The organism is Rickettsia senegalensis (genome assembly GCF_056135685.1).
Window position 1 is genome coordinate 1 of record NZ_JBVYTQ010000003.1, and the last position, 50,788, is coordinate 50,788.

The window sequence follows — 50,788 nt, forward strand, 5'->3', positions numbered from 1 at the left end:
CCCTAATATGCAAGATACGATAATAGTAGGATTATCGGATGAAATAGATGAGGAGAAGTTAAAAAAGGGAGTAGAGCTTGGGGCACAAGATTATTTTATGTATCCAATAGATGAGATAGAGCTACAAATAAGAACGAGGACATTATTAAAACGGAAAAGGTATCAAGAGAATATACGCAACCATTTGGAGAAACAGCTAGATCTATCCATCAAAGATGCAGTAACAGATCTATATAATAGACATTATTTTGATTTGCATGTGATACAGATGGCGAAGAGATCGCATGAGTACAAGAATACGGTATGCTTATTAATGTGTGATCTAGATGATTTTAAGTTGGTAAATGATAAATATGGTCACCAAGCCGGAGATGAGATATTAAGGCAATTAAGAGCAGTATTAAAGAGAAGCTTTAAATTAACAGACTTAGTGGCTAGATATGGTGGTGAAGAATTTGTAATATTAGTAGATGATATATTAATAGATGGTGCAGAGGAAGCGGCAGAAAGGCTATGCCAAAAGATAGCCGCAATGGAGTTTAATATATCAACAGTGCCGGAGCAGCTTAGGAAGACCGTTAGTATAGGAGTATCAGAATATAAACAAGGAGAGCAAATTGAGCAGTTCATAGCAAGAGCAGATAAGGCTATGTATATGGCTAAACGGAATGGCAAAAACCAAGTGGTGAGAATTAAGGATTAGCAAGTAGCAGTAGATGTGAACTGCCCAACGACTAAAGACCGTTGGGTAGTTCACATAAAAAATAGGAAGATAGGACAATGGGTAATAAAAAAACATGGTTTAAACAATTAATCAACGCGATTACTTGTGATAATATACATACCTATCATAAGGTAATAAAGTATTTTACAAAGGATGAGATTAATAAATTAAGAGATAAAGCAGGCAATACATTATTACATTTAGCTATTATCAATCGTAATTCTATTATATTAGAAGATTTAATTAAGAAAGAGATAGACCTGAATGTCACTACTCAAAATGGTAGTACCGCCTTACACTTATCAATTGAAACGTTCCAAGAAAATTCCATTCCAATAATAGAACATCTATTAACACGGCAAATCGATGTGAATACACTGAATAAGATGGGTAGGACTGCCATTGATTTAGTAATATTAGATAGTGCCATAGATACTGAGGAGCAAAAAACCAAAATAGTTAAACTTTTTTTAGAAAACTATTATAATCTTGTTATTACTAAAGAACATTTTACTATCCTACATACGTGTGCGGCAAAAGGTTATCTTGAGATTGTAGAGTTACTTATAAATAAGGTCAATATTGATATACGTGATGATGAAGGGTGGACTATGTTACACTTAGCAATTAAAAATAATCATCATGAAATAGTCCAATTACTATTAAAACACCACGCTAACATCACGATATATTCACCAGAAGGTCTCAATGCTATACAAGCTGCAACCAAGGAATGTAATTTAAAAATAATAAACTCTTTGTTAAAATACTGTGATACAGTGGATGATATGTGCAGTGCGTTTTTGATCAATCTTGCTAATACAATAATGGATTATGAATGTGGTCGTACATTACAGCATATAGCTGCAGACGAAAACTATGCGGAGATAATTAGATTATTGTTGAGGCATAATATTGATATGCACTGTAAAGATACTACTGGGCGAATACCGATGCATTTAGCAGCTGAGAGTGGGAATATAGCTATAATCAAAGAGTATATAGCACATAATGTAGATATTAATATACAGGATGCATATGGTATGACACCATTGCATTGTGCTATTCGTGGTGGTAATTATACCGTAATATCCATATTACTAAAGCAGGGATGCAAAATTAATATATCAGATCATAATAGTATTACTGCACATCACTTATTAACGCACACAACGGATTTGATAATGTATGATATTTTCCGTAGCTATAGTAACGCTCAAGTGGAAGATCCTACACTAAAGATAGTTGGTGGTGATGCAGAAATTGGCTCTGTCCAAATAAGTGTGTAAATTTCCGAAAGGTTATATAAAAGAAAATATAACAAAAAAAGACATTACAATGACAGAGAAACAAAATGCTGCAATGGATCAAGCGATAGATTTATTGATTCATAATGATACAGATGTATCAACCGTATTCAAGGAAGATGGTTTATTAAAAAAACTAACCAAGCGTCTTGTAGAGAAAGCCTTATAGTCTGAGATGAATAATCATTTAGGATATAGCAAGTATAATCAAAGTGATACTCAGAATTCACGTAATGGTTATAACACAAAGAATCTGATTACTAAAGAATGGTGCTGTTGAGATTGAAGTGCCAAGAGATAGAAATAGTAGTTTTGAACCATCATTAGTAGCAAAGCGTCAAAGAAGACTTGATGGTTTTGATGATAAAGCACTATCTTTGTATGCTAAAGAGATGTGTTTATCAGATATTAAATTACAACTTCAGGAGTTATATGGAGCTGATGTAAGCGAGAGTTTAATTAGCGGGATCACAGATGATATAATAGAGGATGTTAAGCTATGGCAAAGTCGTCCATTAGATCCAGTATATGCTATAGTATTTTTTGATTGTTTAGTAGTAAAAGTACGTCAGGATAAGCGTATTATCAATAAATCGGTATATGTTGCCTTAGGTATTGATTTAGAAGGAAGGAAAGATATTTTAGGATTGTGGATCAGTGAGAATGAAGGAGCTAAATTTTGGCTTGGTAATTTTACTGAAATGAAAAATAGAGGTATGCAAGACATACTGATAGCATGTAGTGATAATCTTACTGGTATGTCTGAAGCTATAGGTGCTGTTTTTCCAAAGACGGAGCATCAATTATGTATTGTACATCAAATTAGAAATAGTTTACGACATGTATCATATAAGGACCGGAAAGAGCTAGCTGGTGATTTAAAACCTATTTATACAGCTAGCACAGAGAAAGAAGCACTTTCCGCTTTAGAGGCTTTTGAATCTAAATGGAATAAACAATATCCTCAAATTGCTAAATCTTGGTATCTTCACTGGGATAATTTAATGATTTTCTTAGGATACCCTGAAGAAATACGGAAAATAATTTATACAACTAATGCTGTGGAATCCGTTAATAGTCAACTCCGAAAAGTTACAAAAAATAAACGTGTTTTTCCAAATGATAATGCTGTTTTTAAAAGCTTATATTTAGCAATTGATTACATGACCAAAAAATGGTCCATGCCTATACCAAATTGGAATGCGGCTATGGCTCATTTTTTAATAAAATTTGAAGATAGAATCTAACCCTTTGGAAAAGTTTACACACTTATTTGGGAGGGCTCCAGAAATTCTGTAAGTAAATTTGTAATAGTTGAGATTTAATCTTACATTTAGTAAAATTAAGATAATATTAAATGGAGGATTAGAGATGAATCTAAATCAAAAAATAATAAAGCCAAAAATAGGATTACTAGAATTAGCTAGGAGTCTTGGTAGTATATCGTCAGCATATAAAGCTATGGGTTACAGTAGAGACAGTTATTATAGGTTTAAAGAGTTATATGAAACAGGAGGAGAAGAAGCATTATATGAGATTAGTCGGAAGAAGCCAATTATAGCGAATAGAGTTGATCCTGCCGTAGAGAGAGCAGTATTAGATATGGCAGTAGAATACCCCGCTTATGGTCAGCTGCGAGTATCAAATGAGCTTAAAAAGACTGGTATTCTTGTATCACCTGGAGGAGTTAGATCTATTTGGCTACGTAATGATTTAAATAATATCAATAAAAGACTTAAAGCATTAGAAGCCAAAATGGCTCAGGATGGTATTGTTCTTACCGAAGCTCAGTTACAAGTATTAGAGAAACGGCGTAGCGAGAAAGAAGCTCATGGTGAGATTGATACACAGCATCCAGGTTATCTAGGATGCCAAGACACATATTATGTAGGTAATTTTAAAGGCATAGGCAAGGTATATTCTCAAGTGTTTATTGATAGTTACACTCGGGTTGCAGAGGCTAAACTATATACTGATAAAACAGCACTTACCGCTGCTGACATGCTTAATGATAGAGTGTTACCATGGTATGAGAGTCAGCAAATACCAGTACTTCGTATTTTAACTGATAGAGGTGGTGAGTATAAAGGTAATATAGAACATCATGCTTTTGAATTGTTCTTAAGCATTGAGGGTATTGAGCATACTACTACTAAAGCATATTCTCCTCAAACAAATGGTATGTGTGAACGTTTTAATAAAACTATGAAACAAGAATTCTTTGATACTGCTATGCGTAAAAAGATCTATACTGATCTTGATGATCTACAACTAGATCTTGATATTTGGCTAGAATATTATAATAATGAAAGACCGCATTCCGGTAAATATTGCTATGGAAAAACACCTATGCAGACTTTTATGGATAGTAAAAAGTTAGCTGTTGAAAAGAATAACGAAATCTTATATCTTGAATACTCATCTGACAGTCATAACTTATCAGACATTCAGATATAATTTTTATAATGTCTGTAAGATTAAATCTTGACTTCTACAGATTATACTTATTGCAATCTATCAATTCAGTATTTGATACTTTTATATGCTTATAATAAGCAGTAAGATCTGGTTTTCCGTCCTCATCAATAAATCCAGCATTTTTTGCTGTTTGTTCTTCTAAATGCTTATGATAAGATGTAAAATCCGGATTGCCATTTTTATCTAGACATCCTAATTTCTCAGCCTTATATTTTAATTTTTTTGCCTTCATTCTTTCCTTTGCTAATGCTTGCCTACTTTTTTTATCATCATATTTGTCTAATATTTTACGTTTAGACATAAATTTAACCCTATATTCTTACGACTTAATGTTGCATATTTACTTGATTGCAACAGCCATTTTCTATCTTGTTATGTGATTCAATATGAAATATACTTTATCTAAAAAACTTCTAGTATTATTAGGTAAAGATGATATTAGTTGTATTAACATTTAAATCTATTATGAAGATCTATAGTTTGTAGCGGAATATTGATTGAAGTAGTGTTATAGATGTTAGAACGCAAGAAGTTAAGTTCTGATTCAAGATTATCTTCAAATACTTCAGTCATCCAAGCTTTATAATTATCTTGAGAATGAGTAGACCAGCGATAGTATCTAGCTTTCAGTAAATCTTTTGTATCATAAGGAGCATTTTTTGCCCAAATCTTAAATCTTGTTTTATTGCAATTAATAAGTAACTGCTTTAATACTGGTTGTTTAGAAATAGGTAATGCTTGAGCTAGTAAATGCAATCCAGCAAGACAATCTGTTACAGCTCTATGTCCTTCATAAAAGAAATTATACTTATAAGCAAGATATTCTAACTTATGGCTTTCTATTTTTTCAGCTTTCCAATCAATATCGACTCTTGAACATCCCCAAGCTTTATGTGGTAAGTATGGAAACATTTTGTCAAAAAATGGTTTATCAAATGCTGCATTATGAGCAATAATGATATCAACATTTTTAAGAAACTGCGTAACTTCTTCTTTATCTATAACCTTGCCTTGAACCATTGCATCAGTAATTCCGGTTAGTTCAGTAATATGCGGGGGTATTGGTTTTGCTGGATCTTGATACCGGTTGAATTCATCAACTATTTGATAAATACGCCCATCTTCAGTATATTCAAATTTTACCATCCCAAGTTCTAGTATTTTATCTTGTTCATGTGATAAGCCGGTAGTTTCGCTGTCTAAAAATACTCCTATGTGTTTTGGAGCGTTATCAGGTAAATGGTAAAAATCAGGTTTTATATATCGTTTAATAACTTTATACTGATCTGAGCCACTTAATGTATCAGCTATTTGCTCTAGATTATTATATTTTAAACCGTTACCTGTAGTATTAGATTCCTCTTGAATTGGAAGAGTGTGTTGATAACCTCTTGATTTCCTTATCCTAGCGATACGTTTAATATTCTTATCCATATCATGTTGGGAGTTACAGTGGATAACTTCATAATTACCTTTATTAGAGTACAAAGAACCCCAGCTACATATAAGATCAGTAGTACCAAATAAATTAGCTTGAGTAGTTAATCTATAATATTTATGATCTTTAGTCCAATAAGAAACTGTCATTTTAATTAATGCTCTTCAAATCAAAAGAATTTCAGAATATGTTTTAAGAACTTTTCTTTGTTGAGATTAAGATCTTTGTTTAGTTTGAATCCGCCATTTTTCCAAATACCTACAACTGTTCCATCAGCAAGAGTGAGAGGACAGTGGGGTAATATCGTAGCATCATTCTTAACTTTAGAAAGTACTAGTTTTTCGAGAGAGTAGGCACCGATTCCTTTTCTAATATCATCAGCACATTCTATTAGAGCTTCAATATATTGACTACCTTTTTGAGATAGTGCAAAAATAGAGCTTGCTGTTCTTGATGTCACTTTAGTGACATTACCGACAGCATCCCATATTTCTTTAGGTATCTTAGCGAAATACAAGTAGTTAACAAGTTTTTGTCTTGATATGCCAAGGTTCTTAGCAAGATGTCCTTGCGTTATACTTAAATCCGCAAGTAATCTTGTATAGTATATTCCTTTTGAATAGTCGCATATGTCAAGACCTTGGTTTTCCTTAATCTGAATGATTGCGGCGTGTTCGTCAGTGACGTCCTCAATTACGGCTTTAAGCGGAAGTTCAGCATCTAAGCAAGCTTTCCATCTTCTGCTACCTGCTATGATCTCATACTTAAACTTTGAATCATTTTTGCAATAGCGAAGATGTACAGGCTCTATTTGACCATTCTTTTTGATGTCCCTTGCAAGCTCTATTACATCACCAAACTCGAAGTTGCCTCTATCAGCATACTTCCATCTAGTGCAGTCCTTTGGATCAACAGTTACAATTTGCATCACATTACACCTTTTAAATTAATTGCTTCATATGTGGCAGGAAGTTCTGCTACCAACTAAAATGTCTTACATTTTAGTTGGTAGCTATATATCTGTAAATAAGTGGTTTTAAGGATTGTACACAGCTATAAAGAAGTTTGCAAGTAAAAAAGAATGCAAGAAACAAATAACAACAAATAATGTTGTTGCAGAAAAACACACATCTTACTTTATTATAAAATATACACAGAAAAATATTCTAAATACTTGATAAGTAAAGGAAAAAATGGTACTATCAATATATGAAAAGAAGATAAAACAAACACTTGTTCATTACTAAAAATAACATTTAAAAAGAGGGGCTTATGAATTTAGTAAATACTAAAATAATATCAAATATAAGTAATTTAACAAATATAGAAAAAGAATTAATTGATGAGAGATACGATACAATTTTGTTTAACAATGGTAATTTAATGTTTAAAGCTTCTCATGGATATTTACCACAGTTTCAAGAAGAAATAATTAAATTACTAGATATAGAATTATTTCGTGAAGTTATAATTGAACATATATTTTTGATCATGCCCCCATATTGCAGTTATGCCTATTAAAAAGCTATACGTTCAATAAGAGTACCAATAACCTTATCATGAATATCCAATGACTTGGAAAAGCAGATTGTCTTACGTGCAAGCCTCTTGCATCTCGTTCTAAGGTTCAAGTTACTTCGTTCTATCCGTTGAGTGTATTTTTTACTGATAATATGCTTTTTAGGGTCTAATAACCTAGCATAACTCCCCCATCCATCTGTATAGTAAAAAGTCACCTTGAAATTCTCTAGTTTTTTCAGTAATGATTCTAATGTGCTATCACATCTTGTACCAAACGTATAAGCAACTACTTTTAACGAAATCTTATCCAAGGCATACCAAAGCCATCGTTGTCTGGATTTATTCTGTACATAAGACCATTGTTCATCTATCTCAGGAGCAATAATTACTTCTGTTGTACTGATAGAATGATTTATTGTTTTTTAATACTAGATTTTTTTAAAACACGGATAACTGTATTGATACCCACTTTTAATACTCTTACTGTATCTCTAACTCCAGAGCCGTTGATTGACATTTCTACTATTTGCTCCTTAACTCCAGGCTTAGATGCATTATTAATATACTCCAATTGAAAATATCGATTACACCGCTTGCATTGATATCTCTGTTGTTTTGAAATTGAATATCCTGACTTTATTACTTCTTCTGTGTTGTTACAATATCTACACTTAACATCTATTTTTGCCATAACTCCTTAACTATAATTCTCTCTTATTACTGTTTGAGGATTATAGACTATTTACTCTAAACTGCAATACGGAGGCACGACCCAGCATGGAAGCTAATCAAGAAGCTATGGAACTTGAAGGGATAGACGATGAGGTATCAAATCATGAGATCTTGGCTTAAGAAACAAACAACAAGTAATTAATATATAATAAATATGAGGATAATAAATGAAGAAATTATTTTGTTTTGATTTTGAGGTCGTGCCTCCGTATTGCAGTTTAGAGTAAATAGTCTATAATCCTCAAACAGTAATAAGAGAGAATTATAGTTAAGGAGTTATGGCAAAAATAGATGTTAAGTGTAGATATTGTAACAACACAGAAGAAGTAATAAAGTCAGGATATTCAATTTCAAAACAACAGAGATATCAATGCAAGCGGTGTAATCGATATTTTCAATTGGAGTATATTAATAATGCATCTAAGCCTGGAGTTAAGGAGCAAATAGTAGAAATGTCAATCAACGGCTCTGGAGTTAGAGATACAGTAAGAGTATTAAAAGTGGGTATCAATACAGTTATCCGTGTTTTAAAAAAATCTAGTATTAAAAAACAATAAATCATTCTATCAGTACAACAGAAGTAATTATTGCTCCTGAGATAGATGAACAATGGTCTTATGTACAGAATAAATCCAGACAACGATGGCTTTGGTATGCCTTGGATAAGATTTCGTTAAAAGTAGTTGCTTATACGTTTGGTACAAGATGTGATAGCACATTAGAATCATTACTGAAAAAACTAGAGAATTTCAAGGTGACTTTTTACTATACAGATGGATGGGGGAGTTATGCTAGGTTATTAGACCCTAAAAAGCATATTATCAGTAAAAAATACACTCAACGGATAGAACGAAGTAACTTGAACCTTAGAACGAGATGCAAGAGGCTTGCACGTAAGACAATCTGCTTTTCCAGGTCATTGGATATTCATGATAAGGTTATTGGTACTCTTATTGAACGTATAGCTTTTTAATAGGCATAACTGCAATATGGAGGCATGACCAAATAGTTGGGGCAAATGAGCTCACAACGCAAGGTAAAGTAGCTGTAGAAAATAAATCCGCTGTATCTTGGGTTTCGACTACCACGCAAAGTAAGAGTAATCAAGACAGAGGCAGATAAATGATCAGTATTCTCGGTAATAATCATGAATAGCACTAATAGAGTTAAACGTGGCAGATTTATAACATTAGAAGGTGTAGATGGCAGTGGTAAATCCACGCAATGTTGTATGTTAAAGGAATATTTAAGTGCTCAGAACATTCCTGTTATGTCAACTAGGGAGCCTGGAGGCACAGAAATTGCTGAGGAGATGCGAAGTATCTTGATACATAGAGATCTACTGCCGATGTCGGAGTTATTACAAGTTATGGCAGCACGCTATGATCATATTGTGAAGCAAATTCTTCCTGCAATAGAAGAGGGCTATACGGTGATATGCGATAGATTCATTGACTCAACGACCGTGTATCAAGGTTTAGAGATTGATGGTGGTATGGAGCTCATATACGACTTGCATAAAAAGCTCATGCCCTCTATAATGCCGGACATTACGTTTTTCATTGATATAGATCCAGTATTAGGGATGGAAAGAGTAAAAGTTTGTAATGGTGATAACTATAGTAGCAGTAATTTGAGAAATAATAGATTTGATATTAAGGACTTAGATTATTACAAGAAGATTCATAATGGTTTTAGAACATTAGCTGATAAATACCCGCAACGCATAACGACAATTAAGGTAACGGCTTTAAGTACACCAACACTAACACATAAGATGATCACGAGATATTATAATGATTTGGAATAGTAGGATATGCAAAACAAACATGCGGATAGCTCAAGTTATGAATTTGTAGGGTTGCTGTATACGGGAAATATGTAAGCGACAATATTCATAAGATAACAAAAGAGGAAAATCAATGTTTAAAATAAAAAATATTACAAAAAGCATAAAGCACATAAAGAAAATACTAACACCTAGTTCTCCAAAAACGACATGTTCTAGCATAGTAGCATCGACATTTGATATGGAGACATCTAATAAAATTACCTCTGACTTTGGTTTTAGTCAAAAGTATGTTGTGAATAACAGTAAAGAGGCAGATTGGGCAGGAGTCAGGAAAGCAATATATAACAGATTTTCTGATGAGATCGATGCCACAAATATACAGAGCTTGGAGCAAGTTATGCCACTTGTTGCATTGAAACAACAAGAGTTTAGTGCTACGAATGCAAATATCAATTGGACAGAGATTAGGACATTAATATATAACAGGTTTGCGGATGAAATACATGCGTGGAGCAAGAAGAAGCATGGTGATATTATAAAATATAGTCCAGTGAGAGATGTGAATGAAGAACTGGATATAATAAAAGAGCAGGGATATAGTTTTGCAAAACAAAAAGCTGCTTTAAAAAGGAGTATCACAGATAAATGGGACGAGATTGAGAGAATAAAATATTTGTCTAAGGAAACATCATGGAATTCCAAGAGCCAACAGAAGCTATTATCACATGATGATAGTATTATTGGTAGAATGAAATTCTTGTCTATTAAGGGTTACTTATCAAATTATGCTGGAGATGATGAGTTGTCACAATCAATCGATTCAGTAATCAAAATTAAAGATACATTGATCACAGAGTTTATGGATAGAGTCTATGATAAGCATATTCATGCTACAGAAGCTCGGCAAAGTGTAGCGGAGGCAATAGCATTTGGCAGTTTAATAGATGAGCAAGAAGTTGGTATCTTAGGAGAATAACAATAATCGTTAAGTGGTTTAGCTTTTTAATATAGCACTATATTTAGTTGTTCTAGCTAATTAAGTATGTAATTTCTAGCTACTATATTTAAAGTACATACGGTGTAATATTTCTGTTTTAAGTTGTTACATACTTAATTAGCATTTAATAAGCAAAGATAAAGCAATCAATAATCAGTAGGCAAGAAAATAAGAGGAGCAAAATATGACAACGGCAATACACACGCCACAAACATTTGAGCATATCAAACAGGAAGTCGAGGATAATATTAAAAATACCGCTGCAGAGAATGATAATACAAATGATAATACATTGGAATCCATCAAGAGTAACCGCATATTATCATTATCCGGCGGTGGAGTTAAGGGGATAGCGGAGCTAGTGGTGCTAGCGGAGCTAGAGGAGCGAACAGGTAAATCTATATCAGAATTGTTCCCTATTATTACCGGCACTAGTGTGTAGAAGTCAAGATTTAATCTTACAGACATTATAAAAATTATATCTGAATGTCTGATAAGTTATGACTGTCAGATGAGTATTCAAGATATAAGATTTCGTTATTCTTTTCAACAGCTAACTTTTTACTATCCATAAAAGTCTGCATAGGTGTTTTTCCATAGCAATATTTACCGGAATGCGGTCTTTCATTATTATAATATTCTAGCCAAATATCAAGATCTAGTTGTAGATCATCAAGATCAGTATAGATCTTTTTACGCATAGCAGTATCAAAGAATTCTTGTTTCATAGTTTTATTAAAACGTTCACACATACCATTTGTTTGAGGAGAATATGCTTTAGTAGTAGTATGCTCAATACCCTCAATGCTTAAGAACAATTCAAAAGCATGATGTTCTATATTACCTTTATACTCACCACCTCTATCAGTTAAAATACGAAGTACTGGTATTTGCTGACTCTCATACCATGGTAACACTCTATCATTAAGCATGTCAGCAGCGGTAAGTGCTGTTTTATCAGTATATAGTTTAGCCTCTGCAACCCGAGTGTAACTATCAATAAACACTTGAGAATATACCTTGCCTATGCCTTTAAAATTACCTACATAATATGTGTCTTGGCATCCTAGATAACCTGGATGCTGTGTATCAATCTCACCATGAGCTTCTTTCTCGCTACGCCGTTTCTCTAATACTTGTAACTGAGCTTCGGTAAGAACAATACCATCCTGAGCCATTTTGGCTTCTAATGCTTTAAGTCTTTTATTGATATTATTTAAATCATTACGTAGCCAAATAGATCTAACTCCTCCAGGTGATACAAGAATACCAGTCTTTTTAAGCTCATTTGATACTCGCAGCTGACCATAAGCGGGGTATTCTACTGCCATATCTAATACTGCTCTCTCTACGGCAGGATCAACTCTATTCGCTATAATTGGCTTCTTCCGACTAATCTCATATAATGCTTCTTCTCCTCCTGTTTCATATAACTCTTTAAACCTATAATAACTGTCTCTACTGTAGCCCATAGCTTTACATGCTGACGATATACTACCAAGACTCCTAGCTAATTCTAGTAATCCTATTTTTGGCTTTATTATTTTTTGATTTAGATTCATCTCTAATCCTCCATTTAATATTATCTTAATTTTACTAAATGTAAGATTAAATCTCAACTATTACAAGCCATAGTACATATGTTTTTCTGTAATTTTGCTGTAAGCCTTTCTAGCTTCTGAGTATTGACCTTTGTCAAATAAAACTTTAGCTATTTTAAAGTAATTTGGTTTTATCAGATTTGTTTTTTTACTTTGTAGAAGTGGTATGTAGACTGAGTCTTTAGATTTGCTTCGTGTTATCATTTAATCTTAGATATCTTTGCTAAAGAGCGCATTATATATTAACAATAATTAATATCAAGAGTAATTAATATTATAATAATTTTATATAGTGTTATTGTAGAACTAATAACACAGTAGATCTTTAAATAAGAATTAGAAAAACAGGGCATTTCAGTTTAGTCTCCAAAAGTAAACTTTTGGAGACAGTCAAATTTCTTTTTCATGAGATTCAAATATATTTGATATATATTCAGATTATTAATTTATTAATAATCTCCTTGACAACAAACATAAATTACCATATTATATGATAGTAGTTGAAATTTTAAGGTTTCATTGAATTAATCTAAATCGAGTAAAAGACTCAATGTATCTAGAACGTAATTACACAACTCACAAGCCTGTATAAAGAAGTAAGTATTATTGTATTAACATTATTGTATGCAAATAAAGAGGTAGGAAGATGAGCTATTTTGCTAATTGGTTCAATAAGTCAACTAAGGTTATCAGCAAGGCGAAGAAAGCCGCATCCAAGTTTGAAAAGTTCATTGATAAGCTTGAGGATAAGGTTGCTCATTTAACAACGGATCTTGCATATAAACTTGCCAAAGACAATGACATATATAAAGATCATGAGCTTAAAACCCTTAACGATTTAGGAACTGATTGGCAAGTGTTATGTAAATCTTCTGATAATGCTGATACCAATCAGAATGGTTATAAATCCGTTGTATTTATAAATCAGAATACTAAACAAATACTAATTGCTACGGCTGGCACAGTTCCTACAGACATACATGACCTCAAAGATGATGCTTATATCGCAGCAGGTACCTTCCCGAGTAAAGTGGATCAAGTTAAATCTATGATTGATTATATCTCTAAGTCACTTGGGGCTAACATTGATAGCTATACATTTAATGTGACAGGTCATTCTCTTGGAGCAGTTTTAACTGATGCTACTGCTTTTGAGATTATGTCTAGGAACCTTAAGCTTGGAACATCAGTGACCTTTGATAGTCCAGGCTCTCAAAATGCAATACAAGCAGCAATAACCGCCGGAGTATTTAGTAATACATTGGATGTTACTATTGAGGAGTTAGCAGAACATTGTGTTATATATAATGCAAAACATAATATTATTAATTATAATCCTATTATCAGTAGTCCGCATATCACAGAACCAAAATTAGTTATTCCTACAAAACAAGTTATACCCAATGATACACCTACAGTACAGTCAGGAATATTTAGTTACACTGGTTATTTAGCTGGTAAAGTAGGAACACTTGTTGAAACTTGCTCAAGTTATTTAGGTGTTAAGAGAACCTTAAAAGCACTCGAAAATCTTAAAGGGCATTCTCTTAAAAACTTTGCTAATATATGCGAGAAACCTGTTATTGAGACTCTAGGATGGGATAAAACTATGGATGGCATCCTATTGATCAAAGATTTCGAGGGATCAAATCATATTACTTCTACCGGTAATGATGTGGTAGTGATTACAGAAAAAAATATTGATGATGATACTATATCAATATCATCCAATGAATTTAGTTATGACGATTTAGAACGTGCTTTTAACTATAATGTTAATGGAGCATCGCTATTAGGTGTAGATGAAGAGTTTCCTAGTTTAGAGTTTATAAACTAATCTTGTTTTACGTGACTGGTGCTAAAGATTGATTTCTTTGCAAATAACAAACATAGTTATTATTTATAATAAAAAATTAGTATGTACCATGAAGCTTAATGCTGACGATATATCTCCTTACGCCACAGCTCTATCTGCCATCGTTGGGAGCGTCGTAGTAGCACCTTTCTTAATTGTCAAAGATAAAGTAACATCAACCATTTCAGATATTTGGAAAAACCTAGCAACAGAGCATCCGTGCCAAGTTGCTACAACAGAACACAATGCTTGTTATATGTCTCTAACCGAATCTATGGACGATGACGGCTGGAATGTGGTTACCATCATAGGCGATACTGCTTTGTTGGATAAATTATAGAAGTCAGGATTTAATCTTACAGACCACAGTGGTCATCTTATCTAGATTTGTAATAGTTGAGATTTAATCTCACATTTAGTAAAATTAAGATAATATTAAATGGAGGATTAGAGATGAATCTAAATCAAAAAATAATAAAGCCAAAAATAGGATTACTAGAATTAGCTAGGAGTCTTGGTAGTATATCGTCAGCATGTAAAGCTATGGGCTACAGTAGAGACAGTTATTATAGGTTTAAAGAGTTATATGAAACAGGAGGAGAAGAAGCATTATATGAGATTAGTCGGAAGAAGCCAATTATAGCGAATAGAGTTGATCCTGCCGTAGAGAGAGCAGTATTAGATATGGCAATAGAATACCCCGCTTATGGTCAGCTGCGAGTATCAAATGAGCTTAAAAAGACTGGTATTCTTGTATCACCTGGAGGAGTTAGATCTATTTGGCTACGTAATGATTTAAATAATATCAATAAAAGACTTAAAGCATTAGAAGCCAAAATGGCTCAGGATGGTATTGTTCTTACCGAAGCTCAGTTACAAGTATTAGAGAAACGGCGTAGCGAGAAAGAAGCTCATGGTGAGATTGATACACAGCATCCAGGTTATCTAGGATGCCAAGACACATATTATGTAGGTAATTTTAAAGGCATAGGCAAGGTATATTCTCAAGTGTTTATTGATAGTTACACTCGGGTTGCAGAGGCTAAACTATATACTGATAAAACAGCACTTACCGCTGCTGACATGCTTAATGATAGAGTGTTACCATGGTATGAGAGTCAGCAAATACCAGTACTTCGTATTTTAACTGATAGAGGTGGTGAGTATAAAGGTAATATAGAACATCATGCTTTTGAATTGTTCTTAAGCATTGAGGGTATTGAGCATACTACTACTAAAGCATATTCTCCTCAAACAAATGGTATGTGTGAACGTTTTAATAAAACTATGAAACAAGAATTCTTTGATACTGCTATGCGTAAAAAGATCTATACTGATCTTGATGATCTACAACTAGATCTTGATATTTGGCTAGAATATTATAATAATGAAAGACCGCATTCCGGTAAATATTGCTATGGAAAAACACCTATGCAGACTTTTATGGATAGTAAAAAGTTAGCTGTTGAAAAGAATAACGAAATCTTATATCTTGAATACTCATCTGACAGTCATAACTTATCAGACATTCAGATATAATTTTTATAATGTCTGTAAGATTAAATCTTGACTTCTACATCTTATTACTGTTTGAGGATTATAGACTATTTACTCTAAACTGCAATACGGAGGCACGACCGATTAATTTACCTAAAGTGGAGCAATTAAATTGGCTCTATTTAGATATGAATAGTTATTTTGCCACAATAGAGCAACAATTAGATCATACGCTTAGAGGTAAGCCCATAGCAGTAGTTGCTAATCTGTCTGATAGTACCAGTGCTATTGCTGTCAGTTACGAAGCAAAGAAACTTGGTATTAGTACTGGAACTAAAATATTTGAGGCGAAAAGGATATATCCTGAGCTAGTGTGCGTTGTATCTAAACATGAGGAATATACAAAATATCATAAGGCCATATTTGCAGAGGTGGAGAAACATTTACATGTAGATAAGATATTGTCAATAGATGAGGCAGCATGCAGGCTTACAGGAGAGTTATGTAATCAGGATAATGCTATTAATATAGCAAAGCTGATAAAGCAATCTATTAGAGATCATGTAGGTGAATGTATAGAATGTTCGGTAGGCATAGCTCCTAACCGCTATTTAGCAAAAATAGCGTCTAATATGCAAAAACCAAATGGTTTAGTAGTAATACGTCCTGAAGATATACCGGAGAGATTGTTGGGGTTGCAACTATATGATTTACCAGGAGTAGGCAAAAGTACATATAGTAGACTTCGGGGTTATGGAATCCAAACAATTGGGCAGTTATACAAGTGCTCACCTCAAGAACTCAAGAAAAAATGGGGTAGTATTGTTGGGGCAAAGCTATGGTATTTATTGCGTGGTTATGATTTATCTAATGAGAATACAGCAAGTAATACAATAGGTCATAGTCAGGTATTAGCACCGAATCTACGTAACACTGAATCTGCTAGAATAGTAGCTTTAAGTTTATTACAGAAAGCGGCGTATAGATTAAGGGCGAAAAAGCTTCAAGCATCACGAATTATAATAACTATTCAAACTACAGATAGACAAACGTTAAAGAACAGTATTAAGGTAGCAAAGTTATCGGATAATATATCGATATCTAAAATATTTATTCAAGGATGGCATGATTTAATAAACTCTTACATAGAAAATAATAATAAATTATTGCCACATAAAATATCTATTGCTCTTACAAGTTTAACAGAGCTTGATAATCAGTTAAGTTTTGAAGATATGATGGAGAGTAAGCAGAAAAAAAGAAATACATCTCTAACAGAATGTTTAGATAAAATTAATAATAAATATGGTAATAATACAGTAGTATTAGGATGTGCTACTAGTAAAAATAATCAGTAATATCAATGAACAACAAAAACATACCAAAAGATTCTAGCGAATTAAGCACCGCTGCTGACACTCAAGAAAGAAATCGTAACCATGAACAAGTAGACTCGGATGGTAGCACTACTTCCGAGCGTCCAAGGCATGATGAGCTATTTAAAAAAGTCATGAGTGAGCCTGTAGCTGCTCGTGAGTTTCTAGAGTATTATTTGCCAGTTTCGTTTAAGAACAAGATTAATCTTAATAGTGTTAAAATAGAGAAAGAAAGTTTTGTTACTGAGGATTTACGCAAAAGACTTAGCGATGTGGTTTATTCTGTTTCTTTAAAAAAGAATAATATTAAAGATAGTACTACCGAAAGTGCTAATAGTGTTAATCATGACAAAGCATACGTATACGTGCTTATAGAACACCAGTCTAGTAGTGATTACTGGATTGCCTTTAGACTTTGGCAATATATGCTTCTTCTATGCGAAAGGCACAAGGACGACAATAAAAATAATAAAACTAAAAGTAATAGTGCAAAAGCAAGAGATCATAAATTGCCTCTAATATGTCCTATAGTGGTATATGCAAATGATAAGTCTTATAATGCACCAAGGAGCTTTTGGGAGTTATTTGAAGATGGCAAGACTGCTAAGGAATTAATGGGCGATGAGTATTTACTTATAGACTTACAAAAACAAAGTGATAATGAGATAGAGCAAAAGAAGCATCTTGGTATGATGGAGTATATGCTTAAACATATCAAGGCTCGTGATATCTTAAATCTATGGCAAAGTCTACTTGAGAAGTTTGAAAGTAGTATTGAAATAGATAAAGAAAATGGCTACATTTACATTAAGTGGTTATTGTGGTATAGTGATGCTAAGGTATCTGAAGATAAACAAGTAGAGCTAGCTAAGATCATAGCTAGCTACTTAAAAAAAGAAGATCAAGAGGGACTTATGAGAACTATTGCTGATAAATATATTGATGAAGGGATGCAAAAAGGAATGGTCCAAGGTATGCAGATCGGAGAAGCTAAAGGCATGCAGATTGGTAGAAATGAAGGCAAATATGAAGTAGCTAAAAATATGCTTGCCAATAATTACTCTATTCCTGAAGTTTCGCGTATTACAGGGCTTTCTATTTCTGTGCTCAACACTCTTCTTAAGTCTAAATCCTAACTATTCTTTTTGGAAAGTAGTAGATACTACTACTTTCATCTATATATTTTACTTGTAGGTCTTCAGTTAAGGAACTTGCGCTGTGACGCAAAATGGTAGAATTATACATGTAGTGACTCGCTTTTGAAATGAGATGCAACATTCCCGTATATTTCTTTGACTTGACAATAATTACTACACTCGCCTGCATCTAACCTATTATGCCATTTTTCATAATTATGAAAAATGTGTATTAAAGCTTTAATAGCTCCATTGAAAGAATCATTTCGATAGAGTGCTTTGTATGAGGTGTTGCTATCATTTGCTGGAAACCAAAACATAGAATTTGGATCTTTGTTTGCAAGTTCAATTCTAGACCAGAAATTTTTGTAATAGTTGAGATTTAATCTTACATTTAGTAAAATTAAGATAATATTAAATGGAGGATTAGAGATGAATCTAAATCAAAAAATAATAAAGCCAAAAATAGGATTACTAGAATTAGCTAGGAGTCTTGGTAGTATATCGTCAGCATATAAAGCTATGGGTTACAGTAGAGACAGTTATTATAGGTTTAAAGAGTTATATGAAACAGGAGGAGAAGAAGCATTATATGAGATTAGTCGGAAGAAGCTAATTATAGCGAATAGAGTTGATCCTGCCGTAGAGAGAGCAGTATTAGATATGGCAATAGAATACCCCGCTTATGGTCAGCTGCGAGTATCAAATGAGCTTAAAAAGACTGGTATTCTTGTATCACCTGGAGGAGTTAGATCTATTTGGCTACGTAATGATTTAAATAATATCAATAAAAGACTTAAAGCATTAGAAGCCAAAATGGCTCAGGATGGTATTGTTCTTACCGAAGCTCAGTTACAAGTATTAGAGAAACGGCGTAGCGAGAAAGAAGCTCATGGTGAGATTGATACACAGCATCCAGGTTATCTAGGATGCCAAGACACATATTATGTAGGTAATTTTAAAGGCATAGGCAAGGTATATTCTCAAGTGTTTATTGATAGTTACACTCGGGTTGCAGAGGCTAAACTATATACTGATAAAACAGCACTTACCGCTGCTGACATGCTTAATGATAGAGTGTTACCATGGTATGAGAGTCAGCAAATACCAGTACTTCGTATTTTAACTGATAGAGGTGGTGAGTATAAAGGTAATATAGAACATCATGCTTTTGAATTGTTCTTAAGCATTGAGGGTATTGAGCATACTACTACTAAAGCATATTCTCCTCAAACAAATGGTATGTGTGAACGTTTTAATAAAACTATGAAACAAGAATTCTTTGATACTGCTATGCGTAAAAAGATCTATACTGATCTTGATGATCTACAACTAGATCTTGATATTTGGCTAGAATATTATAATAATGAAAGACCGCATTCCGGTAAATATTGCTATGGAAAAACACCTATGCAGACTTTTATGGATAGTAAAAAGTTAGCTGTTGAAAAGAATAACGAAATCTTATATCTTGAATACTCATCTGACAGTCATAACTTATCAGACATTCAGATATAATTTTTATAATGTCTGTAAGATTAAATCTTGACTTCTACAAGTTATCTACATACACACATACTCTTCTAATTTCAATCTTAATATGTCAGATCAAATCTGAATGTTTACACTTAACTATTCTTTTTGGAAAGTAGTATAGGTTACTACTTTCATACTTAGTTCTAGCTCTCTGTCTTAATTTTTTGCGTTTGCTATTTGCTTCTTTTGCTCAAGTAAACTTTTAACTCTTCTGTTTAATTTTTCTCTTCTCTTCTCTTTTTATAACAAATTCTATTGTCTTGATTTAAGTCCTCTTCCGTTAATGGCACTACTTGCGTTTGCATCACAGTAGCAACTTGATTACTGTAGTTCTTGTTTAGCTGTCTTTGGTAATTTTGTTACTGTGATTTCATTTGAAAAAGACCTGAAAGTAATTAATGGATTTAATTTAACTCTATCTTAAATATCGTTTTTGGTCAAAAGCATTCTAATCACCAAGGAAAATATATCTGTACGGAAAACACTTGTTTTCCGTATCAGTAGAATGTGATTAGCGTTTAAATAAAAAATAATACTATTTAAGTAAAATATAATATATTACATAGAGCCAACCAAGGAAACCATGCACTATAGCCCATAATATTGAATGGTTAACATTGAACGATATTACTATTGCAAGTATTGAACCGAGCGAGATACCACCAAATCCTAAATATTTCATATATTATACTAAATGCTAGTATTTATTTATGGTTAGATTTTTTTTCTTTATCAGAATGTGCATTATCTGACTTAGAATGAACATTATTTTCTTTATTATTATCCTTATGAGATTCATGATTTTTTTTATCTTTCATATTGTCTTTATTATGTGCTGAACTCATAATAACCTCCTAGATTTTTATACGGGTTTATAAAACTTGCTTAAAAGTGATTTATTTAGGAATAAGTAGCGCTTATTCCATAGTCCTTACTTTTAGATTAATATATTAGTTCTATAATGTCATATATTAAATTATTAATCTAGTTAAATTTATGCAACATATTGTATATATATAACATTAGCATTTTAATAGTATCTAAAAGTATACGGTAATCCTCCCATTTTTAATCGCAATAGAGAGTAGAGAGTTAAGTTGCGAGAGCTAATTTTTGTATTGGTGTTATACCGCCAATAGCCATATTAAGTCTTTCGTTATTATAAGACCAAAGCCATTGAGTTGCAAGATCCTGTGCTTCTTGTATATTAACAAATAAATACTGATTTAACCAATCATATCTTACAGTTCTATTATATCTTTCAATATATGCATTTTGCTGAGGCATGCCTGGCTGAATGAATAATAACTTGATATTCTTTTCTTTTGCCCACTTGCTCAATAATTTACTGATATATTCAGGTCCATTATCACAACGTATAGATTTTGGCTTACCTCGCCATTCTATAATTTGATCTAGTGACCTGATAACTCTTCCTGCTGACAATAAAAAATCAGTCTCAGTACCAAGGCTCTCTCTATTAAAGTCATCAATCACATTAAATAAACGATATTTCCTACCATTCTCTAAACTATCGTGCATAAAATCCATGGACCAGCAATCATTTATTGTTTTAGACACTATAAGCTTTTTAGGCTTTGCTCTAAGTAATCTCTTCTTAGGCTTTATTCTCATATTAAGGGCTAGCTCCTTATATATCCTGTATACACGTTTATGATTCCAACCAAAACCTTTGATATTACGTAAATATAAAAAGCAGAGGCCAAGGCCTCAGTTCTTTTGATCACCTACTAAACGCATTAGCTGGCCTGCTATAATATCATCCTCAGATGATAGCTTCCTTTTATATCTATAGCATGTTTCGCTGACACCAAAGATCTTGCATGCACTCCTTATAGAAATATCTTTTTCTCCAGATATTATTTTAGCCATCTCCCGCCTTTGAGATGGCTTCCTAACTTTTTTTCAAGTACTTCCTTTAATATATCAGCTCTTAGCCTTTCCTCAGCATACATCTTTTTAAGCCGTGCATTTTCCGATTCTAACTCCTTTAATTTAGTAATCATCGGTAAAGCCATACCACCATACTTTGATCTCCATTTATAAAATGTCGCTGATGGTATTTTGTGCTCTCTCAGTATAGACGCTACAGGCATCCCACCGCTCGCTTGCTTTAAGATAGACATGATTTGGCTATCACTGTGCTTTGATATTGTCATTTATAGAATCTCCTCCTTTGTTTCTAGAAAATTCTACTCCTTTTGTCGATTGTTTTTGGGGGGGTTACCTTAATGTTTCTGTGGATTGCATAATAGGACGATATCCTACAAACAACTAATAACTTTATGCATCTAATGTGTTACAATCATAATACACATGTATTACAACTATATTATTATTTTACTGATTTTTATTACTTTGAATTATCACTTATGTATTACAATTGTAATACTGTTTTTTGTATCTTACTAGTTTTAGCTAGACAATAATTTAATTTTGTGGTACGTGTGTAATACACTTGTATCACATGGAGATTGTGTATGTCATCTAAAATTATTGCAATAATAAATCAAAAAGGTGGTGTAGGTAAATCTACTATTGCCGTTAATCTTTCCTTTGGTTTATATAAAAAAACATCGCGTGTACTGCTTATAGACCTTGATCCTCAGGCTCATTCTAGTTGTATATATTGTCCGGAAACAGTTTCATACGATAAAACAGTTGCTACTGCTTTTATTAATAAGAAGATAGATATTAATAATCTAATATTAGAAGCAATAGTACATAATGAAAAATTAAATAATTTAAAAATTATTCCTTCTAATATAAAACTTGCAACTGTTATTGAGCAAATTAGTAGTACCGTTTACAGAGAAAGAATATTACAAAACCACTTAAATACTATAAAAAAAGATTATGATTACATAATTCTAGATTGCCCACCAACGCTAGGCATTTTAGCCGTAAATGCTATATATTGTGCAAATTCAATAATTATCCCTACAAATTATGGGAGGTATTCACTAGATGGAATGGCTGACTTATTAACAGCAATACAGGAAATCAAAGAGGAACATGATTATAAATTTTTTATTTTAAAAAATTTATATGAACAAAAAAATTCTCAAACTAATAGGTACATTAATGAACAGTTAAATGCTTTGGATAAACATTTATTAACGACTATTATTCGGAAAAATGAAGCGATTAACCAAGCCCAAATTAACAACCTTCCTATACAAATATTTAATAGTTCTTCAAAAGGTGCACAAGATTTTAGCCTACTAGTAGAAGAGGTAATACATTATGCGTAAATCTAAAATAAACCCATTAACAGAAAGTAAACTTTCAAAAACTGTTGCAAAAATAATTGCAGAAAAACCTATAGAAAAAAGTGGCTTTATTACCTCATCCAATAACAAAACAACTCATTATAAGACAAAAACATTTCGTTTAAGACAACTAGACGCAGAAAATCTTATAAAAATTGTTAAAGTAATTAATAATCATAATCATAGAAAAATATATTCAGATTCTGAAGTTATTAGAGGCTTAATTAATTTTATATCGGATAACTTAGATGCTAATATAAAAAAACTAACCAGCTATATCAATTCCTCTTCATAACACAATAATATTACCTATGTATTACTAATGTAATACGGATATTATATAATGTAGTTAAAAATATTACAAAAAATATAAATAAATAATATTTTTTGTTGTATTATAAAAATAACTGTTGTAGTGTGTATTAAAGTTTGAATTAAAAATGATTTATCTCAGTGAACAAGAAAGCGACTTCTGATGGGAAAGTTAAAATTTCCATTAATATCCCTGAAAGATTATTAATAGAATTAGATTATTATAGGACTCAGGAAAATCAGGACCGGTCTATTTGGATTACTAGTGCTATAATGGAAAAATTAGCGTCTGTAAAATTACAGAAGCATAAGGAATAAACTATAGGAGTTAAGTTTCTAAATACTATAGAAACCCAACGCCCACAAGGATGAAGATATTTTAAATAAAATGCGTCCAACATTTTGCTATCTACATCTATATGTGTACTACTTTTTTATCAAAAAGTCAAGGGTTTTAGGTACTTAGCTCCATAAAAGGAGCATAAAATGCAATTATTTTATCCACTTGGATTACCAAGTGAGAATATAGGTATACATAAATACCTTGATACCACAAAGAATCAATCATACATCCCAATAACTGGGTGTATTTTATCACACATATTAACTAGTCTTGAGTTATCTTCACTTGAGAAGATGTACTATATCTTAGCTGATTCTTTTTCTTATATTAACTCATCTAAAGGATGTAATAGATCTGTATCTCTACCTGCTAAAAGCTGGTCTTCTAGGCTATCTTGTTCTAAAGCTGAAGTATTTGTATTACAGAAATCCCTAGAGGATAAAGGATATTTCCTTGTGCATAGAGATAAGAATGATAAAGGACAAAATAATCGTAACATTATTACCACAACTATTCCGGACAAGGTGTTTAATGATCTTAAATATGAACCTGATAGGTTTAATTTAAGTGTTAATGATAATACAGAGGCTCAAGGTACTGATTATTCTCAGTCATATAATATAGATGCTATAGATAAAACCTTTTTACCTAATTTAGAAGGAAAAAGACAACATCTTGAAAAAACTAAGATGTTTATAAGAGTTCCTTATCAGTTCTTAAAGCAATTAAATTCTAATTGTAGCATTTCTGCAACATCTAAAGTAATAATGCTTTATCTTTTTACTAAGATTTATAAATCTTCTGCTAATAAGTACAATTATGACGATTCTGATAGTGCTTTAACTCATCATTCATACTCTATTGTTATTGCTTATAGAGAATTACAAAAAGAACTTAAATTACATAGGAATTCTATTTCTAAAGCATTAAAGATTTTAGAAGATAATAATTTTATCTCTAAACAGAGATTTTTCATAAAAGATACAGAAGATTACAACAGCAGCAGAGTTGATAAATCTTTATGGCGAATATCTCTTCTCAATGCAACTCTCATAACTAATCTTAATGATCAGTATACACAAGGCATAGTAGGACAAAATTACCAAGAGCATATAGGTCAGCAGCAAGCAGTAATGAGCGATCAAACTAAGGTGGAATATAACAACAACGAAGCCTTGGAATCCGCTAAGGAATGGGAATGCACTAAATATGACCCTGCTTGCACTGATTCTGGTCGATTATATAATAAAGACTTTGTATTAAAGAATAGTATTATTGAAAATATAGATTATATAGATGCTAAAAAAGAACTTTTGGAAAACGAGCAAAGCTCGTTTCCATCTGAATCTTATAACAATTCTTTTAAAAGTTCTATTAAAGCTAAACCATCTTGTTCTGATACTACCTCTGAGTCTGCTCCAAGAACCATCGAAGATATAGCTGAACATAAGGAACTAAGACACTTCTACCCACTTTCTGAAAAAGATGTAGATACGCTTAACTTTAGAGCTGGTAGAGAATTTAGTAATAATTTTATGAATCAGTTACTGTTAAAGCTCTACATCAAATATCCTGAGAAGAGATTTAAGAACAAATTTACCTTTTTAAGCTATATGGCAAAGATACTAAAAAACGAGCAGCATCAAGGACCTTTAGTAAATCATACAACATTTAGGTTCAGCTGTAATATAGGCACGATAGAGACAAACTTACTCGAATATGAGAAATACCTAAACCAAATAGAAAGCTCATTTGATACTAGTAAAGAGATGCAGGTACGGAAGAAGATAGCAGGAAGATTTAGTACTGAGATAGCATATAAAATACTAACGAAAGTGCAATTTAAGACAAACAATGATAATAGCTTTATTACCGCGTTAATTCCAAAAATACTAGACTTAAGGGGGATACAAACAGAAAGTTTAAGTGAGCAACAAATAGCAACTTTAAGCGAACAATTAGAAGCAGTATATGGTGTAAACGGTTATTATGTGGCTGTGGTTGGGGATGTAAAGCCTGAGGATGTAGAATCTGCTAAAGATAGCAGATTGGCAGGAGGAAGAAGAGTAGAGATAAAAAAGCAATATTCTCAAATCAAAGACCGTGATATTATTGCTAAAAGCAAAGATATTGGAAGTTTAGATAGCAGTAAGGAATTCGATACAACCAATAAAAACACAGTGTGGGGTCAAATTAGAAAGGGATTGAAAGAAGAGTTAGGTGAGGCTATAGATGAGGCTTGGTTTTCTAAAGCAGTAGCTACACATTGTAACGATACAAAGACATTGACCCTAACAATGCCAACAAGGTTTATGTCTGATTGGGTACGTAATAATTACTCATATGTGATACGAAGGGTTGGAGGTGGTACAGGAATCAAGAGGGTGGAGTATAGGTATGAGTGATATTTTAGAGAAAGCAAAAAATACAGGTAATTTAATCATGAGCCAACGTTATATTACTACCCTTGGGTGTAGAAGTCAAGATTTAATCTTACAGACATTATAAAAATTATATCTGAATGTCTGATAAGTTATGACTGTCAGATGAGTATTCAAGATATAAGATTTCGTTATTCTTTTCAACAGCTAACTTTTTACTATCCATAAAAGTCTGCATAGGTGTTTTTCCATAGCAATATTTACCGGAATGCGGTCTTTCATTATTATAATATTCTAGCCAAATATCAAGATCTAGTTGTAGATCATCAAGATCAGTATAGATCTTTTTACGCATAGCAGTATCAAAGAATTCTTGTTTCATAGTTTTATTAAAACGTTCACACATACCATTTGTTTGAGGAGAATATGCTTTAGTAGTAGTATGCTCAATACCCTCAATGCTTAAGAACAATTCAAAAGCATGATGTTCTATATTACCTTTATACTCACCACCTCTATCAGTTAAAATACGAAGTACTGGTATTTGCTGACTCTCATACCATGGTAACACTCTATCATTAAGCATGTCAGCAGCGGTAAGTGCTGTTTTATCAGTATATAGTTTAGCCTCTGCAACCCGAGTGTAACTATCAATAAACACTTGAGAATATACCTTGCCTATGCCTTTAAAATTACCTACATAATATGTGTCTTGGCATCCTAGATAACCTGGATGCTGTGTATCAATCTCACCATGAGCTTCTTTCTCGCTACGCCGTTTCTCTAATACTTGTAACTGAGCTTCGGTAAGAACAATACCATCCTGAGCCATTTTGGCTTCTAATGCTTTAAGTCTTTTATTGATATTATTTAAATCATTACGTAGCCAAATAGATCTAACTCCTCCAGGTGATACAAGAATACCAGTCTTTTTAAGCTCATTTGATACTCGCAGCTGACCATAAGCGGGGTATTCTATTGCCATATCTAATACTGCTCTCTCTACGGCAGGATCAACTCTATTCGCTATAATTGGCTTCTTCCGACTAATCTCATATAATGCTTCTTCTCCTCCTGTTTCATATAACTCTTTAAACCTATAATAACTGTCTCTACTGTAGCCCATAGCTTTACATGCTGACGATATACTACCAAGACTCCTAGCTAATTCTAGTAATCCTATTTTTGGCTTTATTATTTTTTGATTTAGATTCATCTCTAATCCTCCATTTAATATTATCTTAATTTTACTAAATGTAAGATTAAATCTCAACTATTACAGATAATCAGAGGTATTTAATGAGGTCTCAACAAGAAGATGAGTGATAACGCATCACGCATTGTACATTAACTTGCATCATAATTTTATTATGCCTTTAAACCAAGAAATGCAATTATATATTAAAGCAAAGGATTAGAAAAATGCCAGGACTAAACAAAACATATAATTACGACATGTTGAAGCAAATTAAAAGCCATCAATTTGCAGGATCAACACTACTGCTAAATGATTTGAAAACTGAGGCTATACAGTATTATGCTCGAATGCTAAATTGTGTTTATGGTTGCGGGGGTAATTATATCCAAGGTAAGCAATACTTGTCCCAGATCGGTTTAAATGTAGAGGCTCAAGAATTCATACCTAGTTTAAGAGGAGGTAACAATAATAATATAGAGGTAATCGGCCACGGTAGCAACATACAGTTTGATTAAAACACAAGTTAAACCTTTGTGCTTCTAATTTTAAACATAGTTCATAAAAGCGATTTCACAAAACTCTTATATCTCAAAAAAAGTAGCACTCTATCTGTCCAAAAAGGGTCGTTTTCGGACATCTCTAATTCTAATGTCCCAAAAATATATTGACCTACTTTAGGACATATGTTATATTCAGGACACCCTTTTTGATACAATTAATGTAACACAATATAATAATATAACATAATGTCTCGTACCTTCATCTATGCTCGTGTCTCTACAATTGACCAAAGCCCAGAAAATCAAGTTCAAGAAATCAAAACAGCAGGTTTTAATATCGAACCTCATAGAGTAATTACTGAAACAGTATCTGGATCAATGCCAATTAGCAGACGCAAAGGATTTGCACGTCTGCTCGATAAAATGGAAAAAAATGATCTGCTAGTCGTAACAAAACTAGATCGATTAGGGCGTAATGCTATTGATGTCAGTACTACTGTTGCTAAATTAGAAATAATGGGCATTAAAGTCCACTGTCTGGCACTTGGAGGTATAGATCTTGCTAGTTCAGCAGGAAAAATGACTATGGGCGTAATTAATATCGTAGCACAATTTGAACGTGACTTATTAATTGAACGTACGCAGTCCGGTCTTGCTAGAGCTAAATCAAACGGTAAAATTCTTGGGCGCCCTCAAATCTTATCAGAATCACAAAAAATACATGTCGTACAACAATTACAAGATGGCATGACTATTGCAGCTATTGCAAAACATTTTAATATAAGTAGACAAACTATTATGCGTATTAGAAATAATTGTAACTTCTAATATGCCTATGATTGATGATATAGTTCCAATATAGTTAAACTATAACCATTAAATTTTATTAAAATTTAATAATAACGGTATAAGATGAGGAAGAATAAAAATATGAGCAAAATAATAGCATCTTTTATAATAGCAGCTGGTATCATAATCTCAGCTTCTCTAGTCAGTAATTCATTCTTAAAAGCAAAATTACTTGATAGAACAGTTGTTGTGCTAGGGTTAGCAGAAAAAGAAGTTAGCGCAGATCTTGCAATATGGCCGATCACCATTGCAGCTACCGGTAATAATTTATCAGAAATTAATAAGAAAATAGAAACTGATAGAGCTGCTATAATTAGCTTTTTAGTTGATCAAGGTTTTAACAAAGAGGAGATTTCTCTTGGTAATTATCAGTTAAATGATTTAATGATTAATAGTTAGCGAGACTCAAATATTCAAAATTCTCGTTATATTATTAATGCAACAATTATTCTTAAAAGCAAAAATGTGAATTTGGTCGATAAAGTAAGTAAGAAAAAAATCTATTTATTCAAAAAGGCATTACATTTGGTACTGATGGCAATAATAATAGAGAGCCATATTATGAATATACTAAATTCAATGATATTAAACCAGAAATGCTAACTGAAGCTATTAAAAATGCTCGATTATCAGCAGCAAGATTTGCGAATGATTCCGGTAGTAAAGTTGGTCAATTAAAAAAGCTAATCAAGGTATATTTTCTATAAGCCCTGCTTTGCAAACTTCTTCTGACGATTACTTGAACAACCAAATGGCTTCGAAGTCTATAAATAAAAAAATACGAGTCGTAACCACTTTAGAGTATTTTTTAAATTAATATATATACACATAATGTAATAGTTGAGATTTAATCTTACATTTAGTAAAATTAAGATAATATTAAATGGAGGATTAGAGATGAATCTAAATCAAAAAATAATAAAGCCAAAAATAGGATTACTAGAATTAGCTAGGAGTCTTGGTAGTATATCGTCAGCATGTAAAGCTATGGGCTACAGTAGAGACAGTTATTATAGGTTTAAAGAGTTATATGAAACAGGAGGAGAAGAAGCATTATATGAGATTAGTCGGAAGAAGCCAATTATAGCGAATAGAGTTGATCCTGCCGTAGAGAGAGCAGTATTAGATATGGCAATAGAATACCCCGCTTATGGTCAGCTGCGAGTATCAAATGAGCTTAAAAAGACTGGTATTCTTGTATCACCTGGAGGAGTTAGATCTATTTGGCTACGTAATGATTTAAATAATATCAATAAAAGACTTAAAGCATTAGAAGCCAAAATGGCTCAGGATGGTATTGTTCTTACCGAAGCTCAGTTACAAGTATTAGAGAAACGGCGTAGCGAGAAAGAAGCTCATGGTGAGATTGATACACAGCATCCAGGTTATCTAGGATGCCAAGACACATATTATGTAGGTAATTTTAAAGGCATAGGCAAGGTATATTCTCAAGTGTTTATTGATAGTTACACTCGGGTTGCAGAGGCTAAACTATATACTGATAAAACAGCACTTACCGCTGCTGACATGCTTAATGATAGAGTGTTACCATGGTATGAGAGTCAGCAAATACCAGTACTTCGTATTTTAACTGATAGAGGTGGTGAGTATAAAGGTAATATAGAACATCATGCTTTTGAATTGTTCTTAAGCATTGAGGGTATTGAGCATACTACTACTAAAGCATATTCTCCTCAAACAAATGGTATGTGTGAACGTTTTAATAAAACTATGAAACAAGAATTCTTTGATACTGCTATGCGTAAAAAGATCTATACTGATCTTGATGATCTACAACTAGATCTTGATATTTGGCTAGAATATTATAATAATGAAAGACCGCATTCCGGTAAATATTGCTATGGAAAAACACCTATGCAGACTTTTATGGATAGTAAAAAGTTAGCTGTTGAAAAGAATAACGAAATCTTATATCTTGAATACTCATCTGACAGTCATAACTTATCAGACATTCAGATATAATTTTTATAATGTCTGTAAGATTAAATCTTGACTTCTACATAGCTCTGCAACCCGAGTGTAACTATCAATAAACACTTGAGAATATACCTTGCCTATGCCTTTAAAATTACCTACATAATATGTGTCTTGGCATCCTAGATAACCTGGATGCTGTGTATCAATCTCACCATGAGCTTCTTTCTCGCTACGCCGTTTCTCTAATACTTGTAACTGAGCTTCGGTAAGAACAATACCATCCTGAGCCATTTTGGCTTCTAATGCTTTAAGTCTTTTATTGATATTATTTAAATCATTACGTAGCCAAATAGATCTAACTCCTCCAGGTGATACAAGAATACCAGTCTTTTTAAGCTCATTTGATACTCGCAGCTGACCATAAGCGGGGTATTCTATTGCCATATCTAATACTGCTCTCTCTACGGCAGGATCAACTCTATTCGCTATAATTAGCTTCTTCCGACTAATCTCATATAATGCTTCTTCTCCTCCTGTTTCATATAACTCTTTAAACCTATAATAACTGTCTCTACTGTAACCCATAGCTTTATATGCTGACGATATACTACCAAGACTCCTAGCTAATTCTAGTAATCCTATTTTTGGCTTTATTATTTTTTGATTTAGATTCATCTCTAATCCTCCATTTAATATTATCTTAATTTTACTAAATGTAAGATTAAATCTCAACTATTACAATTTATGATTCCAACCAAAACCTTTGATATTACGTAAATATAAAAAGCAGAGGCCAAGGCCTCAGTTCTTTTGATCACCTACTAAACGCATTAGCTGGCCTGCTATAATATCATCCTCAGATGATAGCTTCCTTTTATATCTATAGCATGTTTCGCTGACACCAAAGATCTTGCATGCACTCCTTATAGAAATATCTTTTTCTCCAGATATTATTTTAGCCATCTCCCGCCTTTGAGATGGCTTCCTAACTTTTTTTCAAGTACTTCCTTTAATATATCAGCTCTTAGCCTTTCCTCAGCATACATCTTTTTAAGCCGTGCATTTTCCGATTCTAACTCCTTTAATTTAGTAATCATCGGTAAAGCCATACCACCATACTTTGATCTCCATTTATAAAATGTCGCTGATGGTATTTTGTGCTCTCTCAGTATAGACGCTACAGGCATCCCACCGCTCGCTTGCTTTAAGATAGACATGATTTGGCTATCACTGTGCTTTGATATTGTCATTTATAGAATCTCCTCCTTTGTTTCTAGAAAATTCTACTCCTTTTGTCGATTGTTTTTGGGGGGGTTACCGGATTAACAATAGGTTTTGATACTTATGCTCAAGATAACATGCTGCTTGGTATGAGTTATACGAAAGCAGATAATCATCTGAAATTCAGTAATAACAAATTAGGCGATAGATCGAAAGTAACGAGTGATTTCTATTCGGTATATGGACAGGTAGAGCCATACAATAAAAATATATTCATAAGTGGTATAGGGATATACGGCATAAGTAATATAAAAAGCAGCGCAAGAAGAGGTTTAGATAGTAGTGCTATAAGTAGTCATAAGGCATATAGCAATATCATGCAGGGCATGGTTAGCACTCAATATAAATTATCTGAGCGACTAAAGATTGTGCCGCAATTAGGCATAAAATACAGCAAGATACGAGATGCATCGTATGATGAAGTATCAGCAGGAGGAGCGCAAGAGGAGTGCAATTTATCTGTTGCAAGAACTAAAGAAAGAATTATAGAGACAATGGCAGGTATCAAGATGAATTATGATCATCACTTAAGTAAAAGTGTCAGTATAGCACCTGTTATTTATGGTTTTGTACATAAGGACGTAGCTGTAAAAATGCCTGTGATTAGATCTCGGATGCAACGAGCTACTAATAATGCAGTATTGCCTGATGTCAGTATTAGCAGGTCTAGATTAAACTTTAGCTATGGTACTGGATTTAGTGTGCAAGCGAAGAATATAGAAATGGGTATATTTTATAATGGTAGTAAAGCGAGAAGATATATATCGCATGCGGGTAGTATGAAGCTAAAAATTAATATTTAAGTTTTATCACAGGTGATGAGTATGAAGCAAGTAGAAATACAGAATTTTAACAAGGCATTAATGAGAGCTGCAGCAGAAGGTAATTTAGAGGCGGTAAAAAAGCTTGCGCTTTGTGGTGCTGATATATATTTTAGGGATCATCAAGGGGATACTGCATTATCGCTTGCAGCAGGTAGCGGTTATTTAGATATTTTAGAATATTTAAGCAGTCTGAAGAAAAGTTAAAGTACAAATATAATAATACAAAATCAATATATGGAGAAACCAAAATACCTAAGACTAAATTACCAACTATGAAAGAGGGGATTGTGATACTGGATAACAATAAAGGAATGGATGGCTTAGACGAAGTAGCGATCGGAAACAAACAAGATGATAGTATTGAGCGTGGTATTTCTAATACATCTACTGACTCAGGGTATAGTGATAGAACATTTTATGGTTCAGAATATATATTGATAGATGTGATGCGAAATATGTATCTACGCAAGATGCTTGAAGCTACAGATCATATTATGAATGAGCTGGATCAATTAAAAACAGCATCACTTAATAGTGCTGATTTATATAAAGAATATTATACATTGAGTCGTGCAAACCCAAATACTACAGAAAATGAAGGTAAAGCGGCCATAAGTTTTATCTCTGTCCAATTAGCAATGGATAAGCAAATACAACGAATATTAGAGTTTAATGCACATCTAAAGCCGGAAGATTTTACGTCATTGCAGAAAGAAGTCGCTGATTTTAAAGAGGCATCAGATAATGTAATGTTTACACAAGGTCCTGAGGTCGTAATAAATAATTATAAAAAACGGCAAGTTACTCAAGAGTTGATAATTACATTATTAAATGACTTTAAAAGTATAGAGTCATTTATAAGTGACGAGCTTATTAAAGTAGCTCAAAATAATAATGGTCAAATAACGCATACGCCAGACTTTAGAGCAGCACGTGCTTCACTTCTATCAGCAAGTGCTAGCAATGAAGAGAATCAAGGAAAAGCGGTGATAAGTTTAGAGGAGACTATACGGGGAATAAGTAAAAAGTTAGACAAAACATTAACTGAGAACAAGGATTTATTATTAGAGGGTAAGCTTATAGCGTTTAAGAAGCAGGTGAAGCAGTTGCAGGACACTCTGACTACTCAAATATATACTAAGCAAGGAGTAATGGAATTAATAGAAAAGCGTTCCATTGCTAGACTATTTGACAAAGTTTTTATTATGTCTTTAGACGATAATAAAAAGCCAATCCCGATTCATCCTAAAATACGTAAAGATTTTACAGAGCAAATGACACCATATATTCATATGCCTAAGGAATTAATGCAAGGCATATTAAGAAAAGATGATGTATCTCAATTAGAGCAGGCAATAAACGGCGAGATAGTCACGCGTTTTACCAAAGACGGTGATGGTAAAACATGGGGTATTTTAGATGAGGATAAAATTACTGCGATTAATATTGTACAAGCTATTAGCATGACCAATCAATTGCTTAAAACTGCGTATAAGCTTGGTATAGCTTCAGAGCAACAACGCATAAGTAACCCGAATATATTATCACCAAAAGTACTACATGGCAAGCATACACAGAACGAGATGAATAGGCGTAATAATCGAGTAAATAATGTACAGCAACTAAGCAAGTAATATTTTATAGAAAGTTCGAGCATTCAGTACAAAGCTGATAAAACCACTACAATTATTTAAGTAAAAAAATAGGAACATAAAACAATGAGTAGAAAAGAAAGTAAGAAAAATAAATTAAATGATTTTCATAAAGCACAACTAGAGAACCATAAGGAGATATTTGCGAGCGTTGAGCCTATTATAACGCAGGATGGTAAGGCTCAAGGACATCAGAATGATATTAAGGAAAAGAAAGAAAGTAAGATTAGGCGAGTTCTTTCTAAATTATTTAGAGTGTCGCATAAGAGCAATAAAAAAATAGTTGCAGCTAAAAGTAGTAAGCTAGATCAAAATAATAATCTAGAGGTTTACGATGCTATAGAAGCAAAGATTAAACAGATGAATTCAGCTGAGATATTACAATTTTTAAATAGAGATGAAATACAACAATCGGGGGGCAGTGATAAGGGTAATGTTAAGGTTAATAGTGTTAATATTGAAGAACAGATAAAGAATATGGATTCAAAACAGATACTAGAGTTTTTAAATCGAGATAGCTTAGAGGGGTCTAAAAACTATAGCTTAGAAAGTAGTAAGATTCAGGATAAGCAAGATACGGCGATAGATGTAGAGAATAAAATTAAAAATATGAATTCAGCTGAGATATTACAGTTTTTAAATACAGATGATTTATCGAATAAAAAAATAGTTGGGGCAAATGAGCTCACAATGCAAGGTAAAGTAGCTGTAGAAAATAAATCCGCTGTATCTTGGGTTTCGACTACCACGCAAAGTAAGAGTAATCAAGACAGAGGCAGATAAATAATCAGTATTCTCGGTAATAATCATGAATAGCACTAATAGAGTTAAACGTGGCAGATTTATAACATTAGAAGGTGTAGATGGCAGTGGTAAATCCACGCAATGCTGGGTCGTGCCTCCGTATTGCAGTTTAGAGTAAATAGTCTATAATCCTCAAACAGTAATAAGAGAGAATTATAGTTAAGGAGTTATGGCAAAAATAGATGTTATAATGGACTGAGAAAACTGGACAGAAAAAATAGTACTCAAGTTTCCGAAATAAGTTACAATAAATAGGTAAAACTTAGGAGGAAAGATGAAGAAAAATAAGGTTAGGATTTTCAGTAGTGAAGAAAAGACTAAGGTAGTATTAGAATTAATAAAAGAGGATGCTACCTTAAGTCAATTAGCATCAAAATATGAGATAAGCTCCAAGACAATTCAGAATTGGAAAAAGCAGTTTGTTGCTAATGCAGCTCTAGCTTTTGAGCCAGCTAAAGTTTTGAGTGAATATCAAGAACAAATTAGTGATCTCAAAGAACAAAATGATGAACTAGCTAAAGCTCTTGGGAAAGCTACGGTGGAGAGGGACTGGGCTGTGGGAAAGCTAAAAAGCTTGGACTTATCAAATAGAAAGAGTCTTGTCCAGTCCAAGCTAGATCAACTACCAAAGACAAGACAATGTGAGTTGCTAGATATTAGTCGCTCTACAACATATTATAAAGTTAAACCGCTTAGTGTAGATAAATTAAGTATCTTAAATAGAATAGATGAAATATATACAGATAATCCCGAATTTGGTTATCGTTATATTTATCATCAGTTATTAGAGGATGGTTTTTCAATTGGCAGAGATCGAGTATTAAAATATATGAGGATGATGGGAATAGAAGCCATTTATCCTCATAAGAGAAAGTCTACTTCTGTAAAGGATAATGAGCATAAAGTATACAGTTATTTACTTGATCAATATTGGACTAAATCTAGAACAACAAAAACAGTACATGTACCTAATGTCAATGAGGTTTGGAGTGGTGACATTACTTACATTAGAACTCATGATGGCTTTATGTATATGGCGGCTATTATAGACTGGCATAGCAAAGCTATATTAAGTTATAAATTATCCAATTCTATGGATGCAACTCTTGTTACTGATGTCTTGAAGGATGCCCTTAATAAATATAATGCTCCAAAGATATTTAATAGTGATCAGGGTAGTCAATATACTAGTCATGACCATATACAGATACTAAAAGATAATAATATTCAAATCTCAATGAATGGAAAAGGTCGAAGTATTGATAATATCGTAATAGAGAGATTTTTTAGGACTATAAAATATAACTGTATATTTATTAATGATTTTAAAAATATTAAAGAACTGAGGATAGGTATTGATAATTATCTGTATAAGTATAATTATCAAAGATTTCATTCGGGTATTGGTTACAAAAAACCTATGGATGTTTATCTGAATTATACGCAAAATTATTATCAATTAGCTGCTTAACAATATAATAAAAATAGGAAACGAATTTGATTATTTTTTGTCTTGATTTCTCAGTCCATTATAGTGAGGCTAGCAGCTCTATACCTAAGATAGGATTTGATGGAGTAATAGGATGGCTTGTTAAAGGCAAGCTAGTTAGTCGGCTAATGCATAGTAGTGAAGATAGCTCTACAGCAGAGGTAAGAGTAGATTTACCAGGAGAGGATGAGTTTGTGGAAGTAAAGCTACCTATTACTAAGGAGACAAGTAGTTTAGATAATAGTAATCCCAAAAATATCGATGCATTAGTAGCGGTAGGTCGTAAGTATGTAGAAGACCACACAGAGCAGTTACAGAAGCTATGTGATAATTTAGTAAAATATGTAGAGCTCGAGACTCAAGCTATGACCCATGAGAAAGCAGCAGAAGATATAGGGGTAGCCATAGAACTTGGCTCAGGCTTAGATATTGATAATAGTAACAATGATACTACTATTATCAATAAGGAGGCTATAGCCGTTACATCTGATGATATAGCAAATAGTAATGAAAATGCTAAAGAGAAAGAGAGTGAGGATAGTACATTAGTGCAGGCTCAAGGTGCTAATAAGGGCGGTGGTGATGATATTGTAAGTAACTATATTATCACCAACGAAAATAGAGAGCAGATACTTGAAGGTATCAAGCAGTATCTCACATCATTTGCAAATGATAATCCTGATTTAAAAACAAATATTGATCAGTATTTAGTAGCTGTGAATGATTATAGTAATCAGGACTTAGAGAAGCTAATACTAGATTTTGCAGAAGGGCAAAAGGTAGTAAAAGAAATGGAGCTACATGAGGCAGAAAGCGTGCTTGCACCTTATATGAGTTGCGGCATGGAAGCTAATCAAGAAGCTATGGAACTTGAAGGGATAGACGATGAGGTATCAAATCATGAGATCTTGGCGTGAAGAATAATAAGGAGTAAATTTGCTATGCAGTATAAAAGCTATAATGTAATAACTGAATCTTTAAATAAAAAGGTTAAGATTTTAGAAAATAAGGTTAAGATTTTAGATCGTCTAAGAACCTCAAATGAGGTAGCAACTAAAGAAGATATGCAAATATTGTCTATATCTACCACATTAGAGAAAGAAGAAATTGCACTAATACTTGAATATAAAGCAAAATCTAGGGAAAAGAAGGAGCAGCATTATCAAACAACGCTCATTGCAACACTAGATGACCGTAATAGATTAATAGAGAAGATTAAAGAAAATGTTACAGATGGCAAACCGTTTGAATATGATATAATTATGAATACGGAGGGTTATCATTGCACGCCTGTACATTTAACGTTCGATAAAGATAAATTGAAAATATTTACAATTGATGCTGCTGATGCACCATCTATTACATATATGCAATTTCTATTCCAGTTAGAAGACATTAAAGATATAGAGAAAGAAATAAATGCTCATTCAGGTTCTATACAAAAAGATAATTTTAGTTGTGCTATATTTAGTATCCAGGATTTGAATACTATGTCAAAGTTAGGTAGTACATTAGGGGAGTATTTACCTCAAATAATGCAGTTAGATATAGCTAAGCTACACCCGCGATTTGTTAAGAATGCACAAAGTATTCAGACTATCCGTAATAATTTAGCAGATCCAAGAAATAGTGCTTTAAAAGTAAGTAAAAATGAAGATTTAAAAGAGTATACTAATAAATATTCTATTAATATAGGGGAACAAAAGAAGAGGAATTATGCAATCACTTATAAAACACTCAAATACCTCAATGCTGCACAAAAAGAACTTAATGATGCATTTAAATCAGGAGGAAATGAGTTAGTAAAAAATATAATACGGAAAAGAACTGGTGGCATAATTTTTGAGGAGTCAAAATATAATTTTGATAATATTAAAATGCAACAAAAACAAAAAGATAATTTATCAGCTGTTGAAAGACTTAATGCAAGTAGAGTGCGATCTAAATCACCACAACCTAGCACATCAGGGATGGGAAGATAGTAGATACAGAGTAATACTGCCTAGAGCATAATGTTGCATATTACCACGATATATGGTGCTATACTTAAGTATAAGGTATAAGTGTTTTTAGTAAGGCAAGTTAAATTAAAAAGAGTATTATTATGAGTTACAATCAAGAAGGATACGAATTTAAAATGACGCAAGCATTTAACTGTTTAAATTGTAATAGTTGAGATTTAATCTTACATTTAGTAAAATTAAGATAATATTAAATGGAGGATTAGAGATGAATCTAAATCAAAAAATAATAAAGCCAAAAATAGGATTACTAGAATTAGCTAGGAGTCTTGGTAGTATATCGTCAGCATATAAAGCTATGGGTTACAGTAGAGACAGTTATTATAGGTTTAAAGAGTTATATGAAACAGGAGGAGAAGAAGCATTATATGAGATTAGTCGGAAGAAGCCAATTATAGCGAATAGAGTTGATCCTGCCGTAGAGAGAGCAGTATTAGATATGGCAATAGAATACCCCGCTTATGGTCAGCTGCGAGTATCAAATGAGCTTAAAAAGACTGGTATTCTTGTATCACCTGGAGGAGTTAGATCTATTTGGCTACGTAATGATTTAAATAATATCAATAAAAGACTTAAAGCATTAGAAGCCAAAATGGCTCAGGATGGTATTGTTCTTACCGAAGCTCAGTTACAAGTATTAGAGAAACGGCGTAGCGAGAAAGAAGCTCATGGTGAGATTGATACACAGCATCCAGGTTATCTAGGATGCCAAGACACATATTATGTAGGTAATTTTAAAGGCATAGGCAAGGTATATTCTCAAGTGTTTATTGATAGTTACACTCGGGTTGCAGAGGCTAAACTATATACTGATAAAACAGCACTTACCGCTGCTGACATGCTTAATGATAGAGTGTTACCATGGTATGAGAGTCAGCAAATACCAGTACTTCGTATTTTAACTGATAGAGGTGGTGAGTATAAAGGTAATATAGAACATCATGCTTTTGAATTGTTCTTAAGCATTGAGGGTATTGAGCATACTACTACTAAAGCATATTCTCCTCAAACAAATGGTATGTGTGAACGTTTTAATAAAACTATGAAACAAGAATTCTTTGATACTGCTATGCGTAAAAAGATCTATACTGATCTTGATGATCTACAACTAGATCTTGATATTTGGCTAGAATATTATAATAATGAAAGACCGCATTCCGGTAAATATTGCTATGGAAAAACACCTATGCAGACTTTTATGGATAGTAAAAAGTTAGCTGTTGAAAAGAATAACGAAATCTTATATCTTGAATACTCATCTGACAGTCATAACTTATCAGACATTCAGATATAATTTTTATAATGTCTGTAAGATTAAATCTTGACTTCTACAGGCATACCAAAGCCATCGTTGTCTGGATTTATTCTGTACATAAGACCATTGTTCATCTATCTCAGGAGCAATAATTACTTCTGTTGTACTGATAAAATGATTTATTGTTTTTTAATACTAGATTTTTTTAAAACACGGATAACTGTATTGATACCCACTTTTAATACTCTTACTGTATCTCTAACTCCAGAGCCGTTGATTGACATTTCTACTATTTGCTCCTTAACTCCAGGCTTAGATGCATTATTAATATACTCCAATTGAAAATATCGATTACACCGCTTGCATTGATATCTCTGTTGTTTTGAAATTGAATATCCTGACTTTATTACTTCTTCTGTGTTGTTACAATATCTACACTTAACATCTATTTTTGCCATAACTCCTTAACTATAATTCTCTCTTATTACTGTTTGAGGATTATAGACTATTTACTCTAAACTGCAATACGGAGGCACGACCAACAAAAACTACAAGATGATGAAGTGACTATTGGTATGATCAATGGTCTTGCTCATACAGCAAGAGGAGGCGATTTAATAAAAATAGAAGCTTCAAAATACAAAGGTGACGGCAAGATTAAAGCAACAGGCAAACTTGGCGAAGTACTAAAAGAGTCAATAGATGCTGCAATGACCTGTTTAAAATCAAGCATAGATGCTAAAACCAAGGAAATCAGCAATGACATCTTAAAGACTCATGACATACATATACATCTGCCAGCAGGGGCAACGCCTAAGGACGGACCATCTGCAGGGATAACTATATATACAGCTCTTTACTCACTACTTAGTAACAAAAAGATCAGACAAGATGTAGCAATGACTGGTGAGATTACATTAAAGGGTAGGGTGCTTGAGATAGGAGGGCTTAAAGAAAAGCTAACAGCTGCAGTAAGAGAAGGTATTAAGGAAGTCATCATCCCTAAGGATAACGAGCGTGATTTAGCTGAGATACCTGAGGAAATTACAAAAGCACTAGTAATACATCCAGTATCAAATACTAGTGAGATACTAGGCATAGTATTTGATACCAAAGTATCTAATAAAAATATTAAACAAAAAACACCAAGGGAAAATATGGGTAAAGTATTGCAATTTCCTAAACAAAAGAAAAATAAAAAGAATTGACAGAGTTACCATGTACAATTAACGTTTTGTAAAAACTTAAGTTAAGTAATAAATAAATAGTAAAGCATTTTAGCGACAAAAGATTAGAATATAATAGAGGTTTTATGAGTAAAGATGACAAAGTAGGTGCACTATTATATAGTGGTGCACAAGTGAAAAATGTAATTAACCAAATAATAGGTCGTATTAACGCTTTTAATCCAACAGAAATACAGCAATTAAAATCTAGTGCCGCGTCTATATCAACTGAGGGGCTCGACCCTGAGATTGCACGTGAGTTAAAAGATTTAATCGCATCCATTGTCGAAAAAGAAAAAGAGGAGCAAAATAGTTTAATATCTAATATCTTGGCTGAAAATCAACGCATTTCTGATGAAACTGCTCAACTACAAGCGTGGAAAGAAGAAATGTTAAGGTCTATGGAAACGCAAGCTGCGTATAGTAATTTTGATGTTATAAGTGCAGAATATTTAAAGCAACAACAAGATCGCAATACAAATTTAGATGAAGCATTGGAAGTTACTAAATCGGGTGGAGAGATTAGTAAAGAATTAAAGGTGAAATTAGCAAAATCCTCCAAAGATATAGAAGAAGAAAAAGAGAAATGGTCAAAAATTGATAGCGCTAGAATTACTGCACACAATGAGCATGTACACCATTCAACCGAAATAGAAAAAATAGATCAAGAGAAAGCAAAATTAAATCATACGGTGCATGCTGATAGAATTGCATTTTTAAATCAGAAAAAGGATTTTCACATAGCACAACGTGAAGCAGCTAAAACTAAAATTAAAGAAACGACAAAACATTACGACGAAAGACAGAAGGAAGCTATAAAAATTATCAAAGGTCAAGAATTAGCCAAAAACCCTGATATAAAAAGTTTTTGGGTAGATCAAGCAAAAGTTTTTGAGAACAGGCATGGAATACATCCTGATACGGCTAAACATCCAATTAAGGTTTTAGATCAAGCTGGAAAAATAAGACGAAGTGCTGATCAAGGGAAAGATATGGGGGAACAAAATACAACAAACGACACACAGGTAGACAAAAGTGCCAAATCCAAAACACAGCAGAACGATAAGAATAATAGTAAAGATAAATGTTTAGGTAAAACAGATAAAAAGACTAAACAATGGAGTATTTAAATTTATTAAAATATAGAAGGAGAGCATAATATGTTTAAGAATATATTTAAAAAGAAAAATAATACTGATACAAATACTACACCTGAGTATTGGTACAAACTTGCAGAAAATTATTATCACGATAGACAAACATTAATTGATAATAATGAATCCCAAACAAAAATTGATGCTGCAGGAGTGCTAGCAGCTAAAGATTTTTGGGTTGCTATGTGCTTAGGACATGCAAAAGCCCCATTTTCTTTATATGCATGCTTTGGACAGGGTATTGGTGTAAAACAAGATAGTGATATAGCAAGCTTTATGTTTTCAGTAGCGCAGGAATTAAAAGATGGGAGAGTTGCTAGTAATGTATGCACGTTTTCTTTACCTATATCTTTTAAGGATAAAGTACATGAAACCGCTGCATTAATAAAAAATGTTAAAATACCTAAATCAGGGATTGATATGCAGCATGTTAATAAAAAGATGGAGGATTTTAGTAAAGTAATGATATTACCAGACGGTAGGGAGATTTTTAAACTAATAACAGATGGATATAATACATCTGATTCTAATACAGAAATATTAGGCGAGCAGGCTCACCATAGCGATTTTTAATGCCCAACGACTTCTGCCTTCATCTTTTTGTTTACTTAAAGATTTGGCAGGGGTAGTTTTCTTAAGGTTTTGATTTTGAGGAGCGGAAGATTTAACAGAATGTTTAATTGTGTGATTTGTAGACATAGTTACAACTTGTAATAGTTGAGATTTAATCTTACATTTAGTAAAATTAAGATAATATTAAATGGAGGATTAGAGATGAATCTAAATCAAAAAATAATAAAGCCAAAAATAGGATTACTAGAATTAGCTAGGAGTCTTGGTAGTATATCGTCAGCATATAAAGCTATGGGTTACAGTAGAGACAGTTATTATAGGTTTAAAGAGTTATATGAAACAGGAGGAGAAGAAGCGTTATATGAGATTAGTCGGAAGAAGCCAATTATAGCGAATAGAGTTGATCCTGCCGTAGAGAGAGCAGTATTAGATATGGCAATAGAATACCCCGCTTATGGTCAGCTGCGAGTATCAAATGAGCTTAAAAAGACTGGTATTCTTGTATCACCTGGAGGAGTTAGATCTATTTGGCTACGTAATGATTTAAATAATATCAATAAAAGACTTAAAGCATTAGAAGCCAAAATGGCTCAGGATGGTATTGTTCTTACCGAAGCTCAGTTACAAGTATTAGAGAAACGGCGTAGCGAGAAAGAAGCTCATGGTGAGATTGATACACAGCATCCAGGTTATCTAGGATGCCAAGACACATATTATGTAGGTAATTTTAAAGGCATAGGCAAGGTATATTCTCAAGTGTTTATTGATAGTTACACTCGGGTTGCAGAGGCTAAACTATATACTGATAAAACAGCACTTACCGCTGCTGACATGCTTAATGATAGAGTGTTACCATGGTATGAGAGTCAGCAAATACCAGTACTTCGTATTTTAACTGATAGAGGTGGTGAGTATAAAGGTAATATAGAACATCATGCTTTTGAATTGTTCTTAAGCATTGAGGGTATTGAGCATACTACTACTAAAGCATATTCTCCTCAAACAAATGGTATGTGTGAACGTTTTAATAAAACTATGAAACAAGAATTCTTTGATACTGCTATGCGTAAAAAGATCTATACTGATCTTGATGATCTACAACTAGATCTTGATATTTGGCTAGAATATTATAATAATGAAAGACCGCATTCCGGTAAATATTGCTATGGAAAAACACCTATGCAGACTTTTATGGATAGTAAAAAGTTAGCTGTTGAAAAGAATAACGAAATCTTATATCTTGAATACTCATCTGACAGTCATAACTTATCAGACATTCAGATATAATTTTTATAATGTCTGTAAGATTAAATCTTGACTTCTACAGCTTATTCTTGCTAATTACAATGTTTTACGTGACTGGCTCTATTTGCAACAGTGCCTATAAGATTATATCTTGTCTTCTACACATCTAAAATTCTACACTTAATGATGCTTCTGTAATATCTCCTATGACTGTAGTGTCATTGTTTTCAAGAAATATTCTGCAGTCCCCTGGTATGTCTATAGGACCCTCAGGGAACAATGTTAGATATTTTAAGTCAATTTGCTTTAGTAACTGACTTAAAGAACAAGACTCATGTATTGGTTCTAAATCAGGACGCAAAATATAAATACCAGTTTCTATTTCTTTTGCCTTGTTACACAAATTATAATCATATAAACCTCCACCTAGCCTTTTATCCTCAGGCGTATCTATATCTCTAGTAAACTGTAAAGTAGTTATATTACTTTTATTATCAGGCTGTGTTGCGATCATAGCTGTATGACCTTTCACAAGATAAATATCACCGGGTTGAATTAATTTTAATTGTGCATCTTTAACATCGCTACTTAAAAAAGTGATAGCTTTATAGTGATATTCATTTGCAAGATTATTATATGCTGCTTGCATATTTATAGTATTAATACTTTGAATTTGCTCAGTAGTAAGGTATGTTGCCTTACCCACCGCTGTTGAACAATCCTCAGGACCAAATAACAATTGTTCCTTAAAATAACGATGTGCCCCATATTGATAATCTCCAACAAGTTTCATACCATTCTTGGATGCGAAAGGATATGAAGTAGGCACTAGATCGTTTGGTAATTCATATTCGGGATTTAGAAAAGGAAATGATGTAGCAGTCCCAGGCATCATCTCTTGTTCTTTAGTACAGCTAGCAGCAATACTAGAGAGCAATACTGAACTGACAGAAGAATTTTCATTTCCCCAATACTCCTGATCACTTGATGACTGTAATATCGGTAATTTGTCAGGGTCTATAGTATTTGGTAATTCATGGTAGAACATACCACTCTTGATTTGACTTATTAATTCTTCTCCTTGATGCTCTGCACACTGCTTAGCCATGTTAAGCTGTAAAGAAGTTTTATTATACTTTATAGGAAATCCTATATCGTTCAAGTTCTGATCCTTTAAGTAATTATTTATTGACACACTAATATGTTCATGTCTTTGCAGGTTATTAGTTACTACACTTGCCATCTCTGAATCAGAGATGTCAGGATGTTGCTCACTATATTCAATAATAATTTCTTGCACCTTATTCTGACTATATTTGGTCGCTAACTGTTTTGCTCTAATTTGTGCCACCATATGTGCAATTTGCTTATTCATAATTTCAAACATTATATTCTCCTATTATAAAACTGAGTAATTTTAAATCTTTATACATATTGTACTGCGTGTTATTTACCCTCGTCTATACCAAATAGACACTAATGTAACACCTTCCCCTTGCTCAATCCCAGTGATTCCTAGCTATATCACCTTTTACTAGACTTCTATCGCTATTAACTGAGCATTATTACCTATCAACTTGTAGTCTTCAACAGGGCTTGTTGAGTTAGGCGTATATGTATCAAATAATAAAGGTTCATGTTGATCATTACTACCAAAGAATGATGTTACATATTCAGCAATAGGCTCATAAACACCTGATAAATGAATCGCTGCCTCATGTAATTTATTTACGGCATTTAGACCATCATCTATCGCTTTACTGAACAGTTGTTGATCTTTAGTGATGGCATTACTGGCTTTGATGATTGTTTCTACTACCTCATATATAATAAAACCATTTTTTACTACACTCTCTAACTTTGTATCAGTAAGATTCAATTGTTTTGTTTTGGATAAAGCTACAGTAGCAAGTACCCCATATTTATTAATCACCTTAGGTATATCTAAGAAATGATTTACTGATGAATATGTTAAAGCTATTGCGTCATTTAAACAGTTAAATGCTTGCGTGATTTTAAATTCGTATCCTTCTTGATTGTAACTCATAATAATACTCCTTTTTAAATTTAACTTGCCTTACTAAAAACACTTATACCTAAGTATATTACCACACCTCATGGTAATATACTACTATTTTATGTACTCTTGCTGTATTTCTTCACGCCAAAATCTCATGATTTGAGACTTCATCATCTATTCCTTCAAGTTCCATGGGACATAGGTTGTATAAATCGTTACCGGATGTCTAATAATATTAACATCATTTTTGAGACTTGGCTCAACCTTACTCGATGCATTATGAATCCTCATGCTGATAGACCACCCTTCATCGCAAGTAACTATAATCGTGTTCTTGGATGAATCTTTAAAACTTATATCTAGAAACTTTGTTGGCAATTTCAGTATTTGAAAATTTAGCTTTGGTTTTACATTGCCTGCTGGTTTATTCAATGTACCGTATAGATTAAAACACTGAACATATGTGATACACCTTTTATTAACAGCAATAATCTTATAGAAATCATTGTGCCCTAATAAATATTTAACAAGTAATCTTGGGATCTTATATGGATGTACCTTGTCTAGCCTTTGCAACTCATCAATAAAGCTATTTGGTAACCCCCCCAAAAACAATCGACAAAAGGAGTAGAATTTTCTAGAAACAAAGGAGGAGATTCTATAAATGACAATATCAAAGCACAGTGATAGCCAAATCATGTCTATCTTAAAGCAAGCGAGCGGTGGGATGCCTGTAGCGTCTATACTGAGAGAGCACAAAATACCATCAGCGACATTTTATAAATGGAGATCAAAGTATGGTGGTATGGCTTTACCGATGATTACTAAATTAAAGGAGTTAGAATCGGAAAATGCACGGCTTAAAAAGATGTATGCTGAGGAAAGGCTAAGAGCTGATATATTAAAGGAAGTACTTGAAAAAAAGTTAGGAAGCCATCTCAAAGGCGGGAGATGGCTAAAATAATATCTGGAGAAAAAGATATTTCTATAAGGAGTGCATGCAAGATCTTTGGTGTCAGCGAAACATGCTATAGATATAAAAGGAAGCTATCATCTGAGGATGATATTATAGCAGGCCAGCTAATGCGTTTAGTAGGTGATCAAAAGAACTGAGGCCTTGGCCTCTGCTTTTTATATTTACGTAATATCAAAGGTTTTGGTTGGAATCATAAATTGTAATAGTTGAGATTTAATCTTACATTTAGTAAAATTAAGATAATATTAAATGGAGGATTAGAGATGAATCTAAATCAAAAAATAATAAAGCCAAAAATAGGATTACTAGAATTAGCTAGGAGTCTTGGTAGTATATCGTCAGCATATAAAGCTATGGGTTACAGTAGAGACAGTTATTATAGGTTTAAAGAGTTATATGAAACAGGAGGAGAAGAAGCATTATATGAGATTAGTCGGAAGAAGCCAATTATAGCGAATAGAGTTGATCCTGCCGTAGAGAGAGCAGTATTAGATATGGCAGTAGAATACCCCGCTTATGGTCAGCTGCGAGTATCAAATGAGCTTAAAAAGACTGGTATTCTTGTATCACCTGGAGGAGTTAGATCTATTTGGCTACGTAATGATTTAAATAATATCAATAAAAGACTTAAAGCATTAGAAGCCAAAATGGCTCAGGATGGTATTGTTCTTACCGAAGCTCAGTTACAAGTATTAGAGAAACGGCGTAGCGAGAAAGAAGCTCATGGTGAGATTGATACACAGCATCCAGGTTATCTAGGATGCCAAGACACATATTATGTAGGTAATTTTAAAGGCATAGGCAAGGTATATTCTCAAGTGTTTATTGATAGTTACACTCGGGTTGCAGAGGCTAAACTATATACTGATAAAACAGCACTTACCGCTGCTGACATGCTTAATGATAGAGTGTTACCATGGTATGAGAGTCAGCAAATACCAGTACTTCGTATTTTAACTGATAGAGGTGGTGAGTATAAAGGTAATATAGAACATCATGCTTTTGAATTGTTCTTAAGCATTGAGGGTATTGAGCATACTACTACTAAAGCATATTCTCCTCAAACAAATGGTATGTGTGAACGTTTTAATAAAACTATGAAACAAGAATTCTTTGATACTGCTATGCGTAAAAAGATCTATACTGATCTTGATGATCTACAACTAGATCTTGATATTTGGCTAGAATATTATAATAATGAAAGACCGCATTCCGGTAAATATTGCTATGGAAAAACACCTATGCAGACTTTTATGGATAGTAAAAAGTTAGCTGTTGAAAAGAATAACGAAATCTTATATCTTGAATACTCATCTGACAGTCATAACTTATCAGACATTCAGATATAATTTTTATAATGTCTGTAAGATTAAATCTTGACTTCTACAGCAAGTGAAGGGGATTTCTCAATTAGACAGTGGTGTAATGACGAAGAAAACAAAAGCTGGTTATTTTTAACGGCTCTTCCTAGTCAAAGAGCAACACTGAGCCCTTTATTATCTGCTTGGATTAGTGTGGCTTTAAAGTCATTAATGAGTAGAGATATAGGAAGCGCAGTAGAGAATCTTTGGTTTATTATGGACGAGCTGCCTGCTCTTGGTAAAATCAATAGCTTAAATACGGCTCTTGCAGAAAGTAGAAAATATGGCGGATGTTTTGTTGCAGGTATTCAGAACATATTTCAGCTGGGTAAAATATACGGTTCTGCCGCAGCTAATGATTTGCTGGATTTGTTTAATTCTAAATTCATCTTCCGTGTTGGCGATCAGCAAACAGCACATAGATCGGTAATGATGCTAGGTGAGCAAGAGATACGTAAAACTCAAGAAAGTCTATCGTATGGTTCAAACACCATAAGAGATGGCGTTAATATCAACACTATAGAACAAAAGAAAATGCAGGTATTACCTGCTGAAATCATGTCCCTACCTAACTTATCATGTTTTGTGAAGTTAGCGGGGCATTATCCGATTTCTAAACTGAAGATGAAATAGCAGAATTGATCTAATGGTTATTAATTAATGTATTAATTTAGGAAAAAAATATATTATGAAAAATAAATTATATAAAACTTTTCTTACGGTAGCATTTGTATTATTTTCGTTCCAAACAGTTGCTGGTCAGAATCAAGATTCTTCAAAAAAGCAAGATGATTCTTCATATCTTAATATATATGTTACGCAGCAAATGGATGTACAGGAAGATTTGTTGATATCCAGTGTACGTATAGAAAAGGATGGCGTCGATCCTAAATCTGTGCAAAATGAGATTAATAGCATAATGGCAGCAGCAATAAAAATAGCCAAACAACCGGATATTAACGTCTCTACAGGCCAATATAATATATATCAATATGATGAAGAACAAAATACCAGTAATAAAGAGAAGAAGGTAAAGAAAAAGAAGTGGCGTGGCACCCAAGTATTATCGTTACAAAGTAAATCACCTGAAGTATTATTATCAGTAATCAGACAATTACAAAACGAAGGCTTATTAATACAAAGCCTGAATTATACATTATCTAATGATAAGAGAGATGCTATAAGAAACTCTATGATTGAATCTGCTATTGCAAAACTAAAGCAACAAGCTATGAGAGTTGCAAAAGCTCTTGGTCAAGAATATAGCAGATTTACTATGATAAATGTTGATACTGGATTAGGTGCGCGACCTCCAATGCCGATATACAGAAATGCAATACCTGCTTTAGGTGTAATGTCTGACGTTGCTATGATGCCGTCTGCAGAGCCGGGCACAAGCACAGTATCGATAACGGTATCCGCAACTGCATTGCTTAAATAGAGTAATGCGATTTATCTAATAATAAATTAGAATACATTGTAGAATATTAAAAAAATCAAGGAGAACATGCGTCAAATTAGTTTCATTTTACTCACAAGCATTTTATGCATATCATGCAATACCACAAGAATTGTTAAAATCCCTGAAATTAATAAATCTGCATTTCAATATGAATCTATAGATTATCAATGTGAAAATGGCAGAAATTTAAATGTACAGTATTTAAATAATGATATTAATAATATTGCATTAATAAACTTAGATAAGAATGTCATTATATTTAGCAATGTTGTTGCAGGTAGTGGCGTACGTTATGCTGCACAGCAATATATATGGCATACAAAAATTGATTATGGTATTTTAAGTGATGAGATATCTAATACTAATTTAGTATGTCATCAACAGAAGTTGAAAACTAATAAGTAGATATAACCATTAGTAGAACAGTGATATAATACATCATTTAAGCATATGCATAAAGTATTGTCCGAAGAGTAAAGGAAGGATAATCAGACAAATCAGAACTAAAACTGTAAAAGTTAAGATGTAGAAGTTAAGATTTAAGGAGATCGTTAATTTCGGCGATAGACAAACCGGTAATACGAGAAACCTCAGGAATAGAGTAATTATTAGCAAGCATATTTTTAGCTACTTCATATTTT

General features: G+C 32.9%; 46 protein-coding genes and 8 pseudogenes. 38 read left to right on the plus strand and 16 right to left on the minus strand.

The genetic code is table 11. The features are described 5' to 3' along the window. From AC0ODJ_RS08645 to AC0ODJ_RS08660, 4 genes and pseudogenes are all read left to right on the plus strand, one after another. Window positions 1-703: diguanylate cyclase (locus AC0ODJ_RS08645; protein ID WP_474466035.1), on the plus strand; the 703-nt coding region annotated here is incomplete at its 5' end. A gap of 77 nt (window positions 704-780) precedes the next feature. Next, on the plus strand, window positions 781-2,013 hold the full coding sequence (locus AC0ODJ_RS08650) for an ankyrin repeat domain-containing protein (RefSeq protein ID WP_218460816.1): 1,233 nt from the start codon (window positions 781-783) through the stop codon (window positions 2,011-2,013). 49 nt (window positions 2,014-2,062) lie between these two features. Continuing rightward, window positions 2,063-3,278: pseudogene (locus AC0ODJ_RS08655) on the plus strand (IS256 family transposase). Window positions 3,279-3,402: 124 nt separating this feature from the next. Beyond that, entirely contained in the window at window positions 3,403-4,488 is a 1,086-nt protein-coding gene (locus tag AC0ODJ_RS08660) for an IS481 family transposase (protein ID WP_474465674.1), read from the plus strand. A 34-nt stretch (window positions 4,489-4,522) separates the two neighbouring features. Here the strand turns inward: AC0ODJ_RS08660 and AC0ODJ_RS08665 are convergent, their stop codons facing one another. The 3 genes from AC0ODJ_RS08665 to AC0ODJ_RS08675 all read right to left on the minus strand — a co-directional run bounded on the left by AC0ODJ_RS08665 (window position 4,523) and on the right by AC0ODJ_RS08675 (window position 6,875). Beyond that, on the minus strand, window positions 4,523-4,810 hold the full coding sequence (locus tag AC0ODJ_RS08665; protein ID WP_474466038.1) for a hypothetical protein: 288 nt from the start codon (window positions 4,808-4,810) through the stop codon (window positions 4,523-4,525). Window positions 4,811-4,956: 146 nt separating this feature from the next. After that, window positions 4,957-6,096 (minus strand): 3'-5' exonuclease, encoded by a 1,140-nt coding sequence (locus tag AC0ODJ_RS08670; protein WP_474466039.1) that lies wholly within the window; start codon window positions 6,094-6,096, stop codon window positions 4,957-4,959. A 20-nt stretch (window positions 6,097-6,116) separates the two neighbouring features. Next, a complete protein-coding gene (locus AC0ODJ_RS08675) occupies window positions 6,117-6,875 on the minus strand; it encodes a ParB/RepB/Spo0J family partition protein (RefSeq protein ID WP_474466093.1) in 759 nt (252 codons plus the stop codon). Between the two features lie 344 nt (window positions 6,876-7,219). On the opposite strand from AC0ODJ_RS08675, the gene AC0ODJ_RS08680 reads away from it, so the two are divergent. Beyond that, entirely contained in the window at window positions 7,220-7,468 is a 249-nt protein-coding gene (locus AC0ODJ_RS08680) for a hypothetical protein (protein WP_474466042.1), read from the plus strand. On the opposite strand, the gene AC0ODJ_RS08685 is transcribed toward AC0ODJ_RS08680, so the two are convergent. Further along, a protein-coding gene (locus AC0ODJ_RS08685) for an IS1 family transposase (protein ID WP_240466735.1) occupies window positions 7,465-8,159 on the minus strand; the annotation gives its coding sequence in 2 pieces (ribosomal slippage) (window positions 7,465-7,886 and window positions 7,886-8,159; 696 coding nt in all). The genes AC0ODJ_RS08680 and AC0ODJ_RS08685 overlap by 4 nt on opposite strands. 319 nt (window positions 8,160-8,478) lie before the next feature. On the opposite strand from AC0ODJ_RS08685, the gene AC0ODJ_RS08690 reads away from it, so the two are divergent. The 4 genes and pseudogenes from AC0ODJ_RS08690 to AC0ODJ_RS08705 form a co-directional block, all read left to right on the plus strand. Then, a protein-coding gene (locus AC0ODJ_RS08690) for an IS1 family transposase (protein WP_474465035.1) occupies window positions 8,479-9,173 on the plus strand; the annotation gives its coding sequence in 2 pieces (ribosomal slippage) (window positions 8,479-8,752 and window positions 8,752-9,173; 696 coding nt in all). Between the two features lie 174 nt (window positions 9,174-9,347). Then, window positions 9,348-10,010 (plus strand): dTMP kinase, encoded by a 663-nt coding sequence (tmk, locus tag AC0ODJ_RS08695; RefSeq protein WP_474466045.1) that lies wholly within the window; start codon window positions 9,348-9,350, stop codon window positions 10,008-10,010. Window positions 10,011-10,122: 112 nt separating this feature from the next. Next, window positions 10,123-10,968, plus strand: a complete 846-nt coding sequence (locus tag AC0ODJ_RS08700; protein WP_474466048.1) for a hypothetical protein — start codon at window positions 10,123-10,125, stop codon at window positions 10,966-10,968. A 205-nt stretch (window positions 10,969-11,173) separates the two neighbouring features. Then, window positions 11,174-11,428, plus strand: a pseudogene (locus AC0ODJ_RS08705) (patatin-like phospholipase family protein); the annotation flags it as partial. A 37-nt stretch (window positions 11,429-11,465) separates the two neighbouring features. On the opposite strand, the gene AC0ODJ_RS08710 reads toward AC0ODJ_RS08705, so the two are convergent. Next, complete coding sequence (locus AC0ODJ_RS08710; RefSeq protein ID WP_474465666.1) at window positions 11,466-12,551, minus strand: IS481 family transposase; 1,086 nt, start codon at window positions 12,549-12,551, stop codon at window positions 11,466-11,468. Window positions 12,552-13,236: 685 nt separating this feature from the next. Here AC0ODJ_RS08710 and AC0ODJ_RS08715 point away from each other — a divergent pair. From AC0ODJ_RS08715 to AC0ODJ_RS08740, 6 genes are all read left to right on the plus strand, one after another. Further along, on the plus strand, window positions 13,237-14,427 hold the full coding sequence (locus AC0ODJ_RS08715) for an alpha/beta hydrolase family protein (protein ID WP_218459934.1): 1,191 nt from the start codon (window positions 13,237-13,239) through the stop codon (window positions 14,425-14,427). An 88-nt stretch (window positions 14,428-14,515) separates the two neighbouring features. After that, the gene (locus tag AC0ODJ_RS08720; protein ID WP_474466052.1) at window positions 14,516-14,785 is read left to right on the plus strand and encodes a hypothetical protein; all 270 of its coding nucleotides are present in this window, start codon (window positions 14,516-14,518) and stop codon (window positions 14,783-14,785) included. Between the two features lie 113 nt (window positions 14,786-14,898). Next, entirely contained in the window at window positions 14,899-15,984 is a 1,086-nt protein-coding gene (locus tag AC0ODJ_RS08725; RefSeq protein WP_127896995.1) for an IS481 family transposase, read from the plus strand. An 8-nt stretch (window positions 15,985-15,992) separates the two neighbouring features. Continuing rightward, a complete protein-coding gene (locus AC0ODJ_RS08730; RefSeq protein ID WP_474466054.1) occupies window positions 15,993-17,300 on the plus strand; it encodes a DNA polymerase Y family protein in 1,308 nt (435 codons plus the stop codon). A gap of 5 nt (window positions 17,301-17,305) precedes the next feature. Continuing rightward, the gene (locus tag AC0ODJ_RS08735; protein WP_474466055.1) at window positions 17,306-18,454 is read left to right on the plus strand and encodes an Rpn family recombination-promoting nuclease/putative transposase; all 1,149 of its coding nucleotides are present in this window, start codon (window positions 17,306-17,308) and stop codon (window positions 18,452-18,454) included. A 432-nt stretch (window positions 18,455-18,886) separates the two neighbouring features. Then, window positions 18,887-19,972, plus strand: a complete 1,086-nt coding sequence (locus AC0ODJ_RS08740; protein ID WP_474465637.1) for an IS481 family transposase — start codon at window positions 18,887-18,889, stop codon at window positions 19,970-19,972. 722 nt (window positions 19,973-20,694) lie between these two features. On the opposite strand, the gene AC0ODJ_RS08745 is transcribed toward AC0ODJ_RS08740, so the two are convergent. Next, entirely contained in the window at window positions 20,695-20,835 is a 141-nt protein-coding gene (locus AC0ODJ_RS08745) for a hypothetical protein (protein WP_474466056.1), read from the minus strand. A gap of 247 nt (window positions 20,836-21,082) precedes the next feature. After that, window positions 21,083-22,170, minus strand: a pseudogene (locus AC0ODJ_RS08750) (IS3 family transposase). Window positions 22,171-22,491: 321 nt separating this feature from the next. Between AC0ODJ_RS08750 and AC0ODJ_RS08755 the strand changes: the two are divergent. The 3 genes from AC0ODJ_RS08755 to AC0ODJ_RS08765 all read left to right on the plus strand — a co-directional run bounded on the left by AC0ODJ_RS08755 (window position 22,492) and on the right by AC0ODJ_RS08765 (window position 26,343). Then, window positions 22,492-23,265 carry a ParA family protein gene (locus AC0ODJ_RS08755; RefSeq protein ID WP_256621152.1) on the plus strand — a complete coding sequence of 258 codons (774 nt, stop codon included), beginning with the start codon at window positions 22,492-22,494 and terminating at the stop codon, window positions 23,263-23,265. Beyond that, window positions 23,258-23,578, plus strand: coding sequence for a hypothetical protein (locus AC0ODJ_RS08760; protein WP_474466059.1), 321 nt, complete (start codon window positions 23,258-23,260; stop codon window positions 23,576-23,578). The genes AC0ODJ_RS08755 and AC0ODJ_RS08760 overlap by 8 nt, the downstream gene beginning before the upstream one ends. 503 nt (window positions 23,579-24,081) lie before the next feature. Further along, window positions 24,082-26,343: a DnaA N-terminal domain-containing protein gene (locus AC0ODJ_RS08765; RefSeq protein ID WP_474466062.1), complete on the plus strand. Its 2,262-nt coding sequence runs from the start codon at window positions 24,082-24,084 to the stop codon at window positions 26,341-26,343. Between the two features lie 106 nt (window positions 26,344-26,449). Here the strand turns inward: AC0ODJ_RS08765 and AC0ODJ_RS08770 are convergent, their stop codons facing one another. Beyond that, window positions 26,450-27,535: an IS481 family transposase gene (locus AC0ODJ_RS08770; RefSeq protein WP_127896995.1), complete on the minus strand. Its 1,086-nt coding sequence runs from the start codon at window positions 27,533-27,535 to the stop codon at window positions 26,450-26,452. A 728-nt stretch (window positions 27,536-28,263) separates the two neighbouring features. Between AC0ODJ_RS08770 and AC0ODJ_RS08775 the strand changes: the two genes are divergently transcribed. The 3 genes from AC0ODJ_RS08775 to AC0ODJ_RS08785 all read left to right on the plus strand — a co-directional run bounded on the left by AC0ODJ_RS08775 (window position 28,264) and on the right by AC0ODJ_RS08785 (window position 30,849). Continuing rightward, window positions 28,264-28,845, plus strand: coding sequence for a recombinase family protein (locus AC0ODJ_RS08775; protein WP_218459792.1), 582 nt, complete (start codon window positions 28,264-28,266; stop codon window positions 28,843-28,845). Between the two features lie 102 nt (window positions 28,846-28,947). Further along, on the plus strand, window positions 28,948-29,265 hold the full coding sequence (locus AC0ODJ_RS08780; RefSeq protein ID WP_218459791.1) for an SIMPL domain-containing protein: 318 nt from the start codon (window positions 28,948-28,950) through the stop codon (window positions 29,263-29,265). Between the two features lie 498 nt (window positions 29,266-29,763). Beyond that, the gene (locus AC0ODJ_RS08785) at window positions 29,764-30,849 is read left to right on the plus strand and encodes an IS481 family transposase (protein WP_127896995.1); all 1,086 of its coding nucleotides are present in this window, start codon (window positions 29,764-29,766) and stop codon (window positions 30,847-30,849) included. Window positions 30,850-30,891: 42 nt separating this feature from the next. On the opposite strand, the pseudogene AC0ODJ_RS08790 reads toward AC0ODJ_RS08785, so the two are convergent. Continuing rightward, window positions 30,892-31,479: pseudogene (locus AC0ODJ_RS08790) on the minus strand (helix-turn-helix domain-containing protein); the annotation flags it as partial. A 282-nt stretch (window positions 31,480-31,761) separates the two neighbouring features. Then, window positions 31,762-32,054 (minus strand): annotated as a pseudogene (locus tag AC0ODJ_RS08795) (transposase); the annotation flags it as partial. A 42-nt stretch (window positions 32,055-32,096) separates the two neighbouring features. On the opposite strand from AC0ODJ_RS08795, the gene AC0ODJ_RS08800 reads away from it, so the two are divergent. From AC0ODJ_RS08800 to AC0ODJ_RS08835, 8 genes and pseudogenes are all read left to right on the plus strand, one after another. Beyond that, complete coding sequence (locus AC0ODJ_RS08800; protein WP_474466065.1) at window positions 32,097-32,888, plus strand: autotransporter outer membrane beta-barrel domain-containing protein; 792 nt, start codon at window positions 32,097-32,099, stop codon at window positions 32,886-32,888. 21 nt (window positions 32,889-32,909) lie between these two features. Next, window positions 32,910-33,113, plus strand: a complete 204-nt coding sequence (locus AC0ODJ_RS08805; RefSeq protein ID WP_474466067.1) for an ankyrin repeat domain-containing protein — start codon at window positions 32,910-32,912, stop codon at window positions 33,111-33,113. A 68-nt stretch (window positions 33,114-33,181) separates the two neighbouring features. Continuing rightward, the gene (locus AC0ODJ_RS08810) at window positions 33,182-34,543 is read left to right on the plus strand and encodes a hypothetical protein (protein WP_474466069.1); all 1,362 of its coding nucleotides are present in this window, start codon (window positions 33,182-33,184) and stop codon (window positions 34,541-34,543) included. A gap of 84 nt (window positions 34,544-34,627) precedes the next feature. Further along, entirely contained in the window at window positions 34,628-35,344 is a 717-nt protein-coding gene (locus tag AC0ODJ_RS08815) for a hypothetical protein (RefSeq protein WP_218460499.1), read from the plus strand. A 295-nt stretch (window positions 35,345-35,639) separates the two neighbouring features. Then, a complete protein-coding gene (locus AC0ODJ_RS08820) occupies window positions 35,640-36,836 on the plus strand; it encodes an IS3 family transposase (RefSeq protein WP_474464651.1) in 1,197 nt (398 codons plus the stop codon). A gap of 275 nt (window positions 36,837-37,111) precedes the next feature. Beyond that, a pseudogene (locus tag AC0ODJ_RS08825) lies at window positions 37,112-37,438 on the plus strand (hypothetical protein); the annotation flags it as partial. 357 nt (window positions 37,439-37,795) lie between these two features. Further along, on the plus strand, window positions 37,796-38,836 hold the full coding sequence (locus AC0ODJ_RS08830) for a hypothetical protein (protein WP_474466072.1): 1,041 nt from the start codon (window positions 37,796-37,798) through the stop codon (window positions 38,834-38,836). A gap of 247 nt (window positions 38,837-39,083) precedes the next feature. Beyond that, window positions 39,084-40,169, plus strand: a complete 1,086-nt coding sequence (locus tag AC0ODJ_RS08835) for an IS481 family transposase (RefSeq protein ID WP_121834048.1) — start codon at window positions 39,084-39,086, stop codon at window positions 40,167-40,169. Window positions 40,170-40,172: 3 nt separating this feature from the next. Here the strand turns inward: AC0ODJ_RS08835 and AC0ODJ_RS08840 are convergent, their stop codons facing one another. Further along, the gene (locus AC0ODJ_RS08840; RefSeq protein WP_474466095.1) at window positions 40,173-40,313 is read right to left on the minus strand and encodes an IS1 family transposase; all 141 of its coding nucleotides are present in this window, start codon (window positions 40,311-40,313) and stop codon (window positions 40,173-40,175) included. Continuing rightward, window positions 40,310-40,588 carry an IS1-like element transposase gene (locus AC0ODJ_RS08845; RefSeq protein WP_474464641.1) on the minus strand — a complete coding sequence of 93 codons (279 nt, stop codon included), beginning with the start codon at window positions 40,586-40,588 and terminating at the stop codon, window positions 40,310-40,312. Before AC0ODJ_RS08845 ends, AC0ODJ_RS08840 begins: the two co-directional genes overlap by 4 nt. Window positions 40,589-40,654: 66 nt before the next feature. On the opposite strand from AC0ODJ_RS08845, the gene AC0ODJ_RS08850 reads away from it, so the two are divergent. The 4 genes from AC0ODJ_RS08850 (at window position 40,655) to AC0ODJ_RS08865 (ending at window position 44,370) form a co-directional block, all read left to right on the plus strand. Beyond that, the gene (locus AC0ODJ_RS08850; protein ID WP_474466097.1) at window positions 40,655-41,338 is read left to right on the plus strand and encodes a S16 family serine protease; all 684 of its coding nucleotides are present in this window, start codon (window positions 40,655-40,657) and stop codon (window positions 41,336-41,338) included. A 104-nt stretch (window positions 41,339-41,442) separates the two neighbouring features. Then, entirely contained in the window at window positions 41,443-42,486 is a 1,044-nt protein-coding gene (locus AC0ODJ_RS08855; RefSeq protein WP_474466075.1) for a hypothetical protein, read from the plus strand. Between the two features lie 30 nt (window positions 42,487-42,516). Beyond that, window positions 42,517-43,083: a hypothetical protein gene (locus AC0ODJ_RS08860; RefSeq protein ID WP_474466078.1), complete on the plus strand. Its 567-nt coding sequence runs from the start codon at window positions 42,517-42,519 to the stop codon at window positions 43,081-43,083. Between the two features lie 201 nt (window positions 43,084-43,284). Continuing rightward, window positions 43,285-44,370, plus strand: a complete 1,086-nt coding sequence (locus AC0ODJ_RS08865) for an IS481 family transposase (protein WP_121834048.1) — start codon at window positions 43,285-43,287, stop codon at window positions 44,368-44,370. A gap of 124 nt (window positions 44,371-44,494) precedes the next feature. Here AC0ODJ_RS08865 and AC0ODJ_RS08870 read toward each other — a convergent pair whose 3' ends face one another. From AC0ODJ_RS08870 to AC0ODJ_RS08880, 3 genes are all read right to left on the minus strand, one after another. Continuing rightward, complete coding sequence (locus AC0ODJ_RS08870) at window positions 44,495-45,715, minus strand: RP439 family protein (RefSeq protein ID WP_474466080.1); 1,221 nt, start codon at window positions 45,713-45,715, stop codon at window positions 44,495-44,497. A gap of 147 nt (window positions 45,716-45,862) precedes the next feature. Continuing rightward, window positions 45,863-46,375 carry a DUF5424 family protein gene (locus tag AC0ODJ_RS08875; RefSeq protein ID WP_474466082.1) on the minus strand — a complete coding sequence of 171 codons (513 nt, stop codon included), beginning with the start codon at window positions 46,373-46,375 and terminating at the stop codon, window positions 45,863-45,865. Window positions 46,376-46,522: 147 nt separating this feature from the next. Further along, window positions 46,523-46,957, minus strand: coding sequence for a HaeIII family restriction endonuclease (locus tag AC0ODJ_RS08880; protein WP_474466084.1), 435 nt, complete (start codon window positions 46,955-46,957; stop codon window positions 46,523-46,525). A 55-nt stretch (window positions 46,958-47,012) separates the two neighbouring features. On the opposite strand from AC0ODJ_RS08880, the pseudogene AC0ODJ_RS08885 reads away from it, so the two are divergent. The 5 genes and pseudogenes from AC0ODJ_RS08885 to AC0ODJ_RS08905 form a co-directional block, all read left to right on the plus strand. Beyond that, window positions 47,013-47,521, plus strand: a pseudogene (locus AC0ODJ_RS08885) (transposase); the annotation flags it as partial. Between the two features lie 66 nt (window positions 47,522-47,587). Further along, window positions 47,588-48,673: an IS481 family transposase gene (locus AC0ODJ_RS08890; protein WP_474465674.1), complete on the plus strand. Its 1,086-nt coding sequence runs from the start codon at window positions 47,588-47,590 to the stop codon at window positions 48,671-48,673. A 27-nt stretch (window positions 48,674-48,700) separates the two neighbouring features. Beyond that, the gene (locus AC0ODJ_RS08895) at window positions 48,701-49,318 is read left to right on the plus strand and encodes a type IV secretion system DNA-binding domain-containing protein (RefSeq protein ID WP_474466087.1); all 618 of its coding nucleotides are present in this window, start codon (window positions 48,701-48,703) and stop codon (window positions 49,316-49,318) included. Window positions 49,319-49,373: 55 nt separating this feature from the next. Further along, window positions 49,374-50,126, plus strand: a complete 753-nt coding sequence (locus AC0ODJ_RS08900; protein ID WP_474466090.1) for an SIMPL domain-containing protein — start codon at window positions 49,374-49,376, stop codon at window positions 50,124-50,126. A 66-nt stretch (window positions 50,127-50,192) separates the two neighbouring features. Beyond that, window positions 50,193-50,552: an MliC family protein gene (locus AC0ODJ_RS08905; RefSeq protein ID WP_218459930.1), complete on the plus strand. Its 360-nt coding sequence runs from the start codon at window positions 50,193-50,195 to the stop codon at window positions 50,550-50,552. Between the two features lie 127 nt (window positions 50,553-50,679). On the opposite strand, the pseudogene AC0ODJ_RS08910 reads toward AC0ODJ_RS08905, so the two are convergent. After that, window positions 50,680-50,788 (minus strand): annotated as a pseudogene (locus AC0ODJ_RS08910) (Rpn family recombination-promoting nuclease/putative transposase); the annotation flags it as partial.

Bases quoted from the DNA above. Each gene is read 5' to 3' on its own strand.
- AC0ODJ_RS08745 (WP_474466056.1), bottom strand. From the start codon at position 20,835: ATGAGTTCAGCACATAATAAAGACAATATGAAAGATAAAAAAAATCAT.
- AC0ODJ_RS08785 (WP_127896995.1), top strand. From the start codon at position 29,764: ATGAATCTAAATCAAAAAATAATAAAGCCAAAAATAGGATTACTAGAA.
- AC0ODJ_RS08890 (WP_474465674.1), top strand. From the start codon at position 47,588: ATGAATCTAAATCAAAAAATAATAAAGCCAAAAATAGGATTACTAGAA.
- AC0ODJ_RS08875 (WP_474466082.1), bottom strand. From the start codon at position 46,375: ATGAGTTACAATCAAGAAGGATACGAATTTAAAATCACGCAAGCATTT.
- AC0ODJ_RS08760 (WP_474466059.1), top strand. From the start codon at position 23,258: ATGCGTAAATCTAAAATAAACCCATTAACAGAAAGTAAACTTTCAAAA.
- AC0ODJ_RS08670 (WP_474466039.1), bottom strand. From the start codon at position 6,096: ATGACAGTTTCTTATTGGACTAAAGATCATAAATATTATAGATTAACT.
- AC0ODJ_RS08775 (WP_218459792.1), top strand. From the start codon at position 28,264: ATGTCTCGTACCTTCATCTATGCTCGTGTCTCTACAATTGACCAAAGC.
- AC0ODJ_RS08900 (WP_474466090.1), top strand. From the start codon at position 49,374: ATGAAAAATAAATTATATAAAACTTTTCTTACGGTAGCATTTGTATTA.
- AC0ODJ_RS08805 (WP_474466067.1), top strand. From the start codon at position 32,910: ATGAAGCAAGTAGAAATACAGAATTTTAACAAGGCATTAATGAGAGCT.
- AC0ODJ_RS08865 (WP_121834048.1), top strand. From the start codon at position 43,285: ATGAATCTAAATCAAAAAATAATAAAGCCAAAAATAGGATTACTAGAA.
- AC0ODJ_RS08830 (WP_474466072.1), top strand. From the start codon at position 37,796: ATGCAGTATAAAAGCTATAATGTAATAACTGAATCTTTAAATAAAAAG.
- AC0ODJ_RS08665 (WP_474466038.1), bottom strand. From the start codon at position 4,810: ATGTCTAAACGTAAAATATTAGACAAATATGATGATAAAAAAAGTAGG.
- AC0ODJ_RS08820 (WP_474464651.1), top strand. From the start codon at position 35,640: ATGAAGAAAAATAAGGTTAGGATTTTCAGTAGTGAAGAAAAGACTAAG.
- AC0ODJ_RS08860 (WP_474466078.1), top strand. From the start codon at position 42,517: ATGTTTAAGAATATATTTAAAAAGAAAAATAATACTGATACAAATACT.
- AC0ODJ_RS08810 (WP_474466069.1), top strand. From the start codon at position 33,182: ATGAAAGAGGGGATTGTGATACTGGATAACAATAAAGGAATGGATGGC.
- AC0ODJ_RS08675 (WP_474466093.1), bottom strand. From the start codon at position 6,875: ATGCAAATTGTAACTGTTGATCCAAAGGACTGCACTAGATGGAAGTAT.
- AC0ODJ_RS08845 (WP_474464641.1), bottom strand. From the start codon at position 40,588: ATGGCAAAAATAGATGTTAAGTGTAGATATTGTAACAACACAGAAGAA.
- AC0ODJ_RS08765 (WP_474466062.1), top strand. From the start codon at position 24,082: ATGCAATTATTTTATCCACTTGGATTACCAAGTGAGAATATAGGTATA.
- AC0ODJ_RS08710 (WP_474465666.1), bottom strand. From the start codon at position 12,551: ATGAATCTAAATCAAAAAATAATAAAGCCAAAAATAGGATTACTAGAA.
- AC0ODJ_RS08755 (WP_256621152.1), top strand. From the start codon at position 22,492: ATGTCATCTAAAATTATTGCAATAATAAATCAAAAAGGTGGTGTAGGT.
- AC0ODJ_RS08730 (WP_474466054.1), top strand. From the start codon at position 15,993: ATGTCTGTAAGATTAAATCTTGACTTCTACATCTTATTACTGTTTGAG.
- AC0ODJ_RS08870 (WP_474466080.1), bottom strand. From the start codon at position 45,715: ATGTTTGAAATTATGAATAAGCAAATTGCACATATGGTGGCACAAATT.
- AC0ODJ_RS08815 (WP_218460499.1), top strand. From the start codon at position 34,628: ATGAGTAGAAAAGAAAGTAAGAAAAATAAATTAAATGATTTTCATAAA.
- AC0ODJ_RS08735 (WP_474466055.1), top strand. From the start codon at position 17,306: ATGAACAACAAAAACATACCAAAAGATTCTAGCGAATTAAGCACCGCT.
- tmk (WP_474466045.1), top strand. From the start codon at position 9,348: ATGAATAGCACTAATAGAGTTAAACGTGGCAGATTTATAACATTAGAA.
- AC0ODJ_RS08855 (WP_474466075.1), top strand. From the start codon at position 41,443: ATGAGTAAAGATGACAAAGTAGGTGCACTATTATATAGTGGTGCACAA.
- AC0ODJ_RS08660 (WP_474465674.1), top strand. From the start codon at position 3,403: ATGAATCTAAATCAAAAAATAATAAAGCCAAAAATAGGATTACTAGAA.
- AC0ODJ_RS08650 (WP_218460816.1), top strand. From the start codon at position 781: ATGGGTAATAAAAAAACATGGTTTAAACAATTAATCAACGCGATTACT.
- AC0ODJ_RS08700 (WP_474466048.1), top strand. From the start codon at position 10,123: ATGTTTAAAATAAAAAATATTACAAAAAGCATAAAGCACATAAAGAAA.
- AC0ODJ_RS08725 (WP_127896995.1), top strand. From the start codon at position 14,899: ATGAATCTAAATCAAAAAATAATAAAGCCAAAAATAGGATTACTAGAA.
- AC0ODJ_RS08715 (WP_218459934.1), top strand. From the start codon at position 13,237: ATGAGCTATTTTGCTAATTGGTTCAATAAGTCAACTAAGGTTATCAGC.
- AC0ODJ_RS08835 (WP_121834048.1), top strand. From the start codon at position 39,084: ATGAATCTAAATCAAAAAATAATAAAGCCAAAAATAGGATTACTAGAA.
- AC0ODJ_RS08780 (WP_218459791.1), top strand. From the start codon at position 28,948: ATGAGCAAAATAATAGCATCTTTTATAATAGCAGCTGGTATCATAATC.
- AC0ODJ_RS08720 (WP_474466052.1), top strand. From the start codon at position 14,516: ATGAAGCTTAATGCTGACGATATATCTCCTTACGCCACAGCTCTATCT.
- AC0ODJ_RS08740 (WP_474465637.1), top strand. From the start codon at position 18,887: ATGAATCTAAATCAAAAAATAATAAAGCCAAAAATAGGATTACTAGAA.
- AC0ODJ_RS08905 (WP_218459930.1), top strand. From the start codon at position 50,193: ATGCGTCAAATTAGTTTCATTTTACTCACAAGCATTTTATGCATATCA.
- AC0ODJ_RS08770 (WP_127896995.1), bottom strand. From the start codon at position 27,535: ATGAATCTAAATCAAAAAATAATAAAGCCAAAAATAGGATTACTAGAA.
- AC0ODJ_RS08680 (WP_474466042.1), top strand. From the start codon at position 7,220: ATGAATTTAGTAAATACTAAAATAATATCAAATATAAGTAATTTAACA.